Below are 55404 nucleotides of genomic sequence, written 5' to 3' on the forward strand. Positions count from 1 at the left end.
GCCGTGCGCCAACAGGGCGGCCACTTGCTGAAATACGTAGTCAAAATTGAAACCTTAAGCTGAAAAATGATGTGCAATATCGCGGTATCTTCCAGAAATCACGTAATGAACATGTGCTGAAATGGTGAATAAAATGCGACATGTGGTTTCTACCCGGACCTGTCGAAGAAGAGCCGGACTATCTGCCGCCCGGGCCAAGGGCGGAGCCCAGTGAAACCTCGATCGTTTCGGGCTGGATCAAAGCAGAGGCCGCTTGCGCAGCAAGCTTGGCGCGAGTCGCAGGACGGCTCGGAGCCTTGGACGACCGCCTCCGACGCGGACCAGAGGGATGGCGGCACCGGCTGGCATTGCTCGAGGCGGCAGATCTGAGCTGGTTCCTCGGTGACCGTGTGGGCCCCGACCGTCTGGCACTCTGGATTTCCTTGCGCCTGTCGGGCGTGCAGGATGATGCCGGCGCGCTGGCGCGCCTAGGGTGGGCAGTCCGGCGCCTGACGGGAGGGCCGGGGCCGGAGGACGATCTGTCCGGTTTCCTCGACCGACGGGACGCCGAGACAATCACCGAGGGTGCCGAACCTTTCGCGGATCGTGCGTCCGCTTGGCTTGACATTATGCAGGCTGCGCGTGCCTTGCACCCGATCACCCGGGCCTGCATGGGGTTCCATCTCTGGAGCCTCGCCGGCCTCGGGCAGACTGGCGACCGGATGGAATCGGCGGTCACCGCAGGACGGATCGCGGCAAGCGAGAGTAGGGGAGCAGTCTTCGCTCCGCTCGCCATGGGCGGGGCAGGGGGCTTGCGCGCAGGTGGCGCCCCTGCCGAGCGGCTCGTTCGCTGGCTGGACGGCATGGAAACGGCGTGTCTGTCCGCAATGCGCTACCTGGACGACATTGAGGACTGGTCAGCGCGAGCGAAGTCCGCGACGGTCAGTTTGTCGGGGAAGACGCCGCCCGCTTTGTGTCGGGCGCTGACTGAATGGCCGATGGTCTCGGCCCCCATGGCACAACAGCTGACTGGTAGTAGCCGAGCCGCCGTGCAGCGCAACCTGGCCTGGATGGAGGCGCAGGGGTTGATCCGCGAGGTGACAGGACAGGGTCGGTTCCGCATGTGGAAGGCAGCGTGACGTCGCGCCCCTGTTTCAGCTGTCGGACTTCGGGATATAGGTCACACTCGGCAGCCCCTCGAAATGCGCATCGCAAGTGAGAAGCGTCGCGCCGCGAGAACGCGCAGTTGCGAAGATGATCGCATCGGCGGTGGCCAACTTGTAGACGCGGCAGGCCTCGGCCGCCGCGAGGGCTATCTCGGTGTCGAGTGGGACGACCTGACAGACTTGGGTGAAGGCGATCACTTGGTCCGCCTTGTCTTCACCCAATTCACGGGTCAGCCATTTCGCGAGCTCCAACTGGACCATGGTCGGCACCAGCCAGTCGGACTGCTGCGGCAAATGCTCGGTGAGCCGGTCCGAAGTGCTTGAGCCGATCAGCCATTCGATCCATGCGGAGGAGTCAACCAGGACCATCAGAAGCGGTCAGTCCGGTCACGATATTCCGTTGGCACAGCCCCACGCGCAAGGCCCTTCAGCGCCTCGCGTTTGGGGACTGGCACCAGCAGGACACCCGTACCTTTCGGAATGAAGGCAAAGGTAAGCCCTGCCTCCCAGTGCTGGGCCGAGCGGATCGCCTTGGGGATCGAGATCTGGAATTTCGAGGACAAAGTGGCGGTCTCGGGCATTGTCGTACTTTCTGCTGATCGTTGCTGAAAACGTAAGATAACCGATGTGGGATTTCAAGCCTTCGCCTCTCGGACCTGTTGCGGTGGTGAGCGCTGCCTTGCGTTCTCGTCTCATGGTTCAACGCGTGATCTCGCCTTCCAGAACCGCCTGGCCGTGCACAACCAGTGTCGCCGTGAACGTTGAGCAGCCGTGTTGGGCCGAGATTGCGAGCACCCGTGCGGCATAGGCGGCCGAACCGATGGCGCGGCGTAGATCGGAGGCATGGAAGTGCCGGTTGGTCATGGGGGCCGCCTTGATCAAATCAAGAATTGCTCTCTCCTGAGGCGTCGGATTGTGGCCAGCGACGCCGCGCAATTCGCCCGCAGTTGCCTGGTTGGGTTTCGTGGCCCGCCACTTCCGCATGAAGCCCAGCAAGTACCCGGCCGGCACTTCGGCGTTGCCCCTTGCCTGGTTGAAGGATCGGAACGCGTCCCAGATAACTTGGGTATCGACATCCCAGCATGGCAGGGCGGTCTTCGCCGCCTTGATCAGATCGCCCCAAGGGGTTCGGTGGACGTTGGATGCAACCTCGATTTCAATCTTCCCGGCGAACATCATTTTGTTCTTAGACTCTCTAGATAGTGATGTGTCATCTGCAGGCGACACATGATCTGGCTCGAGCGCAAGGTTATCCACAGCGCCAAAGCGAAAGAGCCAAGGGGCGAACTTGCCGTGTGGCTTCCACCGAAAGAGCTCAAGGGCCGAGGATGCCAATTCAGCCAGCAGGAGATTCAAATGCTGGCGCGACACGCCCATCTTGTCGGCAAGGCTGCCGAGCGTGAACGCGGCCGTCCCGCGCTCCAGGCCGTTGTAGCCATCCTTCCAGGCGATCCCATCGAGGATGATCGTCGCGAGCTTGTGCGCCGCCGTGGAGAGTGGCGTTTCGGTGATGCGGCGCAGGATGGCACCGGTCGTGAGTTCCATGTCATGTCGTTCCGTCTTGGGACAACACCAGTCCATTAGGCGTGCAGAATTTCGTTCCGGCAAAGGTATTTGCCGGTTGAACGGGTCCAAAGCTCGCGCTAGATTACCACTACCACGAGGAAATCAGTGCGGCGTCGGGCCTATGGTCTGGCGTCGTTTCTGTTTCTGGGTGTCTCAGTCTTTCGATCGTGCCGGAGAGGCTGGAAGATCAGGTCATCAGTAGCGCACCTCCTCGAAGCCGTAGGTGCCCTCGTAGTCGGTCCAGTCGACGAAGACGCCTCGGAACCAGTAATCGGAACAACTTGTCCCCGGGCGGAACGCTGATGCGGGGGGAACGCGGGCTGGCGTGGACCTCGCCCAAGCGAAGTCACCCTGCTCGCCGTAAGTGCCCTCGCGGATTGTCGACCAGGTGTTGCAGTCACCGTCCCTATTGCGGTGGCGCCGGTACTCGATCTGAAACACATGGATCGAACGCACGAAGTCGTAGGCCGGATCGGAAATGTCGACGTCCGCCCGGTCTTGGACCAGATAGAGCTCGGCAGGGCTCTCGCCCCGTGACTGCGGGAGCAGTCCGCCTTTCCCAAGCAGCGCGATCTCAAGCAGCCGCTCCATTGGGGCTTTGTCCCGGTTCAGGGATGCCCGCATCGGGCAGTTCCAGATCTGCAGCGGCGGCTCCACCGGCCAGGGCGTGATCCGCGCGATGAACACAGCGCGGGCATGGGCACATTCGGCCGAGGCAGGCCAACCACCTGCGAGGCAGAGAAGGATCGCGCAGTCGACCGGGTAGGCAGTAGCGGGCGCCGAAAGAGAAACTGAGACGGCAGTCACTGCGACGGCGGCCACAGCTCGTATGGAGTTCATTGCTGGTTTCCTTGTGAAAGATCCGGGAGGGGAGGGGCGGGAAGACCTGATCTGGCGCGATCACCCGTCAGGCTCCGGGCCGAGGGACTGGTAGTCGCGGATGACGCGGTTGATCTCTTCGGACACCTCCGATCGCGCCGCATCCAGACAGCGCAGATAGGCCTGCGACTCATCGAAATAGGCCGTGAACTCCTGCCCGATCTCCACGCGAAACTCGGCACGCGTGGCGGCATCCGTAACCGGCGCGGGCGGGATCGGCGGCAGGCAGTCCAACGCCGTTTCGCTCTTGGCGACCCCGCCGACTGGCATCGTGAGCAGGGTGACGACAACGAGGCAGGTGCGTCGGGAAGTGAGGAGGGGCATCTGAGTTCCTGGATTTCAAAACATGTGCATGAATTGCAAAACACCTCTATTGACGCAATAGGATTCTACCGCTAGTAGTGCCGTCACGTTGCGCGACGACATGTTTCTCATCAGCGCGACATGCACTATGTTCTACCGTGAGCGTGTTGCTTCGGAAGGTGCCAACCCATGAGGAACTTGACCCCGGTGATCTTGCAGGCCGGACTGAAGGAGGCCCTGACCGAAGGCGGCATCGTCGAAGCCCTATGTATCGAGGACGCAAAGAAGGTTCTCAATGTCTGGCAAGGCACGTGGCGCATCCAATTGCGCCTTGGTGACCAGACAGCCCTTCTGGTGATCTCGCGCGGGCTCGAACCCCGGGAGTTCAAGACCGTGACAGGTCTCATCTCCTTCGCGGTCGAGTTGGGTCTGACCACGGTCCCCGTTCCTTTGAAGAAGGGCGAGAAGGCGACCTGGACCCATGACGCGAAGGCGGACCCTAACTCGTGATCTGACCCTCTGCGGCGGGCTGGCGCTCTGGCTCATTGGCACACAAGGTGCAGTCGCAGAAGTCATCGATCTTGGGGCAGGAGCTGAGGACCTGCAGGTTCGGGCCAGCGTTCTCGATTTTGGCAAGGAGCTTCCCAAACGTGGCGATCTCAGAGGTACTCAGCCCACGGATGAGATTGGGACCGATGTCGATGACGAAGGTCTCGTTGTGCTCGCGTCCTACGGCACGCCCGGGAAAGGCAGAGGGCTGCGTGGCACGGCCGAGATCGAGGACCTCGTACTTGATGTGGGCGACGACTACCTCCGCCATCCTGCGCTGAAAGCGGCAGGGCTCTCCGGGACCGAATGGCTCGCGCTCTTCCGGGCCAACATCGCAGTGGAATCTGCTTTCAATCCGGATGCACGCTCATCGGTGGGGGCCATCGGGCTTGGACAACTGATGCCAGGAACTGCCGATTTGCTCGGCGTCGATCCCCATGATCCCGAAGACAACCTGCGCGGCTCGGCCCGTTATCTCCTCGCGCAACTCGAGGACTTCGGTGCCGCCGATCTTGCGCTCGCCGCCTACAATGCTGGACCCGAAGCGGTCTGCGACTATGGCGGCATTCCCCCTTATGCCGAAACCGAGGGCCATGTGGCCAAGGTTCTGCGGCTGACCAACGCAACCCTCAGTTCGGAGTAACTCCCATGTTCCGCAATCTTCTTGGCGCGCGTTTGCCGCGCCTGGCTTTGCACACCCTTTTGCTGGCGCTGCCCTTCGCGGCGATCCTTGCGGAGCCCGCTCTCGCGCAGAACCTCGACCCGCTGGAAAACATGCTTCAAACGGTCGTCGATGCGCTGACCGGCCCGATCGGCCGGCTGATCGCCATCCTCGCCGTCGTGGCTGCGGGCTACATGATGTTCACCGGCCGACTGAACTGGCCGCTGTTCCTCGCGATCTTCTTCGGCGTGGTCCTCGTCTTCTCGGCCGCGACCATCATCGACGGCTTTGCGGCCCCCTGAGGCAGGATAGGCAACAGGCCGGGTGGCTTCGTACACCCGACCTGGCCGATCCCCCGGATATTCCCCATGCATGACGCGCCCCTGTTCCTCGGCCTCACCCGGCCGCCGAAGATCTTCGGCCTGCCCATCGGCTACTTCGTGAGCCTGATGCTGGGCTCGGTCATCCCCTTCGTTGGGGCGAACGACTGGCGGTTTCTGCTGATCGGGATCGTCGGCTATCCGGTCCTCTGGTTCGTGGCAGACCGCAACCCAAACCTCTTCGAGACGGTCGCGGTGGTCTTTTCCCGGACCCCGCGCACGCGAGGCAAGTCGGCCTTTGACGGAGATCGCCATGTCAGCTGACCTCAAATCCCTCTTCCCGGCAACTCCGGCGCTTCGATCTGTCTTGCGGTCTGAGGATCTCGCAGCCGAGACCCTCGCCCGGCACTTGCCCTGGCTCTCCGCACCCGCGGACAATCTGATCCTGACCCGGCAAGGTGACCTGATCGCCTCTGCCGTGGTCGAGGGTCAGGACAGTTTCACGACGGAAGAAGGGGACCTCTCGCTCGCAACCACCTCACTTGCGCGGCTGGTTGGCCAGTTGGGCGAAGGGTTCGGGCTCCATGTCTCCAAGCTGACCCTGCCGGACGCACCACATCTGAAACCCTTTGATGGCGAGGGCACTGGAGCCGCCTTTGCCTCCATGGTTGACGCCCGCTGGCAAAGACATCTCCGTGCCCGCACCCTGAAACGCCGCGTGCTGATGGTCTCGCTCATCCTGCGCCCCACAGCACTAAAACGGGCACCTCTGATCGGAGCTCTCTTCAAGGCGGCCTTCACGGGCGATCTTGGCCAACGGATCGAGCGGTTGAATGAAGCGATGGGGCTCCTGGCCGGGGCCTGCCAGGGCCTGGGCTTTCGGCGCCTGAGCATCTCTTCCGGGGAATGGCTTGGGTTATTGGGTGTCCTTCTCGGGCAGCCGATGGTCAAGGTCCTGCCGATAAGCGGCCAGTTTCTCAGCGAGGCCATCGCGTCATCGCAGATGACCTTTGCCGGGAAGCGGGTGGAAATCGATAGCGGCGCAGGGTGGCGCTTCGGGACGATCTTCGGCGTGAAATCCTATCCGGCCCGAACCTGGGCGCGGATGCTCGACGCGCTGGAACTGCCCTACGAGATCGTCATCACCAACAGCTTCACGCCCGCCCGCAACAACGAGATCGAAGAGCGCATCAAGCGCACGGCGCGCCAGATGCGCGCCTCCGAGGATGCCGCCGAAACCCTGCGTCAGGAACTCTACGAGGCTGCGGACAACGTCGCCTCAGGCCGACAGGTCTTTGGCAAACATCACCTGACGGTCATGGTCACGGCCGAGACCCCGGAACGGCTGGAGGAAGCTGCCTCCGAAGTCTGGCGTGCGGGGCAGGACTGCGGGGCGACCCTCGTTCGCGAGAGCTTCGCCGCCCGCGCGGCCTGGTTTGCCCAAGCCCCGGGCAACTGGGCCTACCGCCCACGCACAGCACTTTTGTCTGCCCAGAACTTCGCCCATCTCGCGGCACTCCACCGGGTGACCGAGGGCCGCCCCAAGGTCCAATCACCCTGGGGCGAGACGATCACGGCGTTGCCGACGGTGACCTCGAGCCTCTACCGCTTCAATTTCCACGACAAGGGCGAGCGGGGTGCCGAGCCGAGCGCCGGCCACACGCTGGTATTGGGCCGCACCGGGTCGGGCAAGACCCTCGGCACGGCTTTCTTGATGGCGCAGGCGCGGCGCGTACATGCCCGCATCCTCGTCATCGACAAGGACCGTGGCCTCGAGATGGCCGTGCGTGCTCTGCGCGGCAGCTATTCCGCGATCCGGATCGGCGAGGCGACAGGCCTCAACCCGTTCCAGACCGAGGTCGACGAACGCGGGGCGGCCTGGCTCACCGACTGGCTCGGTGACATCCTTGCGGGAGCTCGACCGTTCGAGACGGCCCAGACCGTCAGCCTCAACGCCGCTGTCCGGCAGATTGTCATGGCCGATCCGCGGCTCAGGACGTTCGATGGCCTCGCCACCCTCGTCGCGTCAACAGACGACGAGGGCGATCTTGTGGGCCGGGTCCGGGAATGGGGGCAGGGGGGTCGGCATGGCTGGCTCTTCGGACCCGGGGCCACTTCCCAGATCAGCTTTTCCGAGGATGTGGTCGGCATCGACATGTCGGAGATCCTCGATCTCGGGACCGAACGCTCGGCGCTTCTGGCCTACCTCTTTCGCCGCATCGAACGCGTGATCGAGGATCGTCGTCCGACCCTCATCGTCATCGATGAGGCCTGGAAGATGCTCGACGATCCGATCTTCGAGAAACGCCTGCACGACTGGCTCGTCACCATGCGGAAGAAGAACGCCGTGGTGATGATGCTGACTCAGACACCCACCCATCTGACCCGGGTCAAGGTTGGGCAGATCATCGCGGAAAGCGTGGTGACGCAACTGCTCTACCCGAACCCGCGTGCCAACCCAGAGGATTACCGGATCCTGCGGCTGAACGAGAAAGAGGCCGAGTTTCTCTGCACGCCCACCGGTGGCCTGCGCCTCGCTCTCCTGCGCTCAGCCGGAGACTCGGTCTTCGTGAACATGGATCTCGCGGCCCTCGGACCTGCACTCACCGTTCTCGGCGGCGGTCGATCCGGCGAAGACCGCGCCCCCTACGGCTGGCGCGATGCCCCCGATTTCTGGAAGGACATGACGTGACCCGACGCAACCGCCTGATCCCCCTTTCCCTTCTCGGGATCACCCTCCTTTCCGCCTGCGCCGGTGTCGAGACGGGGGCCGTCTCCCCTTGCCACGGCCGGTTCCGGGCCGAGGGCAAGTATTTCGCGGCGCGGGAGCAAAGCGATGGCACGACAGTCATTGTCTCGACGATGAACGCGCCCGACACGCTCTGCGGGAACTGAGCCACCGCATGCGTCGCGCCCCCCTCCTTCTCGGCCTTCTCCTCGGCTCCGCCATGCCAATGGGCCTTCTGGCCCAAGGCGTGCCGATCATCGACGGCTCGCGGCTGTCGAACTTCATTTCGCGTCTTGTCGAACAGGCCGAGGACGCCGTGAAGCAGGGGGAGAAACTCGCCACGCGCACGGAACTGAGCGAGATCGAAGACGAGCAGCTGGCCGCCTATGAGCGTTTCCTCGCAGATACGACCGGCGTGACCGACCTCAGTGGCTTCGAGATGGGGACTGGGTCCTTTCTGCCTGCCGATGAAGTCTATCCTCTTGAGGAGACCAGCCCCGAAAGCCAGCGGCTCTTTGGCGAAGGCGAGACGGTCGAGGCAATGATCATCGCGACAGCGGCGCGCTATGAGACGCACCCCGGTGTCGTGAAGGTCGGGCTTACGCCCACGACCTGGCGCATTCTCTTCCAGTCGCTGGTGAAGCAGGAGAGCGGGTTCTCCAACGCGGCGATCAGCCCGGTCGGAGCCATGGGCTTTTGCCAGTTGATGCCCGGCACCGCCGCTGATCTCGGCGTCGATCCGACCGACCCGCTGCAGAACCTCGATGGTGGCGCACGCTATCTCGCGACCCAGCTCAACAGCTTCGGCCGGATCGACTTCGCGCTTGCGGCCTATAACGCTGGGCCGGGCAACGTCCAGAAATACGGCGGCATCCCACCCTTCGAGGAAACCCAGAACTACGTCCGCAGGATCTCGGGCTACTACGACGCCTACCTCTTGGTGATCACTGGCGCGGACGTAACCGGCACTTTGGCGGGGGTGGAGGGTGCAAGTGCCGAATGGGGCAACATGTCTTCGGCCTTCATCGGCTATTCCGGCCAGCAGTCGGGGCAGATCGAGGCGGCGATGGCCCGGATCAAGGGGTTCCTGGAAGAGGCCAAGCCCCAGACCCCGAAACAGGCGGTCGACCAGAACACCTACATGCTCGCCGAGCGCGCCCGCCTCATGGCCCTGACGCTTCGGCTGCGCGCGGGCGCCGTCAAGGTCGAGGCGGCCCGTGGGCTTTCCGAAGCCGCACAATCCCTGCAATACACCACCTTCTGGGAGTACACTCCGTGAGACCTGCCGTCCTTCGAACAAGGGCGCGTCTCGCGCTCGCCGTCTGTGCATCGCTTCTGGCATCACCTCTTCTGGCACAAGGCGTGCCCGTCATCGACGGCACCAACCTCGCCAAGAACATCGAGCAGCTTCAAGCAGCCCTTCGCGATGCAGAAAACCAGATCGCGCAGATCGAAGAGCTGAAGAAGCAGGTCGAGACCGGTCTCGAGCAGCTGACCAACCTCGAAGGCATCCTCGGGTCGATCTCGGGCCTGAACGAGATCGCGAGCCTGTACAATTCGGTGGAGGACCTGCGCTCACGGGCGGCCAAGATCACCGATCTCTCCGGTTTCCAGGATGCGCTGACCATCGGGGATTTCGACGGGCTTCTGGACAGCTTGCTCGATGGCGACGTGACCATGGGCGACAAGATGGCCGCCGAGTATATGCGCGACACGCTGGAAGGGGCCGGGCTGACCTCGGAAACCCTTGCCGGGCTGTCGTCATCGGAGAACCCGCAAGACAAGCTCATCGCGATGACCGCGGCCACGAGTGCCACGGCCATGGGCGTGGCGCAGCTCTCCTACGAGGAAGCAGCCCAAAGCTTGGCACGGATCGACGGTTTGGTGGCCGAAATCGCCAATCAGGAGGGCCTGAAGGAAAGCATCGACCTCAACACCCGGATGGCCGCCGAAACCAGCTACATGCTCGGCCAGATGTGGCGGCTGAACGCGGCTGCAGGGCTGGCCGCCGGGCAGACAGGCGTGAACTGGGCCGCAGAGCAGGCCAAGGAAAAGAGCTTCTTCGACTATTCGGGGGCCGAATGATGCGGCGGGCTTCTCACCACGTCGCGGCGGTTGTTGTCATGGTCTGCTTTACCAGCTTCGCTGCTGCGCAAGACATCGCCACTTTCAGTGACGTTCAGCTGGTCGAAGAAACCCGGGAAGCGGTAGGCGCGCAGGATGCGGAGACCGTGCTGGACCTCCTGACCGAGATGCAGAGGCGCGGTACCGGCATCTTTGCTGCCGCTGAGTGGTCTTCCTGCGAAGAGGTGATCGACCTGCCCGAGAGGATCACCGATTGGAAGTTCCGCGCAGTGGCTCGGCAGGCCTATTTTCGCGTAGCGATGTCGCGGCGGCTTGAAGAAGGCTCCTGCGCTTGCCTCTTCGACGGCTTCAGCTTCGACGCCTTCGTAACGGCCGCCTTGGGCAAGTCGACGGCAGAACTGACCGATGCAGACCGTCCGGCGCTGGAACGTATCCGCGATGAAGATCGGCGTGCAACCGAGGCGCGGTTTCGCGAGCTTGAGCAAAGCTGCCGGGCCAAGTGATCCATGGCCATCATCGCCGACATTCTGACCCAGGTCGATGCCGCCGCAACAGCGGTTGGCGCTACGGCATTTGATGCTGTGGCAGCCGAGATTGTGCCGGTCTTCCGGGTCGGGTCGGTCCTGGTGGTGGCTCTGATCGGGATCAACCTGATGGCACAAGCCGTGCCGATGACGCTGCGCAACGGGCTCGGCCTCATGGTTCGGATCACGGTTGCTTCGGCGTTCTTGTCGTCCTGGACCAACTTCAATGCGGTCTATGGCGTTCTGACCAACGCCCCGAGTGAAATCGGCGCGGTCGTGATGAACGCGTTTGGGGATGGGTCGGGCAATCTCTACGAGGGTCTGGATGCCCTCTATCTGCAAGCCCTCGATGTGGGTCAGGCGATCAGCCAGAACGGCAGCTACATCACCGGCGCCCTCGCGGGCCTCCTGATGTTTCTTGTGGCAGCCCTCATGGCGACCGTGTCGATCATCGTGATCTCGGCCGCGAAGATCATGATCGGCGTCCTCGTCATCTTCGCGCCGGTCGCAATTGCCTGCACGCTCTTCAAGGTCACCGCCCCGCTCTTTGACCGATGGGTGAACCTCGCCCTCGGCTTCGCGCTCTACCCGATGCTGACGTCCGGAATGGCGGCGTTCACGATCTACATCGCGGCGGACCTCACCCCGGCCTCCCTCGCCTCGGTGGAAACCATCGGCGATGTCCTGAGCTTCGTCGTCGTCATGATGCTCGGAACCGGCCTCATGGCCATGGTGCCCACGATCGCACAGTCCCTCGCGTCGACCGCGACCGGTCTCGGCAGCGTCGCGGCCTCGACCTTCCGCACCGCCGACAGCGTCAAGGGTTACGGCCGCACCGGCATCGCGTCCGGGATCGGCGCAGGCCGAGGAGCGGCTGGATTGGATGCCGGTGGTCGGCGTCCCTCGGACGCTCGCCTCAACGGCAATACCGCCGGACAGATCGGGCGGTCCGCTGTTCAGACCGCGATGCGGCTTGCGAACCGGACACCGGACAAGAGCTGATGTTCCAGAATTCGAGAAGTGGAGGACCGCCCATGGAGGCGCATGGATTTGATGTCGATCTCGTTCTGGAGCCCCGCCTCTCGGCCCGGCGTGCCTGGATTGTCGCGAGTGCCGCAGGCGGGCTGAGCCTGATCCTTGCGACCGCCTTGGTCCTCGTTCTGCCCTTGCGGGAAACCCAAGTCTTCACCGTCCTCGTCGATCGCCAGACCGGTGACGCCGAAAACATCCTGCAGGTCGCCCCCACCGGAATCGAGGACCAGGAAGCGCTGAAGCAAAGCCTCCTCGTGGCCTATGTCTCAGATCGTGAGGGCTATTTCCTTGCCGGGATTCAAGCCCGCCTCGAAAGCGTCCAGCGCCGCTCGACAGGGGGTGCCGAAGAAAGCCTGCGGCTTCTCTGGTCGAAGGGCGGCGGCAATACGGCTTACCCGCCCGATGTCTATGGGCCCGGGGCGGAAGTTACGGTGACCGTGCGCCGGATCACGTTCCTTTCGCCGAACGTCGCCCAGATCCGCTTCCTGAAAACCCTGCGCAAGACGAAGCAGGATCCGGTGACCCAGCCCTTCGTCGCGACGGTCGAGTTCGCCTTCGAGCCAAAGACCGAACGCTCCCTTGCCCATGTCTGGGAAAACCCGCTCGGCTTCACCGTCTCGGCTTACCGCGTCGACGCCGAAACCCTGGAGACCAATCCATGACCCGTTTTCTCCTCCTCCCGGGCATTGCCTTCGCCTGTGCCCTCGGCTTTGGGAGTGTTGCCACCGCCGAAGTCGCCCCGGCGTCGATGGGCGCCGACGCCCGTGTCCGTTCGGTCCTCTACAACCCCGTCGATGTCATCCGGCTCGACACGCATCTGCGCGTGAACACCGCCATCGAGCTGGGCGCCGGCGAGCGGATCGATTCCGTCCTTCTCGGCGACAGCGAGGCCTTTGAGGTCGAGGTACTGTCGAACCGGACCACGGTTTCCGTGAAACCCCTGATCGCCGGGGCCGAGACCAACATGACGATCTACACCGGGCGGCGCACGATCTCGCTGTCGATCAGTGAGGGCCGGTCCCGCAACCCGACCTACCGGCTGGTCTTGCGCTATCCGGAGACTGGCACCAGCCGGACGACCCGCAGCACGGTGGCCGCAGGCTCGCGCGACATCGGCTATGCCTGGTCGGGCGACGAGACCCTGAAACCCGTCCATATCTGGAACGATGGGCAGGCGACTTATTTCGCATTTGCACCAGGTCTCCGACCCTCGATCTTCGGCGTCGATGCGACGGGCCGCGAGGTGACGCTGAATTCCGGCACGCGGGGCAGCATCGTCCGCGTCTCGGGGCTGCGCGCGGCCTATTCGATCCGGATTGGCGGCCAGGTTCTGTGCATCGAGCGGGTGGATGGGGGCGTGACCACCGATCCGACCCTGCTCGCGAAACTTCAGGCATGGGAGTTCTGACATGGCTGATCCCGAGATGACCGATCCGCAGAAGGGCACTGAGCCGGACTACAAAGTCGAGCGGCCCAAGCCGAAGATGACCCGGCAGCAAAAGCTTGGCATGGGCGCGCTCTTGGCCGGTGCAAGCCTTGTCGCGCTCTGGACCATCTGGCCCTCCAGCCGTGCCATCCCCGATGTGGAAACCTCCGCCGTCGAGGAATTCCAGGATCAGGCGGGAGGCTCGCCTTTCGGAGCGATTGAGCCGGGACCGGAAGCAAAGCCCGCCGGGGATGGATTTTCCGACATCGAGGGCGAACTGGCCTCACAGCGGGAAGACCTCGAAGCGCGGAACGCCACGCTCCAGTCCGAGGTCGAACGGCTACAACGCGAACTGGGTGATCTTGCCGACAGGGCCAATGCCGAGAAGGACCAGACCGCCAAGGAACTGGCGCTCGCGCTCGAAGAGGCACAGTCGCAAAACCTCGCTCTGATGGAGGACATGCGGCGGCAGTTCAATCAGGAGATCGCTGTCCTGAAAGCAAGCGCGGACACCACAGGGGCAGCAGAAGCCGCCCGGGAGGCCGAACTGGCCGCCAAACGTGCCGAGCGCGAGGCGCAGCTAGCGGCCCGCGTGGCCTCGCCTTCGGTCGTCTTTGACGATGGGCAGAAGGGTGGAGCAGGGGATGCCGGGATGGGGATGCCTGAGGCCCCGGCCGAGGGTCGAGATTCTGCGGGGCGGGATTTCGTGCAGTCGGGGCGGGAAGCCACCGCCACCGAAGTGAGCCAGGTGATCGCCAATCCGTCGAACACCGTCCTTCAGGGCACGATGATTGATGCGACCCTCGAAAATGCGGTCGACTCGAGCCTGCCCGGTCAGATCACAGCCATCGTGACCCGGCCGGTCTGGTCCTTCGATCAGGCGCAAATCCTGATCCCCGCCGGCTCGCGCCTCTTCGGGGACTATTCCTCGGACGTGGCCATCGGCCAGGGCCGCATTCTTGTGGCCTGGACCCGGCTCGTCACACCGGACGGGCAGTCCGTGCAGATGGAGGCCTTCGGTGGCGATGCCCAAGGACGCTCCGGCCTCACCGGCAAGGTCAACACCCGCTTCGGTGCCAGGTTCGGGTCGGCTGCGCTGATTTCCCTTCTCGGGGCCGCCCCCGCCGTCGCCGCCGCGAAATACACCGATGGGGTCAGCTCCGACACAGCCGAGAGCATGGGCGAGGACCTGAGCGCAGCCATGAGTTCAGCGGTCGAGGCCTATACGAGCCTGCCGCCGATCATCACGGTCGCCCCCGGGGCCGTGATCACGGTCATGGTCGACCGCGATCTGGAAATCTGGTGATGGATGATCGACCGAGTTTCCTCGGGACCTACCTCACGCCAATTGCGCCGCTGTTCCTGCGGGACGATCTGGTCGAGGTGGCGATCAACCCGGACGGAAAGGTCTGGATCGAGCGGAAGGGTGCGACCCACATGGAGCGGGTCGCGCATCTGTCCATCGATCGGGTCCTGTCTAAGAACCTTGGGCAGGCAATAGCTTCTGCCGTTGGCGTGCAGTTCTCCGAAAAGAAGCCCACCGTCTCCGGAAAGATCGTCTGGGGCGATATGGCGATCCGGGCGCAGGTCGTGGCACCGCCGATCGTAGAGGGGGGAATGGCCATCACCTTCCGGCCGTTCAAGGTTTCCGCCGATCAGCTGATCGAGCCGCGCCTCTTACATGGTTGTCTCGTCGATCTCGACGCGAAGCGTCGGGAAAGGACAGGGGAGGCGATGAAGCTGGCTGAAGCCGGGCAGGTCGTCGATGCGATGCGATTGTGCGTCAATGAGCGCATGAATATTCTGATTTCTGGTGGTACCTCGACCGGCAAGACGACCTTCGCGCGGTCGTTGTTGTCGATGGTGGACCCGGGGGAGCGGATTCTGACCATCGAGGATGCCTATGAGCTGTTCCCCCGCCAGGAGAACGCAGTAGCGCTCAAGGCGGATCGTAGTGCCCAAGGCGAACGCACCTCTGCGCGTCTACTGGAAGCTTCGCTCCGGATGAGACCGGATCGGATTATCCTAGGCGAGCTGCGGGGGGAGGAGAGCCGGACCTTCCTCGAAGCGATCAACACCGGGCACGGCGGGTCGTTCACAACCATCCATGCCGACACCGCGCGAAAGGCTATTGACCGGTTGGCGATCATGGTCATGGCCGCCGGGCTGGGCATGGGGTTCGAGGAGGTGAAGCGGTACTGCGAGGGAAGCGTGGATCTGGTTGTGCAGCTATCTCGGCAGGGCGGGCAGCGCGGGGTGGCGGAGATACTTTGCCTGTGAGGGTTGCGAAGTGCGGGAACCGGCCATTGACCAAACCATGCCCGTCTGGCCAATCATTAGCATTGCAGACATTCCGGCAATGGAAGTTCAGGTCCTGAACAGAGTTGAACGCTTTGATCTTAGGAAGGACAGCCCGTCAGGCGGATCATTGAAATCGTTGCCAACCTCCCGTTTGCTGGCATTCTTCAGCGTCACAGCGTAAAACTCATCCAGAGCGCACGGTGAAACCTTTCATTTTGCGCAGTCCTTTAATCATGCAGTTTACCGCCAATGAAAACAGTTGATCTGGACGCTGCCGATATGCGCATTCTGTCTGCGCTTCAGAGCCATGGCCAATTGAGCAAATCGAAGCTGGCCGAAATAGTGGGCCTGTCTGCGACGCCGTGCTGGGCACGGGTGACACGGTTGAAGAAGGCCGGGCTGATCCATGGCTATCACGCTGACATCGCGCTGTCTCAAATCATCGCAGGTTTGGCCAAAGTGGTGGTGACGGTGTCCCTCAAGAGCCATCGGAAATCTGATTTCGAACGGTTCGAGACCCACATTCTCAACACCCCCGAGGTGACAGATTGCATTTCGACGGGGGGCGGGATGGATTATGTGTTTACCGTGGTCACCACCAGTTTGTCCACCTTCCAGACCTTGATGGAGGCGATGCTTGACGCCGAGTTGGGGATCGACCGCTATATGACCTATATCGCGACGCGTCAGATCAAATCGGGCCGCCCCGACCTTGGCCGCCTTGTCGCCGCGCAAGCACCAAACCGCGAGTCCAGTGCGAAAGACTGAACGGGCCGGTTTATTGGAAACTTTGGTCTGATCGGTCTTCTTCGGCCCTCTCTTTGGCCCGATTGCCCCACCGCAATTGCCTAAATTCCGTGCCATGAACCAACCGTCGCGCGGTCGAAGGACAGACCCGCCAGCAAGGGCAAGCAAGATGACAACGGCAAAAGACTTTGGCTTCGGCACGCAGATCCGCAAATCCCCCTACTTCGATGCCACGGTGCGCTGGGGGGCGACGGCGTTCTCGGTCTATAACCACATGTATATTCCGCGCGATTTCGGGAACCCGGAACAGAACTTCTGGAACCTCGTCAATGACGCGATCCTGTGCGACGTGGCGGTCGAGCGTCAGGTGGAAATCACCGGGCCGGATGCGGCGAAATTCGTCCAGACGCTGACGTCACGCGATCTGTCGAAGATGGCCGTGGGCCAGTGCAAATACATTCTGATCACCAATGCCGAGGGTGGGCTTCTGAACGACCCCATCCTGCTGCGTCTGGCCGAAAACCACTTCTGGATTTCACTGGCCGACAGCGACATCCTGCTGTGGGCGCAAGGTGTGGCTGTGCATGCGGGGATGGATGTGACGATCCATGAGCCCGATGTATCGCCCGTGCAATTGCAGGGGCCCAAGTCGGGCAAGATCATGCAGGCGCTGTTTGGCGACAGCATTCTGGATCTGAAATACTATTGGCTGCGTGAGGTCGAACTGGATGGCATGCCCTTGCTGATCTCGCGCACCGGATGGTCAAGTGAGCTGGGCTATGAGATCTATCTGCGCGACAGCGCATATGGCGACAAGCTATGGGAAACGATCATGGCTGCGGGCGCGCCCTTTGGTCTGAAACCCGGCCACACCTCATCGATCCGTCGGATCGAAGGCGGGATGCTGTCCTATCATGCCGATGCAGACAACAAGACCAACCCGTTCGAATTGGGGCTGGACCGTCTGGTCAACCTTGACATCGAGGCGGATTTCATCGGCAAGGCAGCACTTCGTCGGATCAAGGAGCAGGGTGTCAAGCGCAAGCAGGTGGGACTGGTCATCGAGGGCGCCCCGCTGAACGGCCCAAACACCTCTTACTGGCCGATCAAAAAGAATGGCGTGATCATCGGCAAGGTTACCTCTGCCGTTTACTCGCCGCGGCTGAAGCAAAACATCGCGCTGGCGATGGTTTCGACCGAGCATGCGATCCTTGGCTCTGCGGTTGAGGTCGTGAACCGGACCGGGCTTGTCAATGATGCAGGCACAGAGCGGGCGGTTATCGTCGAACGTCCATTCTACGACCCGCAGAAGAAAATCGCTGCTGCCTGAACCGACCTTACAGCAAAGATAACGATCATGTCCGATCTTGCAATCGAGCTGCACTGGCAACGTGCAGAGCCCTCGTTCGTCCCCGGCAAATACTCAGCCGAGCATCTTTTGCGGTATAATAGCAGTTATGAAGTGCAGGTGGATGCCGCCCCGGATTGGGGCGGTAAGGCCGGGAACACCAATCCTGAACAGGCGCTTGCCGCGGCCCTGTCCAGTTGTCACATGATGACGTTTCTGGCCCTCTGCGCCAAGGCTGGCTGGCCAGTGGCCAGCTATCATGACTATGCCGAGGCCCACCTTGGCAAAAACGCCAAAGGACAGATGTCGGTCACGCGGATTGATCTGCACCCTGTGGTGCGCTTTGACACGGGCTTTACCATCGGTGACGCCGAAATGGCCGAAATGCAGGACCGTGCGCATCGCTATTGCTTTATCGCCAACACGCTGGCCGACAGCGTCGAGATCAACCTCCTGTAATCCCCGCAAGGACCGCGCGCATGCAAGACAGCGATATTCTTCTGTCCGATCTGGACGATCACGGCATCCTGCGGCTGACGCTGAATGACAGCCGCCGCCGCAACGCCCTGTCCGAGGCGATGTTGACCCGGCTGGCTGCGGCCTTCGCCGATGCGGCGGACAAGGCGGCGGTCCGGGTGGTGGTTCTGGCCAGCCATGGCCCAGCCTTTTGTGCGGGCCATGACCTGAAAGAACTGACTGCAGGCCGCGCGGCCCCTGATGGGGGCCGGGCCTATTTCACCAAGATCATGACGATGTGTTCGGGGGTGATGCAGGCCATCATAACATGCCCCAAACCGGTGATTGCCGAGGTGACCGGCGTTGCCACTGCCGCCGGGTGCCAGCTGGTTGCCAGTTGCGATCTGGCGATTGCTGCGACGACTGCCAGCTTCTCTACGCCGGGTGTGCATATAGGCCTGTTCTGTTCGACCCCCATGGTCGCCCTGTCGCGCAATGTATCCAACAAGCACGCAATGGAAATGCTGCTCACCGGCGACATGACATCGGCTGCGCGGGCGGCAGAGATAGGATTGGTCAACCGGGTCGTGATGCCCGAGGCGTTGCGGGCCGCCACGACGGAGGTGGCGCTCAAAATCGCCTCCAAATCCAGCCTCACGCTGGCCACCGGCAAACGTGCCTTTTACGAACAGCGCGAGATGCCTTTGGCGGCGGCCTATGACCATGCCTCGGCGGTGATGGTGGACAACATGCTGGCGCGCGACGCAGCAGAGGGCATCGGCGCTTTCATCGCCAAGCGCGCGCCCCAGTGGCAAGACTGCTAAAGCCATGGCGCAAAATCCCTATAACACCGATCTTGATCGCAACCCGGCGAATTACCAGCCGCTCACGCCACTAACCTTTCTGGAACGCGCGGCCAGCGTATTTCCCGACCATACGGCGATTGTGCATGGGGACCTACGGCGCAGCTACGCCAGTTTTTACACCCGCGCACGCCAGCTTGGCTCGGCCTTAGGGCAGGTGGGGATGGGGCGGGGGGATACCGTCTCAGTAATGCTGGCCAATACGCCCGCCATGCTGGAATGCCATTACGGCGTGCCAATGTGCGGGGCCGTGCTCCATTCGATCAACACGCGTCTGGATGCGGCGCTTATCGCATTTCAGCTGGATCACGCCATGGCAGCGGTGGTCATCGTGGACCGCGAGTTCATGGGCCTGATGCAGCAGGCATTGGCTCTGGCCACAGTGACGCCGCGCGTGATCCAATATGACGACCCTGAATATGATGGCGCGGCCACGGCAACGGATGCGCAGGATTACGAGGCGTTTCTGGCCAGTGGCGACCCCGATTTCGACTGGCTGATGCCAGAGGATGAATGGGACGCGATCTCTATCAACTACACCTCCGGCACCACAGGTGACCCCAAGGGCGTAGTGTCACATCATCGCGGCGCCTATTTGTTGGCTCAGGGCAATGCGCTGACCACATCCATGCAAAAACACGCGGTCTATCTGTGGACGCTGCCGATGTTTCACTGCAATGGCTGGTGCTTTCCTTGGACGATGTCGGCCATTGTTGGCACGCATGTCTGTTTGCGTCAGGTCCGTGCCGAACCGATCTGGGCCTCGCTGGCTGACCATGGCGTCACCCATCTGTGCGGCGCGCCCATCGTGATGTCGTTGATCTTGTCCGCGACAAAAGACACCAAGCGCGCGCTGGACCGCCCTGTGCAGTTTTTCACCGCCGCTGCGCCTCCTCCAGAACGGGTCTTGGCCGACATGCGCGCGGCAGGGTTTGAGGTCACACATCTTTATGGGCTTACCGAAACCTATGGCCCGGCCATCATGAATGACTGGCACGACGAATGGTCCCTGTTGCCCCCCGCCCATCAGGCCGCGCTGAAGGCCCGTCAGGGTGTGCGCTATCTGCCGTTGGAGCGCGTCGATATACTTGACCCAGAAACCATGCGCCCTGTTCCACGGGATGGGCAAACTATGGGCGAGGTGATGTTTCGCGGCAATGTTGTGATGAAGGGCTATTTCCGCAACCCCAAGGCCACAGCCGAGGCGTTTGCCGGGGGCTGGTTCCACTCTGGTGATCTGGGCGTGATGCATCCCGACGGCTATCTGCAACTGAAAGACCGATCGAAAGACATCATCATTTCAGGCGGGGAGAACATCTCGTCAATCGAGGTCGAGGAGGTCTTGTATCGCCACCCGGCGGTGGCCGTGGCTGCCGTCGTCGCGATGCCGCATGACAAATGGGGTGAGACGCCTTGCGCCTTTGTTGAACTGGCCGAAGGTCAAACGGCAGACACGGAATCCTTACGGGGTTGGTGTCGCCAGCATTTGGCTGGATATAAGGTGCCAGGTCAGTTTGTATTCACCGCCATTCCACGCACCTCAACCGGCAAGATCCAAAAGTTCGCTTTGCGTGAAAGGGCCCGTGGCTTGGAGGTGTGACGTTCAGCCGAGCTGAGACAAAACACCACCAAGCCAGTGAAGTCGGCAGTCAAACTATGCAAACTTGGGCATCACAGCGCCCAGTTAGCGCGCAATGGCCAGAGTCTGTCGATGATGCTGCTTCGCCAACTTGGCGATCAGTCGATCGCCTTTGACTGGGCATCATGCATGGAAGGCAGGCACGGTCTTTGACGACTGGCGTCCAAGGCCCGCAATCCCCAGCGAGACAACTTCATTCCCTTTCAGATATCTTGGCGGCCTTTGGCCCATGCCGACACCGGGCGGTGTGCCGGTGGAAATAATATCGCCTGACTGCAGGCTCATGAATTGACTGCAATAGGCAATCAGGTGCGGGATTTTGAAGATCAGCGTTGAGGTATTGCCCGATTGCATACGCTCTCCATCGACATCAAGCCACATTTCAAGATTGTTCAGATCTTCTATTTCGTCCGGCGTCACCAGCCAGGGGCCGGTTGGACCAAAGGTGTCGCAGCCTTTGCCCTTGTCCCAAGTGCCCGCGCGATCAAGCTGAAACTCACGCTCGGACACATCGTTGATGACGCAAAAACCAGCAACATGATCCATTGCTTGGGCCTCGTCGATATAGACGCCCGGCTTGCCGATGACGACACCCAGTTCCACTTCCCAATCGGTCTTGACTGAGCCGCGAGGGATCTGAATTGGATCGTTCGGTCCGCAGATCGCCGAAGTCCATTTGTTGAAAATGATCGGCTCTGGTGGGATGGCCATACCGGCCTCTGCAGCGTGATCGGCATAATTCAGGCCTATGCAGATAAATTTGCCAATCTGCCCGACACAGGGCCCCAGCCGCAGATCTTGTTGTGGGGTACCCTCGACGACCGCCAGCGATGAGACATTAAGTTTCTGGAGGGCCTGTATCGTCTGGGGCAAGAGTGCTTCGCCCGCAATATCAGGCACTACCGAAGAAAGATCACGGACCTGTCCGTTGGCATCAAGAAGGCCCGGTTTTTCAGCGCCGGGCGCGCCATAGCGCAGCAGTTTCATCGAAGGTTCCCATTATTGAAACTTTGTCGCGCGGGGCAAATGCCCCGCATCTTTTGGTTTGCCGAAGGCCGCGGTCTTCGAAGGACGAAACGGTTTCTCGCCCTTAGGCAGCTTCGCCCGCGGTGATCCCCGAAATCGCTTGAATGAGATTTTCTTCGGTCACTTCCTCGGCGAAAAATGTGCGCATGATCCGCCCCGCATACATGGCAACGATCCTGTCGGACACATGCAGCACCTCGGGCATTTCAGAGCTAATGACCATCACAGCATAGCCCAGCGCTGCGAGTTCCCTCAGCAATTTGTGGATTTCGGCTTTGCTGCCCACATCAATACCACGGGTGGGTTCGTCGACGATGAGAACCTTGGGATGCATCGACAGCCATTTTCCAATGACAATCTTTTGCTGATTGCCGCCAGACAGGTTTCCGACCCGCGACTTCCAGCTTGGCGTCCGGATATCCAGACGATCACGATACTGGTCGAAGATCGCGATTTCCGCGCCTTCGGCGACAAAGGGTCCGGCCTTTAGATCATCCACTTGCGGTAACGTCATGTTGTCGCGGCAATTCATGCCAAGGATCAGGCCTTGCCCTTTGCGGTCTTCTGGCACAAGGCTGATCCCACGGGCGATAGCATCGGCCGGGGAACGAAGGCGCACCTCTGTGCCATCAAGCAGGATTTGACCGGCGGATGGGTCGCGCAGGCCAAAAAGTGTTTCGGCAATTTCGGTCCGTCCTGCGCCGATCAAGCCATAGAAACCAACGACCTCGCCACGGCGAACCTTGAAACTCACGTCCTGATACAGCTTTCCACAACTCAGGCCACGCACTTCGAGTGCGACTTCTCCCAAATCGTGATGCACGGCAACCCGCGTAAGGTCGAGCTCGCGACCGATCATCATCTGCGTAACAGCCTCTTCATTTGTCTCGCGCGTGATCACCGTGCCCTGATACTGCCCGTCCCGAAGGATCGAGATACGGTCAGTAATTTTGAAAATCTCTTCCATACGGTGCGAGATGTAGATGATCCCAACACCATCCGCTTTAAGATCCGCAATCACGTCAAAAAGGACAACCTTTTCAGCGTCTGTCAGCGACGCAGTCGGTTCGTCAAAGATCACCGCCTTTGCGTCCACGGTCAGGGCCCGGGCGATTTCCACCATCTGTTGGTTCGCAATCGACAGGTCGCCAACACGGGTTTTGGCGTCGAAACCTACATTCAGCTTTTTTAAGATAGCGTTGGTTTGATCTATCAATCTGGGCCAGTCCACGCGGCCAAAGCTTTTACGCGGCAATTCCCCAAGATAGATGTTTTCCGCAACGCTCAGCTCTTCTGCAAGGCTAAGCTCTTGGTGGATGAACACAATCCCTTTGCCTTTTGCCTCAAGTGGGCCGGACATGGTGACCTTTTGGTCGCCCATGTAAATGTTGCCACTATCGGGTTGGTAAATGCCGCCAAGCACCTTCATCAGCGTAGATTTACCAGCGCCATTCTCTCCCATCAGGGCGTGAACTTCGCCACGCATAACGGAAAGAGAGACCCCATCTAGGGCACGCACGCCGGGGAAGGTTTTTACGATGGTGTCAAGATGCAGGACGCGGTCGGATTGGTTCATACCTTCAACTCCTCTTTGCCCTGAACATTCAGCTGGCGGTCCAGAAACAGAACGGCAATCAGGATCAGTCCAATGACAAGGTTCACGGTCGAGGTGTCGGCGCCAATATGGCCCAGCCCTTTGCGCAAAAGTTGAATGGCAATCACACCGCCAAGGGTTCCGATCACGTTGCCAGCACCGCCTGTGATCTTGGTGCCGCCCAGCACAACGGCAGTAATCACCCACAACTCGTAAAGCTGACCATCATTCGGGTTTACAGACCCGCTTTCAGAATAGAAGACCACCGCCGAAAGCGCCGCCAGAAAGCCGATGATCGCGAAATTGATCATCATATGCGGGCCGACACGAATGCCCGCATTCACGGCGGCCTCGCGGTTATCACCGATGGCGTATGCGTTGCGGCCATGCACGGTCTTGGCCATGATAAACCAAAGGACCAGCGTCACGGCCAAAAGAAACCAAGACGCGGTCGCCAGACCAAGAAACTTGGCCTCGGAAAAGTCAACAAGTGTCCAGTTCAGATGGCTTGTCGGGTTTTCGCCATTGAACATGAAAACGATCCCACGAAACCCCAGCATGGACCCCAGCGTGACGATAAACGCGTCGACCCCAGTCTTCCAGACAATCAGGCCGTTTAGGGCACCAAGCACAGTGCCGACCATTAGCGCCAAGGCCCAAGCCACTGGGATCACCCAGTCACCAAGGCCCGCAAACACCGGCCATGTCATGCTGTCCAGCAAGATGATCGCCGCAATGGCAAAGGTCGCCCCGACAGACAGGTCGATGTTCCCATTCACCATCACCAAGGTCATCCCCATTGCAATGATCCCTATGGGGGCCGACTGCTTTAACAAAAGCAGCATGTTTTCGTAGTCCATGAAAGCTTTGTTTGAGAGCGACAGGAATTCTCCTGCAACAGAGAAGAAGATCAGTTCGAGAACGATAAAGCCCCAGATTGCGCCGTTCTTGAGTGCCTTGGATAGTCTGTTTGACTGCACGGTCATCCCTCCCTTACGCCATTGATGACCAGAGCTTGCCGCGCTTGGCTGCGATGTCGAGCCAGACAGCAAGGATGATGATGACCCAAGTCACCACGAACTGGACGTAGAATTGCAGCCCCATAAGAAGCAGGCCATTTTGGATGAAGCCAAGGATCAAGACGCCGATTACGGTTTTGAAGATTGTGCCTGACCCACCAAGCAGCGATGCGCCACCAAGGATAACGGCGGCGAGAACCTCAAGCTCCAGTCCCTGCCCGACGGTATTCTGCGACCCCAGCGACCGACTGGCTTGGATCAGACCGGCTGTCGCGACACAGGCGGCCGAAATCATATAGCACATGAAAACTGCGCGGGCCCGTCGGATGCCGGAAAAGGTTGCGGCTGTCCCGTTCCCGCCGACGGCATAGACCTTGCGTCCAAAGGCCGTTTTAGACAGCAAGACGCCCAGAAAGGCCGCCAGCGAGATGAAAATGAGGATTGGCACGGGGATGCCCAATGCCGTGCCTTGGCCGAAGACGCTGAACCATGTGCCGGATTTATCTGCGATATCCATGTTCTGGCCGCCGGAATAGGTCAGGGTTAGGCCATGAATTGCCGAAAGCATACCCAACGTCACGATCAGAGAATTGAGCCGCAAATAGCCCACCAAAAAGCCAATCAACGCGCCCAGACACAATGTCATGCCGAACATGGTCGGTATGGCCAGAAGGGGGCCGATCTTATCGTGCAAGTCCAGCACCACGATCGTCGAGAACGACATCATCGAGCCAACCGAGAGATCCAGGTTGCCGCTGATCACCACGAAAGACACACCCAGCGCCATGACCCCGAGAATTGCCGAAGATCGGACGACGCTGAATACATTGTCGACCGACAAGAACTTTGGGTTGGCGACGGTGAATGCGATCATGAATACGGCGAAGGCAATCAGGATGCCTTGTTTCGCCAGAACGCTTGCGATCTTTTGTCTGTTCAATGTTGCCATGATCCCCTCCCTAAGGTCGCTGGCGTCTTTTGCCGGTGCCGAAATCCGGGGCTTCCGGTCAAACCAAGGTCATGCCCCCATCGATCATGACAATCTGGCCGGTCATGTAGTCACTGTCTTTCGAAGCAAGGAAAGTGGTCGTCCCGGTAATGTCCAGTGGCGTTGCCACACGACCCTTCAGGATTTCCGCCGAAAACTCTTCCATCGCCTGACCCGGTCGCTCCGATGCGCCAATCGCCAAAAGATCTTGGTCAACCTGTTCCCACATTTCGGTGGCCACAACACCGGGCGCAAAACCTGTGACGGTTATATCATGCTTGGCCAGATCGCGTGCCGCCGATTGCGTCAAGGACACGACCGCGAATTTCGAGGCACAGTAGGGCGCGACATTGCCAAATCCCTGCCGGCTGGCGATAGAGGCGGTGTTGATGATCTTGCCGCCCGTGCCTTGTTCGATCATCTGGCGTGCTGCTTCCTGCATGCCGATCAGACAGCCCAGCCCGTTCACACCCATGATGAAGTTCCAATTGGCCTCAGTCACGTCCATGAAATTCATGGGTTTGTTCACGCCAGCGTTGTTGAACTTTACATCAAGGCGACCGAATGTCTGCACAGTATGAGCGATCATGGCCCGCACTTGTTCGCGGTTGGTGACATCAACCTGCACCGAGGTAACAGCACCACCAAGGCCATTTAAGCGGCGGCGGTTTGCCTCGGCCACTTCCGACACCTTCGTACCGTTGATATCGGCAAAACAAACCTTTGCACCTTCATCCAGCAGTGCCTCGCCAATGGCCCGGCCGATGCCCTGAGCAGCACCCGTTACGATGCACACCTTGTCAGTTAACCGCCCCATGCCTCACCTCCCTGTGAAACTTCCTGTCGGACGCAATATTTTGGGGCGCGGTGATGCCGCGCCCCAAAGAATACTCGCTTCTTAGAACACTGGCTTGGTGAACTCGCCCATGTTGTCCTGGGTGATCTTGGGTGTATCGAAATAGTTCAAGAACGGCACTTCTTTGCCGCTGAGGACATCGATTGCCGTTTTCAACGCGGCTTCGGCATCATCCACTGGCGACTGATAGATCGAGCCCCAGTATTCACCAGCCGCCATGGCCTCGTAACCAACAGCAAAGTTCGTTGCTCCCACAAAGATGATGCCTTCACGCCCTGCAGCCTTGGCCGCATTCAATGCGCCGACCCCCATGTTGTCGTCACCGGCATAAACACCGTCGATGTCATCATATTTTACAAGGAAAGCTTCCATGACCTGCTGCGATTTTTCGCGGTTCCAGTCGCCGGGCTGGGTGTCGACCACGGTCACGTTTGGGCAAACCTCGGGAAGACGATCCTCGAAACCCTTGGCGCGCTCGATGGCGGTGGTATAGCCGGGCTGGCCAGTGATGTGGACCACCTTGGCTTCGTCCTGAATACCCATGGCAGTAAACTTTTCGCACATGATCTCGGCCGAGCGCGCACCTTGGGTGATGTTGTCTGGTCCCGAGAAGGACTTCACGAACTCAAAGCCCGCTTCGGCAATGTTCGAGTTGGTGACGATCACAGGAATACCAGCCTGATGCGCCTTGCGGACGGCGGGGATCACCGCTTCGCCATTTGTTGGCCAAATGATGATGGCATCAACTTCTTGCTGGATCAGATCGTCCATCTGCGCGATCTGACGGGCCACGTCGCCGCCTGCGTCAAGAACCACAGCTTCGACATTTGCGTTGGCTTCTGCAGCGGCGATGAACGCCTTTTCATAGGTTGTCTGATAGCTGTCGACGCCCACGTTGTTCTGCGTGATGCCAATCTTCATGGTCTCGGCCGATGCCGTTCCTGCCAACGCCAGAACGGCGGTTGATGCTGTCAGCAAGGTGCGAAGTTTCATCTGGGTTTCCTCCCGGTTGATGACGGTGTTGGTTGAATTATTCGGCGCCCCTCCCGGACGCTTCACATCATTCAGGATGCTGAACGATTGCTGATCACAATGGGCACTTGCCACGCCAAGAGATGCATCAATTAAATCCATATTGGATAAATTGACATCCGATATGGATATTTTTGCGATATATTGGCCCGGCTGAACTGGTCATTTTCAAGGGAGAGTTCCGTGAGAAATTCAAATTCCTCCAAATCGGACGGTTCGAAAGCGCCTCTCAAACGCCCGCCAGCAAAAAGGCATCTAACCAAAATGTATGCGTTGGAAAGACATACGCAAGGAACCCTCGTCTCGCCGCAGACGCAGACAGAGAGCCTTGAGATCATGTCCTTTCTGGGCGAGTTCAGTGACGAGCTAGAAGATGCCCTTGGTATCATGGCGCCGAACGCCCACCTCCGGATGGTGCTGCATCTTTTAAAGGGCAGTTTCGAAGCGAAGACTGTCACCCCTACGTCGATGATCAGCGCAAGCCGGGTGCCCTATGCAACGGCAAACCGCCGCATGAAAGAGATGATCGATGAGGGCCTGATCGATATGCGGCCCCGGACGAGAACGGGCAAAAGCTTTTCTATGCATCCCAGCGAAAAGCTTCTGTCACAATGGATGCAACTGTCCAGCCGGTTGCGGCGGCTTGCGGCCGCGCGCTTTGGTGTTGGGACGGACACACAGGATAATCGCGACTATTACTTCGGCGGCAGCTATGCGTCGGCGCAGTCTATTCCCCCCCTGCGTGTCCGCGCCGAGCCCATTAAAGTGTCCGGCGGTATTCGCGTGCTTGTTCACGGCGATCCGACATTCATGGTTATGGAGAACTTGAAGCGACAGTTTGAGCAGGTGATTGGCACTGACATCAGTCAACGTGCTTTCTCGATTGACCGACTGCGCGAAGAGGCGCTGCGAAACGCAAAACGCGATCGCAGCCGGTATGATATCATTGCGGTCGACTTGCCCTGGATCGGAGAATTCGCCGAAAAGGGCGTCCTTATGCCGCTTGAGCAGGTCATGGATTTGTCCCGGCTTGATCCGGCTGATTTCCATACTGCCGGCTGGAAGGGCGGACATTGGGATGGACGAGCTTACGGCGTGCCAGCCCAAACGACGCCCGAGCTTTTGTTTTATCGCCGCGACCTGTTCGCCGAGGCAGGGTTGGAACCCCCCGCCACGACTGATGCGCTGCTTCAGGCCGCACGCAAGCTGCACGATCCGCGACGCGGACGCTATGGGATTGCGTGGAATGCCGCACGCGGAACCGCACTGGGCCATACGGTTTTGATGACCCTTGCGGACTTTGGCCAGCCGATCCTGAACCTGCCTAAGATTGCAGGAGGCTTTGATACGGAGCTTTTGGCCAAAGGGGGCTACCGCGCAACGATCAACACCGATGTGGGCCTGCAGGCGGCAGAGTTTCTCATGGAGCTTTTGAACTATTCTCCGCCCGACATTCTGTCGATGTCCTGGTATGAACGGGTCCGCCCCTATGCAGCTGGCAACATCGCCATGGCCTATGGCTATACGTTGCTTGCCCCCTATTTCGAATTGGACGAGTCATCGCCAGCCTATCGGCAGACTGGATACCTGCCTCATCCCGCTGGTCCCGGCGCCAGCCCTGTCGCGCCAGTCGGCGGCTATGTCATGGGTATTCCAGCGAATCTGGCGCCGGAACGCATCCACGCGGCAGTCGAAGCTCTGACTGTGTTCACATCAGCCGAAGCCCAAAAGCTTTTTGTGCAAAATGGCAGCCGGACCAATCCCCGCTATTCCGTAAGCTCTGATCCAGAGGTGCGCCGTACCTCGTCAATTTTCGAGGCCGTGGACGGCATGTCCTGGCGTGACGAACTTCAGTTCTGGCCAAGACCACCGGTGCCCGAAATCTGCGACATCATCCAAATCTGCGGTGAGGAATTCCACGACATGTTGCGTGGGATCGTGACCCCGCGCGAAGCCCTGCAGCAAGCCCAAGACAGGGCAGATGCGCTGATCCGACAATCCAAGACAAAGTGACCTGAGGAGGAAATCACATGGACCCCAATCGCCTGAAAGGGAAGAATATTCTGATCACCGGTGCCGCGCGCGGCATGGGTGCGGCCAATGCAGAGGCCTTTGCTGCGCAAGGTGCTAATGTATGCCTTGGGGACCTCGATCTGGGTGAAGCGCAAAAACTGGCCGATCAGATCAATGCCGCCGGAAATGGCAAGGCGATTGCGGTCAGAATGGACGTGACCAAGCGCGAAGACAACGCGGCAGCGGTTGCGGCCACGGTTGCCGCCTTTGGGTCAATCAACGTTGGTCTGTTCAACGCTGGTCTGAACAAACCCCGGTTCTTCATGGATATTGATGAAGCCAACTGGGACATGATCATGAACGTCAACACAAAGGCCATGTGGCTGGGCATGCAGGAAGCCGCCCGCCAGATGATTGCCCAAGGCCCGATGCCAGATCACCCCTACAAGTTGATCAACGTCGGTTCTATCGCCAGCCGTAAGCCACTTGTGGATGTGACAGTGTACTGCACATCGAAATACGGCTGCCTTGCGCTGACCGAATGCGGTGCGCTGGGTCTGGCGGAACACAATATCACCGTGAACGGCTATGCGCCCGGCGTGGTAGTTACCCCGCTGTGGGAACAGTTGGACAAGGACCTTGTCGAGATCGGGTTCAAGGAACGCGAAGGTCAGGCCTATGACGATATCGTGGCCAATAACCTTGTCATCAAACGCGTCTCTTACCCCAAGGATATCATCGGCACGGCCACATTCCTTGCGTCTGACGACAGCGACTACATGACCGGCCAGATGATTTCCATCGATGGTGGCTGGGTCACCAAGTAAGCCCGCGAACCCCTGAAATTCTGCAACACAACGGGCGCGCATCGCTGCACCCGGGAGGAGACTTCTTATGTCACGCGCCTTGATGCCAAACTTGCTGACACCTCAGGATTTGGAACCAAACTGGGAATGGCGGGAACGCCTTCCCGCTTGGGGCCATTCGTCGGTCGACTTTGAACGCCGGATCGACCATGACCGTTTGCGCCGCTATCGCCTTGCGCGCACACGGCAGGCGCTTCAGGCCTCGAACGCGGGCACCTTGCTACTGTTTGATGTAAATAACATCCGCTATGTCTCGGCCACCAAAATCGGTGAGTGGGAGCGAGACAAGATGTGCCGCTTTTGCCTGTTGACTGGCGACGACAGCCCCTATGTATGGGACTTCGGCTCGGCCGCCATGCACCACAAGCGCCACTCTGACTGGCTGGAACCCGATCACTGTCTTGCCGGGGTGGTTGGCATGCGCGGCACCATCCCGCCAGAGTTTGGCCTGATGCAGAAATACGCCAAGCAGATTGCAGGCCTTATCCGCGATGCCGGCATGGCCAATATGCCTGTCGGTGTGGATTATGCCGAGACCGCGATGTTCCACGCCCTGCGCGAAGAGGGGATCAACGTTGTCGATGGACAGCAGATCATGCTGGCCGCGCGCGAGATCAAGAACTGGGACGAAATTCAGCTTTTGACGCAGGCTGCGGCGATGGTCGATGGCGTCTACCACATGATCTATGAAGAGTTGAAACCGGGCGTGCGCGAAAATGACATCGTCGCCCTGTCCAACAAGATGCTTTATGAAATGGGGTCTGACGACGTCGAGGCGATCAACGCCATTTCTGGCGAACGCTGCAATCCGCATCCGCATAACTTTACCGACCGGCTGATCCGCCCCGGTGATCAATGCTTCTTTGACATTCTGCAAAGCTATCAGGGCTACCGCACCTGTTACTATCGCACCTTCAATGTGGGCCGCGCGACGCCATCGCAGAACGACGCCTATGTCAAGGCGCGGGAATGGATTGACGCCTCAATCGCGATGATCAAACCGGGGGTTACCACAGACAAGGTCGCGGCCGTCTGGCCCACGGCTGAAAGCCTTGGTTTCCCAAATGAAGATGCGGCCTTTGGTCTGCAATTCGGGCACGGTTTGGGCCTTGCCTTGCACGAACGCCCGATCATCAGCCGCGCGATCAGCATGGAACACCCGATGGAGATCAAGACCGGCATGGTGTTCGCACTGGAAACCTATTGCCCGGCATCTGACGGATATTCTGCCGCACGGATCGAGGAAGAGGTTGTCGTCACCGAAACCGGATGTGAGGTGATCAGCCTGTTCCCGGCTGAAGAGTTGCCAATTTCAAATCGGTACTTCTGATGCGCAACCCCTTCGATCTGACGGGTCGAAAGGCATTGGTCACCGGTGGGGCTACTGGCATTGGCAAGGGCATTGCCCTTGGCCTTGCCGCCGCCGGTGCCGATGTCGCATTGACCTATCGCAGCCACGAACCCCACGAAACCTTGACCGAGATCCGGGCCATGGGCCGAACTGCTGCGGCGGTTCGAGCGGACTTTACGGATATGGATGAGGGAGCTGTTGCCGACGTCATCCGGTTTGCGTCTGACCGGTTGGGCGGGCTGGATATTCTGGTGAACAATGCAGGCATTATTCACCGTGAAGCCTCGACCGATATGCCCTTGGATGACTGGCGGCGCGTGCTTTCGGTCAATCTGGATTCGGTCTGGCTTTTATCGCAGGCCGCTGGCCGCCAGATGGTGGCACAAGGCGGTGGCAAAATCATCATTGTGGCCTCGGTTCTGGGGTCGCAGGGGGGGCTGCGCGTGCCGGCATATACCGCCAGCAAACATGCCGTAATCGGACTGACCCGGGCCCTCTGCAACGAATGGGCAGGTCAGGGTGTCAACGTCAACGCCATCGCCCCCGGCTATACCGCAACCGACAATACGCAGGCGCTTCGGGACGATCCAGCTCGGTCAAAAGCCTTGCTGGAGCGTATTCCGGCAGGCCGCTTTGCAGAACCGGCTGAGATCGCTGGCGCTGCTGTTTTTCTGGCTTCAGACGCGGGTTCCTACTGCCATGGCAGTGTGGTGACGGTGGATGGCGGCTGGCTTGCCCGTTGAAAGGGAACACATGGAACAGACACTTGCAGGAAAAACCGCGCTTGTAACCGCCGCCGGAAACGGAATCGGGCGTGCCTCGGCGCTGGCGCTGGCCGGACTGGGCGCCACCGTCGTCGCCACAGACATTGACGACGCAGCTGTGGCAGATGTTGCCAAGGGCGCGGTGCAGATCACGGGCCAGCGGCTGGATGTGCTTGACCCGGCAGCCGTCGCGAAATTGGTGGGCAACTTGCCACCCATCCATATTCTTGTGAACTGCGCGGGCTGTGTCCATGACGGCACGATCCTTGACTGCGACGATAGCGCTTGGGACCGGTCCTTTGACCTGAACGCCAAAGCCATGTTCCGCCTGACCAAAGCCGTTTTGCCCGGCATGGTCGCCAATGGCAGCGGGTCGATCATCAATATAGCTTCGGTCGTCTCAAGCCTGAAGGGCGCGCCACGGCGCTTTGCCTATGGCGCGTCCAAGGCCGCGATCATCGGCATGACCAAGGCCATCGCCGCCGACTTCGTGAAAGAGGGCATCCGGTGCAACGCGATCTGCCCGGGCACGGTGGAAAGCCCGTCGCTGAAGGGCCGCTTGGCCGCCACCGGCGACTATGCTGCAGCCCATGCCGCCTTTACCGCGCGCCAGCCCATGGGGCGTTTTGGCACCCCGGACGAGATTGCCGCGATGGTCTGCTATCTGGCCGGGGATATGGCGGCCTTCACCACAGGTCAGGCTTTTGCCATTGATGGCGGGTGGTCGATATGAGCGGGCTCAACCGTGCGGCCTCAATCGACGATCTGCGCACAATAGCCAAGCGCCGCATTCCGCGATTTGCTTTTGATCTGGTTGATGGAGGTGCGGAATCGGAACGCAATTTGCGCCGCAACGTCGAAGCCTTTGAAGAGGTGGAATTGACGCCACGCTATATGGTTGATGTTTCACAGATCGACACAAAGGCGACGATGTTCGGGCAGACCTACAACCAGCCCTTTGGCATGGCCCCCATAGGGATGTTGAATGTCTTTTGGCCCGATGCTGACCTGACATTGGCCCATCTGTGTAAGCGTGAGAACATTCCGTATGTGGCCAGTTCGGCCTCTTCGACAAGGCTGGAGAGTCTGGCCGAGGCAGCAGATGGTAATGGTTGGTTCCAACTCTATGTCTCGAGCAACAAGACCGTCACCGAAGGCTTGATATCGCGTGCCGAGAGTGCGGGCTATGACGTCTTGATGGTCACGGCAGATGTTCCGGCGGCTGGCAAGCGCGATAGGGATATCCGCAATCAGCTTAGCGTGCCATTTCGGTTCACACCGGAGGTGATCCTGCAACTGGTGAGCAACCCGACATGGGCGCTGGCAAGCCTGAAACACGGAAGACCGAACATCGCAAACTATGCCGATCTCTTGCAAGGCGCGACATCCTATGCCGACGTCCAGAAAACCCTGATTACCCCGGGGTTCACATGGGACGATCTGGCCCGCCTGCGCGCACGATGGAAGGGTCGCCTGCTTGTGAAAGGGGTGCTCCACCCTGATGACGCCCGTCGCTGCGCCGAGGTGGGCTGCGATGGGATTGTCGTATCGAACCACGGCGGTCGGCAGGTGGCTTTTGGTCCCCCTACGATTGAAGCCTTGCCGCCGATAGCCGAGGCCGCGGGAGGCCGGATGAAAATCATTCTGGACAGCGGCATTCGTCGCGGCGCCGATCTTATTCGCGCCAAGGCTCTGGGTGCAGACTTTGCGTTTGCTGGCCGCGCTTTGGCCTATGGCGTCGGCGCTGGCGCTGCGCGTGGTGCCGATCGTGCCATGGAGATCCTAAAACTGGAACTCGTGCGCGCGCTTGGGCAATTGGGGGCAACCTCATTCGATACGGTGAGGCTGCCAGATGTGACGAAGCGACCGGCGCACAGATAGATGCCTGTCTGGTCTACCCCGATTTAACCTTTTCCGTCGTTAGATCTGGGACACTGAAAAATCTAAGCTTTGCGGTGGAGGCAAGCCTATCGTTTGCCTTCATCCAGCCCAAACCATCAGTGCGTCACGATCGATGGCGCGCGCGATTAGCGATTGATGCAAACCACGCGTGGCTGGGTCATATCCTCATAGGCAAAGCGTACGCCTTCGCGGCCAAGACTGCCATATTTGAACCCGCCAAAGGGCATGGCATCAAAGCGGTAGTCTGAGGAATCGTTCACCATCACACCCCCCGCCTCAATGCGGTTGGTCGCCTCGAGTGCCAAAACAAGGCTCGAGGTAAAAATGCCCGCATGCAGGCTGAAATCGACAGCATTCGCCATTTCAATTGCGTCATCGAAACTGTCGAAAGGCTCTAGCGTCACGACAGGGGCAAAAGCCTCTTGGCACCACAAGGCTGCATCATGTGGAACCGCTTCCAGCACTGTCGGCACATAAAGCCCCCCGTCGCGCTTATGACCCGTCAGCAGACGTGCACCCGCGGCCATGGCGCGGGCGACCAGCGCCTCCACGCCTCGCGCCGCCGCTTCGGTGATCATAGGGCCGACATCGGTCGCCTCGTCTTGCGGATTGCCAGCACGCAAGGCGGAGGTTTGGGCCACGAATGCTGCGCGGAAGGCATCGTAGATCGGGCGCTCGATCAGGATGCGCTGGGTGCCGATACAATTCTGACCTGCCGCCCAGAATGCACCCGACACACAAGCCTCAACCGCTTTGTCAAGCGCTGCATCGGCCATGACGATGACGGGTGCATTTCCGCCAAGGTCCATGGCAAGCTTTTTCAGCCCGGCGAGGCGCGAGATGGCCTCGCCCGTCTTGAAACCCCCGGTAAACGAGATCATGCGGATTGACCGCATTGCGACCAGCGCCGCGCCAAGGTCGGGGCCACCGACGACAGGCGTGACAACCTCGGTGGGAAGCCCTGCCTCGATCAGGACATCTACCAAGGACAGCGCGGACAGCGGTGCCAGCTCCGAAGGTTTCAGGATGACCGCATTTCCCGCGGCAATGGCCGGGCCAAGTTTGTGTGCCACCAGATTAAGGGGGTCGTTGAAGGGGGTTATCGCAAGGATAATGCCCAAAGGCTCGCGCGTGAACCAGCCCATCCGGTTTTCTGAACCTGCATAGGCATCAAAGGGAATAACCTCGCCCGCACCGCGCTTGGCCTCTTCGGCAGAAAGTTTCAATGTATTGATGCAGCGCGTGACCTCTTTTCGGGCCTGACGGATCGTCTTGCCTGCCTCAGCCGTGATCTGGCAGGCAAAGTGTTCGGATCGCGACTGAACAAGGGCCGCAGCGGTTTCCAAAATCTGCGCACGTCGATACCGTGGAAGAGCACGTGCGAGTGCCCGCCCCTGCTCTGCCCGGACCATGATCTGCGGCACATCAGCGGCGGTTGCCAGTAGAACGTCACCAACAATCGACCCGTCAAAGGGGTTGAAAACCGCACAGGTCGCAGCCTCAGCCAAACTTTTGCTCATCAAGGCAGTCATGAAATGCATCCCGTCTTGGGCCGGTCAGCCAGCTCACCATGACGGCGAGGGCCCAACCAGCGCGATCAGATGAAGGGCCCCGAGACAAGGTGATGTCGCGGAACTTGGGGTCAGAGGCAGGGGCCGGCACCGTTTGGATCAGGCGATGGCCTTTTCCCGGGTCAGTTGATCCATCACTTCGCGCACGGCTGCTTCGGCGATGGTGATGATGGCATCAACATCTTCGCGCGTGGTGACAAGCGGCGGCGCAAAGCCCAGAATATCGCCATGCGGCATGGCACGGGCAATCAGGCCACGCGACCGGGCGGCAGCAGATACCTTTGCGCCGACTTTCAGTGCCGGATCAAAGCGTTGTTTCCGGTCGCGGTCAGCCACAAATTCAAGCGCCGCCATCAGCCCGACGCCGCGCACTTCACCGACGATGGGCAGTTGCGCGAATACCTGACGCAAACGTTCTTGAAAATATGCGCCCGTGGTGCGGGCATTGCCGGGCAGATCCTCGCGCTCGACGATGTCCAGAACGGCATTGGCACAAGCTACCCCGATGGGGTGTCCGGAATAGGTATAACCATGGCTGAAGGCGCCAACGCGGTCAGCCCCCTCCTCGATCACCTTATAGACCTTTTCACCGATGATGGCCGCCGACAGCGGCACATAGGCCGAGGTCAGGCCCTTGGCGACGGTGATCAGGTCAGGCTCGATGTCATATTTGTGGCAGCCAAACAGTGCGCCCGTGCGGCCAAAGCCTGTCACCACTTCGTCAGCGATCAAGAGCACGTCATACTTGCGTAGCACCGCCTGAATTGCCGACCAATAGCCCGCAGGCGGTGAGGTAATACCGCCGGTGCCCAGAACCGGCTCGGCGATAAAGGCCCCAACCGTATCAGGCCCTTCGCGCAGGATCATCGCCTCCAACTCTGTTGCGCGGCGGGCCGAGAACTGCTCTTCGCTTTCCCCCGGTTCGGCCCCCCAATAATGGTGCGGCGCGCCGGTGTGGCGGATCAGACCCATCGGCAGGTCCATATGGTCATGATAAAAACTCATCCCGGTCATGGACCCGGAAACCACCGAGCAGCCGTGATAGCCACGATCCCGTGATATGATCTTCTTTTTCGCCGGCCTTCCGCGCAGATTGTTGTAATACCAAACAAGTTTCGCTTGCGTCTCGTTTGCATCAGAACCGGACATGCCATAGAACACCTTGCTCATCTTGCCCGGCGCCATGCGCACAAGGCGGTCGGAAAGAATAGCAAGCTGATCGGTCGTATGGGCGGCGTAGGAATGATAGTAGGCCAGTTGGTGCGCCTGTTTCGAAATGGCCTCGGCCACCTCGTCGCGGCCATAGCCGATGTTGACGCAGTACAGCCCGGCAAACCCATCGATATAGGTGTTGCCCTTGGCATCCTGAATGCGGATGCCTTTGCCGCCAGTGATGATGGTCGGATCCCCTGCCTTGCCGCTGGCATAGTCTTTTGCTTGGGTAAAGGGATGCAGCACGCTGCCACGGTCCATCTCGGCGATCTGGGAAAGGCTGTGATCCATCTGCAGCTCCTTTGGAATTGGATTGGTTGGAGAATACCGTTTCCAATCAAAGTTTTTCGTCGTAATTTCGGGTCGAGACGCAGGATTTCTGCAAATAATACGCCGAAGGCAAAGGAAAACTGCGAATGTCACTGGACGCCATCGACCTGAAGATCCTGCGCGTCCTGCAGGATAACAACCGCCACTCCAGCGAAAAACTTGGCGAGATTGTCGGCCTTTCCCCTACGGCCTGCCAGCGTCGCCTCAAGCGGTTGCGGGACGACAAGGTGATTGAGGCCGATCTTTCCATCGTCTCGCCAAAGGCGGTGGGGCTTGGGTTGATGACACTGGTGCATGTCACGCTGGAGCGGGAACGGGCGGATATCATCGACCGGTTCAAGGCTGCAATCCGCGCCACACCGGAAATCATGACTGGGTATTACGTCACCGGGGATTCTGATTTCGTGCTTATGGTCACGGCCCGCGACATGGAGGATTTCGAACAGTTCACGCGGCGCTTTTTCTATGAAAACCCCGATATCCGGGGCTTTAAGACCATGGTGGTGATTGACCGCGTGAAAGCCGGTTTCGCGCTGCCGATCAGCTAGGCGTTCAAGCCTGCAGGATCGTGCCCGCCTGCGGAAATTGGGCGTGAACATAGGTGGCAATCGCCGTATCCTGCACCCCTGTTCCGGTCAGATCGCAAATCGTCACATCTTGTGCGCGCTGCCGCCCAGTTTTTTGCCCGATGATCACCTCGCCCAGTTCTGACGGGCGGCCCTTGTTCCAGATCCCTGCGGCCAAAGCCGCTTCCAACTCGCCCGAGACTTCGCATTGGCTGACGCGGTCGCAGATATAGGCATCTGCGGCCATCAGTGCCTTGGGGTCTATCTCGGATTTGCCGCTTTGGTCTGACCCCATGGCGGTGATGTGCAGCCCCGGGTGCAACCATTCGGCTTGGATCAGCGGCTGGCGCGACGGCGTGGTGGTCACCACGAGTTGGGAGGAGCACACCAGCGTTTCGGCACTGTCCACTGCCTCAGCTTCGATCCCCAACAGCGCCGATAGATCGGCTGCGCAGACCCGCGCCTTGTCCTTATCCCGACCATGGACCAAAAGGCGTTTGAATGGCCGCACCAGATAGGCCGCCTGCATCTGCAACCGCGCCTGCACCCCTGTGCCAATCACGCCTGCTGTTTCGACGACCGCCAGGGCTAAGTGCCGGGCCGCCACAGCCCCAGCAGCAGCGGTGCGGATATCGGTCAGATATCCATTGTCGAGAAACAGCGATTGCACCAGCCCGGTTTGGGCCGAGAACAGGATCATCAACCCGTTCAGGCTGGGCAGGCCAAGCAGGGGGTTGTTGAAAAACCCGGGGCTGACCTTGATCGCAAAGCCGTCAAAGCCGGGGATATAGGCGGTTTTCACATCCACCTCGCCGTGGGCAGCGGGCAGGTCCATGGACAGGATCGGCGGCATGACCACACCACCTGACGCCAGCGCGGCAAAGGCGGCCTCGATCACATCGACTGTGGTCAGGTCAAGTGACACAATGCGCCGTAGCTCCGCTTCGGTGACGATCTGGATGTCATGCGCCATGGGGTCTGCCTTTCAGGAAAATGTCGCCGATCCGCAGGTCGCGTCCCGCAACGATATCGGCAAAGGTCGTCATATCGGTGTTGCGCCCGGTCAGGATGGTTGCGCTGGGTCCGGTCAATGTGACCGCCCCAGTCATCACCGCAGCCAAGCCCACGACAGCGCCTCCTTCGGCCACCATTCGGTCATGTGTAAACAAATCCCGCATGGCATCGCGAATAGCCACCTCAGGGACCAGCACGACCTCGTCCAGAAGGTCGCGGCAGAGTGCAAAGGTATGCCGGTTTTCCAGCCCAATCCCGCCGCCCAGACTGTCTGCCAATGACGGGTATTCTGTCACCATAACCGGATGACCCACAGCCAGTGAGGCCTGCATCGCTGCGCCACGATCCATGGAAACGCCAATGATGCGCAGATCGGGTTTGATAGCCTTGGCGGCCAGCGCCACCCCGGCGGCAAGACCACCGCCCGACAGCGGCACCAGAAGCGTCGTCAGATCAGGACGGGCCGCCAGGATTTCCAGCCCGATAGTCCCCTGCCCTGCGATCACGCGCGCATCGTCAAAGGGTGGAATTTCCACAAGCCCTTCGGCAGCGACAAGGCGCAGGCTTTCCTCGGCCGCGTCATCCTGAGAGCGGCCAATGATCCGCACTTCGGCGCCCAGCGCGCGGATGCCAGCCACCTTGGCCTCAGGGACCAAGGCCGACATGCAGACGACGGCCCGCATCCCACGTTTGTGCGCGGCATAGGCAATGGCACGGCCATGGTTGCCGGTGGAGCAGCAGACCACTCCGGGCGTGCCAGTCGGCAAGACGGAAAGTGCATTCAACGCGCCGCGCAACTTGAAGGCGCCCATGGGTTGGGTGGTTTCCAGTTTGAGCAGCATTTCTTGCCCAAGACCGGGAATTTGTGAGGGAACCATCGGTGTGCCATCGGCCTGCCCGCGGATGACACCGGCGGCGGCCATGACATCAGCAAGGGTCAGTTGGTCAGTCGGCATCCTTGACCGCGCGCAGGAATTGCTGTGTCCGCTCTTTCTGTGGATTGGTAAAGAATTGCTCAGGCCCGGCCTGTTCTTCGATCCTTCCCTTGTAGAAAAAGCAGATGCGATCCGAAATATCGCGGGCAAAGCCCATTTGATGGGTCACCATCAGCATGGTCAGATCATGTTCGGCCACCAAGGTGCGGATGACTTCGGTCACTTCGCCAATCACCTCGGGGTCAAGCGCCGATGTCACCTCGTCAAACAGCATGATCCGGGGCCGCATGGCCAAAGCGCGCGCGATCGCGACGCGCTGCTGCTGACCACCAGACAGCCGCGACGGGTGCTGATCCTTCTTTTCAAGCATGCCCACCATCGCCAGCAGGTCTTCGGCCCGCGCCCGCGCCTCGGCTTTGGACAGGCCCAGCACCTGCACCGGCCCCTCCATGCAATTTTGCAGCGCAGTCATGTGCGGGAACAGGTTGAAATGCTGGAAACACATGCCGATTGAGGCCCGCATCCGCCGCAGATGCGCTTCGTCAGCCGGGACAAGCCGCCCGCCCCGGGCCATGTGGGTCAAAGGCTTGCCATCAACATAAATCACGCCGCCGTTGATCGTTTCCAGTGTCATCAGCATGCGCAAAACTGTGGTCTTGCCCGACCCAGAAGGCCCGATGACCGACACCATCTCGCCCCGCTGGATATCAAGGTTCAGGTTGTCCAGCACGACAAGCTGGCCATAGCTCTTGGTTACGTTCATGAAACGCACCATCGGGCAGTCGCCCTCGGGCAGTTCCAGTGGATAGGCGGAAAGGTCCATGGTTCACAGTCCCAGTTTGCGGCGCAGCCGACGTTCGCCCAGACGCACAAGTCCAGCCGTGGGCAGCGACAGGGCAAGGAAGATCACACCGACAAGCGTATAGGGTTCCAGAAAGCGATAGGTTTCCGAACCAATCGAGTTTGCGGCTTGCATCAGTTCGGTCACCCCGATCACCGACAGCATCGGCGTGTCCTTGAAGATGCCGACAAGGTAGTTGCCCATCCCCGGCATGGCGTGCGGCAGGGCCTGCGGCAGAACGATGCGCACATAGCTGTCACGTGTGGTCATGTTCAGAGCGCGGCAAGCTTCCCATTGACCGCGCGGCACAGCTTCGATCCCAGCGCGATAGACCTCGGCCAGATAGGCCGAATAGTGCAAGCCAATGGCCGTCATGCCCGCAACCCAAGGAGACAAGGTGATACCAACCTGTGGGCCGACATAGAAGATGAAGAATATCTGTACGACCAAGGGTGTGGATCGGATGAACTCCAACACCTCGCCCAAGACGGCACGGGGCAAGCGCCATGGGCTGCGCAGGGCCAGCGCAAAGACCAATCCCAGCACCATAGCAATGGCATAACCCACACCGGCCGCCATCAGCGTGTTAAGGGTCGCGCGCAAAAGCCGCGGCAGGATTTCAAACGCAAAATCCCATTTCCAGTCAAATTTCATGCCCGCCCGAGCCTCCGCGCCATCACCTGTTCCAGCTTTCGCATCGCAGGGGTGATCAGAAACCGGGCCAAGAGGTAATAGATCAGAAGAGCGGCCCCAAAAGCTTCGGCCGAACGAAAGGTGGCACCGTTGATTTGCTTGGCGACAAACATCAGATCGGGCACCGAAATCAGGGCAACCAATGCAGTGCCTTTCAACAGTTCGATCATCAGATTGCCCCATGGCGGCAGCATCAAAACCAAAGCTTGCGGCAGGATGATCCGCCTCATCCGTTTGGCCGGAGACATGGACAGCGCATAGCCTGCCTCCCATTGCCCTTTCGGCACAGCCTGAATGGCGCCGCGCACGATCTCGGCCCCGTAAGCGCCGACATTCAGACCGACGGACAAGAAACCGGCCTCGAATTTGGGCAGGCTGATCCCAAGCAAAGGCAAAACAAAGAAGATCCAGTACAGCTGAACCAACAGCGAAGTGCCGCGAAAAAGCTCGATATAAAGGATTGCAAGGCTTCGGACCGGCCAAAGGGCAGACAGCCGGCCAAGGCCCGCACCAAGCGCCGCAACGCAGGCAACCAGAGCGGCAAGGACGAATTGGGCGCTGGTCACCAGTGCGCCATCGAATAGCCTTGGGCCATAGGTTTGCAGGAATTCCCACATCGCCGGTCTACCCTTTGCTTGCGCGGAAAAAGTGAGGAAGGGGCCGGGCGAACCGGCCCCCAAGGTTCGGCTTAGCGGTTGGCGCAAACCCATTCAGTGGTCTTGTCACCGGGCAGCATCGCTTCGGAATAGCCATACTCGGCAACCGCAGCTAGCATCTCGGCCGAACCGAGGTAGTCTTTCTGGGCTGCGTTGAACCGGCCAACGAAGTCTTGATCGTCCTTGCGGAAGCCCACCCCTGCCCAGTTGAACGAGTCCTCGGGCATCGCCGAGGGATCAACGATCTCAACCGCCCCACCCGAACTGTCGGCCAACTGCTTCATCGTCGGATAGGTGCCTGTCCCGGCATCGGCACGGCCCGCCGTAACGGCCGCAAGGATCTCGGTCGGACCGGGGACGATCATGATCTGAGCCTCTGTCACCCCTGCGGCCTTGGCCGCTTCGATGTTAGAATAGCCAGCCCCAGTCACCAGCGTGGCACCGCTATCCTTGACGCTTGCATAGGTCTCAATCCCTTTGGGGTTACCCGGTGCCACAATGAAACCATCACCGACTTTGGCCATCGGCTCGGAAAAGGCGATGTTTTCGCAGCGCGCCTTGAGGATGTTCATCCCGCCGGTGATGATATCGAACTGTCCAGCCGTCAGGCCGGGGATCAGTCCGCCCCATTCGGTCTCGACAGCCTCGATATTGGTATAGCCCATCTTTGCCAGCACGCCGATAACCTCGGCGTTCACAAAGCCCTTGGGGCTGCCATCTTCGCCCGGATAGGCAAACGGGATTTCATTGGCAAAACCGATGCGAATGGTCTCGCCTGCGGCGATGCGGTCCTCGAGCGGCCCTGCCAGAGCAGCAAAGGCCGAAACGCCAAGCAAAAGGCTTGCCAGCACCGTCGTTGCCAGAGTGGACGTATTCATAATTGAACCTCCTGTTTTGGCGGTGGGTTGCTCATATGATTTTCCGCCTGTTGTACACAACACAGGAATAGATCGGATGCTGTCAAGTATTTTTGCCGCATTTTTCCGGCTTATAGGAATTTATCTTGCCAATTCACAAACTCCGTACTTAATCTTGTGTACAACGCACCATTGAGGGAGAAGCTATGCCTGCGAATAATGCTCCTTTCAGCCAAGCTGAATATGACCGTCGAATCGCGCGAACCCGTGCCGCCATGGCGCAGGCCGGTCTTGACGCGATTTTTGTCACCGACCCATCGAACCAGGCTTGGCTTACGGGCTATGACGGATGGTCCTTTTACGTTCACCAGGGCGTCATCCTGACGATGGAGGGCGAGCCGCATTGGTGGGGCCGCTTTATGGACAGCCTCGGCGCCTTGCGGACATGCTGGATCGAACGCGCGTCGATCCATGGATATGCGGACAGCTACGTGCAATCGACCGTGCGCCATCCAATGCAGGATCTTGCCCGCATCCTGTGTGAGATGGGTCTGGAGCAGGCCCGCGTCGGCGTCGAGATGGAGAACTACTATTACTCGGCCAAGGCTCATTCGGTGCTGGGTGCGGAACTGCCGAAGGCAACACTTGTCGACGCCACCGCGCTGGTGAACTGGCAGCGACTTGTGAAGTCGGACGAAGAAATTGTTTTCATCCGCAAGGCTGCCGCCATTTCTGAAAAGATCGTGCAAACAGCCATCGACCTGTCACGACCGGGCCTCCGCAAGAACGAGCTGGTGGCAGAAATCACCCGCGCAGGACTGATTGGCGTCGGGGAAGATTGGGGTGATTATCCCGCTATTGTTCCGCTGACGCCTTCGGGAATGGACGCAACCGCCGCACACCTGACGTGGAACGGTGCGCCGATGAAGGCGGGCGAAGCGACCTTCTTTGAACTGTCGGGGTGCTACCGGCGCTATCACGCGCCGCTCTGCCGAACGGTCTACCTAGGCCAACCCCCGATCGAGATGCGCCGCGCCGAAGAGGCGCAGATCGAAGGGATCGAGGCTGGTCTTGCCGCCGCCCGCGCAGGCAACCAGACGCGCGACATCGCAGCCGCCTTCATGGATGTGCTGAAGAAATACGGGATCCATCGTGAGGGCCGGATGGGCTATCCGATCGGTCTGTCCTATCCGCCCGACTGGGGCGAACGCACCGCCTCGATCCGGACCGAGGACGAAACAGTCCTCCAACCCGGCATGGTGTTCCATTTCATGCCTGCGCTTTGGATGGAGAGTTGGGGATTGGAAACCACGGAAACAATCTTGATTGGCGAAACCGGCCCAGCACAGGCGCTGTGTTCCGTGGAACGCAAGTTGTTCGTCAAGGAGTAAGCCTTGGACCACATGACCCGCACCCGCGAGATTTTGGGGGAGCTGATCAGCTTCCCCACCGTCTCGTCAGACAGCAATCTGGCGCTGATCGAGCATTTGGCCAACCTTCTGGCCGATGCCGGGGCGCGGGTCGATGTGTTTCGCGACGCCAGCGGCACCAAGGCCAATCTTTTTGCCACCATTGGGCCTGATATTGACGGCGGCATCCTGCTGTCAGGTCATTCCGATGTTGTGCCGGTGGCAGATCAGGACTGGACAACCGACCCTTGGGTGATGACGGAACGTGACGGCAGGCTTTATGGTCGCGGCACCTGCGATATGAAGGGGTTCATTGCCGCCGCCGTCGCCATGGCCCCGCTTTACGCGCAAACGGCCACGGCGCGTCCGATCCATTTTGCCTTTACCCATGACGAAGAGATCGGCTGTCTTGGCGCGCAAGCACTGGCACCCCTGTTACAGGAGCGCGGAATCAAACCACGCGTTGCCATCATCGGGGAACCCACTTTGATGCGGGTGATCGAAGGTCATAAGGGATGCTACGAATATTCCGTGCATTTTACAGGCCTTGAAGGGCATGGTTCCGCCCCCGAGCGCGGGGTGAACGCGGTGGAATATGCGGTGCGCTATGTTTCACGCCTTCTCGAACTGCGCGAAGTGCTGCGCGCACGCGCGCCCGCCGACAGTCGGTTCGAACCCCCGTGGACCACGATCAACACCGGCGCACTGGTCGGAGGGGTGGCGCATAATGTCATCGCGGGCAAAGCCCGGATTGATTGGGAAATGCGTCCGGTCCAGCCCAGTGATGCCGATCTGGTCAGGGCCGAGTTGCATGATTTTTGCAACCATCATTTGCTGCCACAGATGCGCGCCGTAGCCCCCTTGGCCGACATCGTGACCGAGGTGATTGGCGAGGTAGACGGCCTTGTGCCGGTGACCGAGAATGAGGCCCGAGAAATCGCCTTGGCCCTGACCGGGGCTAATGGCGCGGGCCTTGTGCCCTTTGGCACCGAGGCAGGGATTTTCCAGGCCATTGGGATGCAGGCGGTGATCTGTGGTCCCGGCTCGATTGAACAGGCACACAAGCCCGACGAATACCTCGCGCTGGATCAGTTGGCCGAGGGAGTGCGGTTTCTGGAAAGCCTGAGCGATCGACTTCGGGTCGCCCCATGACCGCCTTCTGGCGCGCAGCGCCGGTCGTCTTTCTGCTCTTGTGGTCGGGCGGCTATGGCTTTGCCAAGTTGGGGCTTGAATATGCCGAACCGATGACACTTCTGGCCCTGCGCTATTCTCTGGCCGTGGCCGTTCTGCTTCCCCTCGCGCTGATGATGCGCCCGCACTGGCCTAAGGGCGCAGGCCATTGGACGGCAGTCGCTGTGACAGGTTTTCTGATTCAGGGCGTCTATTTTGGTTTGGCTTATCTGGCGATGAAACAAGGGATGAACGCCGGAACCACCGCGATCATCATGGCGTTGCAACCTGCTCTTGTTGCAACTTTGGCACCGCTGATCGGTGGCAAACGTGGTGGCCGCCTGCTGTGGTTGGGCTTGGGGATCGGCTTTTGTGGCGTTCTGCTGGCGGTCGTGTCAGAAGGCTCACTTGGCCCCAGCCCGCTGGGCGCGGCGCTGCTGGCAGTCGGGGCCTTGGTAGGGATCACGGGGGCCACCCTTTTCGAGAAAGCCCACGGTCGCAAGACCGATCCTGTCGCAGGGGGACTGGTCCAATATGCAGTTGGGTTCACACTGATCGCACCCGTGGCCATCGCGACCGAAAGCCTGACAGTCGATTGGCAACCCGGCCTGATCGTGGCGCTGGCTTGGCTGGTCTTGGGGAACTCGTTGATCTCGATCTCACTTTATATTGCGATGATCGCCCGGGGCGATGTCACACGTATATCGGCACTGATGTATCTTGTGCCACCACTTGCGATGGCAATGGCCTGGGTGCTCTTGGGAGAGCAGCTTCAACCCCTTGCACTGGTTGGGCTGGCCTTGTCGGCCATCGGCGTTTATATCGTGACGCGCCAGACCAAATGAGGCTGTAATGGATGTTCCTGCCGAGGCTTTGCCTACAGCACGCGATCGTTTCGACAGGATGTATACGGTCCTGCGCAATCGCATCTGTCTTTTGGATTATCCCCCCGGAACACGCTTGTCCGAGGAAGATCTTGCTTCCGAGTTTGGCACCAGTCGCACCCCGCTTCGCCGCGTCCTTGTCCGTCTGGAAAGCGAGGGGCTTTTGCAGTCAGTACACGGCGTCGGGACATTTGTTACCGACGTCGAGATTGGGGAACTGGAACAGACCTATCAACTGCGGATGGAATTGGCCGAGCTTTTGGGCGTGCTGGGCCCGAACCCACCTGATCCGGCCCTTTGGGAACGGCTACAGGCGCTGTCGATTGAAGTTCGAGCTCTGGCAAATGTGCCGGACGCGCGTCGCTTTGGAGAGCTGAATGTAGACTTCTTCCATGAGTTTCATGGCATCACATCCAACCTTCCCCTCCGCGATATCTGTGAACGGCTTTTCCTAAAAACCTCGCGCATCTGGCTGAAATCTATGGCTGCCGCGCAAATCGATGTCGCTAAAGAAGTCCGCATTTTTGCCGATGAAATCGACGAAGTCCTGCGCGCCCTCGCCATCGGTGACGTCCGGTCCGCCGCCCTCATCCATCGCACGCATATTTCCATGAGCTACACAAGAATGCGACTTGCATCAAGAAAACTGTGAATCTCGTTATGCTGGCCGAGATCGTAGAAGCTGTCGAGGCGCTGACTGCGCAGAACAACATGTTCCAGTACACCAAGGTGCATTAGTTGCTGGGCGAAGGCAACTTTTTCTTGACCATCAGCGAAGGCCAGTGGAACGGCACCAACAACGCCTTCTACGACCTGTTCCGCATGGAAGATGGGATGATCGTGGAACATTGGGACGTGATCCGGCCCGTCCCGACCGAAGGCCTTGCCAACGCCAACGGCATGTTCAGCGGCTTCGACAACTGACCGTGGCGCGGTCGGTGCCTAAAACCGACCGCGCAATCTGGCGCCCACGGGCCTCAACCAAGCATGTGGGACCATCTCTCGCCTGCGACATGGCTGCGATCAGAGAATGGCAATTGAATGGCCAGACGCTTTGCTGACGGACAATAGAGAAAACCGGTCATTCGCTGCGATGACTTTGAAGGGCAGCTTTGGGCCGTATCTGCCCGTTGGAGCATGCGGTAAGGTTCAGCGACCAAGCACCGGTTAGACCCGAGCCGGCACTTTCCGTGTCCGCCTGGCGCTCTTCGCAATTTCCTGAAACACCCGTGCCGCTTCTACGAAGACCTCGGTGCCCACTGGTCCAGCGGACGCAGTCAACCCTGACAGCTTCCCGACAGGCGCTAGCCTACGATCCGCCCCGCCCCCTTGTATTATCGGCAACGCTTTCCCCTTCCGCGCCCGATCAATCGGCCCAAAATGCCGATCCTCGTAGTAGCGGATGTGTCGCGCCCGGATCGGATACTGTCCCTCGGGCAGCACTAACACCTCATCCAACGGAAACCGCAGCACCTCGTTCGCCGAGATCAGCGGCCGCTCCTCGGAACGCCGGCTGACATTGGCACTGTCCTCCAACGCCCGTACCCGCGACTGGCTTTCGGTCACGGCGGTGATGGTGGAGCGCCCCAAGGCATTCGACAGCACCTCGGCCGTCCGGTCATCCTGCGGTGTCATGTAGATCTGCACACCAGCCCCGCCCTGCAGGGACCTCCGTCCAGTTTCGCCATAGATGTCATCGAGGCCGGGAATGGTTTGGGATATGATGAAGAACCGGCCGCCGAAGCTGCGGATGGTCTTGATGGAAGAGAGCACCAAAGGCTGGCGTCCGAGCTGGTCGAACTCGTCCATCAGGAACATGACGGCATGGGGTTCGTCCGGCCCGGGCTCGCGGCGCTGGAGGGACGCGATGGCATCCGCGAAGAGAAGGCGGACGAGGGGGGCCAAGGTTTTCAAGTGCTCGGGCTGGACGACGATGTAGAGACTTTGGGGATCGCGGCGGAAGGTCGAGAAGTTGAAGTCGCTGGCCGAGGTCACTCGGTCGACCGCGGGGTCGTTCCAAAGTTCGAGACCGGATCCCTGGATGACGGACACATAGGCGCCCAGGGTTTTTTCGGGGACGTCGGCCATCTCGAGGAAGGTACGGGAGACGATCGGGATGTTCGTGGTCTCGGCAATGGCCGTGTAGCTTTTCTTCTTGTCGCCCCCCCCGGCCATGATCTCGCCTGCAAATCCCAAGGTCGGGCGGCGCTGTTCGATGGCGTAGAGGCAGGAGGCGATGAAGAGCCGTTTGCCGGCATTGAAGAAGCTCTGTGCGCTTTCACCTTCCGGGATGAGGAAGAGATCGGCCATCGAGTTCAGCGCGGTGTACTGACGCTCTGCGGAGGGAAGGGCGGCGATCCGGGCAAGCGGGTTGAACCGGTGCGAACCACGTTCCTCATCGAAGGGCGAAAAGTACCAGATGCTGTTCTTCAGCCCGTGCTTGCGGTGGATGGATGTCTTGGCGAAGTTCTCGCCCTTCACGTCGAGGATGATCGCTGAGCCCGAGAAGTGCAGGAGGTTCGGGATGACGAAGCCGACGCCTTTCCCCCGGCCCGTCGGTGCAATCATCATCGCATGCGGGAAACGATCGGGCGGGGACATCACGAAGGGCGCGTCGGATTTCGGGAGGCCGAGCTTGCCGAAGATGAAGCCGTTCTGATCGAGGGTTCCGACCATGTGGTTGCGCTTCAACTCACGGCGCGACTGGAAATGCGCGTCGTCATATTGGTTGAGGCGGCCGCGATGTACCCCGGCTAATCCGACGAGCGTCAGGGCGACCGTCACGGCACCGGTGATGATCAGCGCGCCCTGCAGGACCGAAGGCCGCGCGGCGAGGTCGGCCCAGGCGTAGCGAAGGAACCAGGGGCCTATGGGGCTAAGCGTATCGAGGCTCTCCCGGACGGCAGTGATCACATAGATCGTTGCCAACATGCCGCCGATGTAGAGACCGGTCAGCAGGCCAAGGAGCAGCGCCAGCGGATACCGCCAGGCGGTGTCGAGATTTGAAAGCATGGGTCTGTCCTCAGAGTTCGTGGCCGGTGTCGCGTTCGACCGCGCGGTCACGCTGCCCAAGTTCGGCGGCGCGATGCTGCGCCCGTGCCAGGTCTGCCCAGGGTCCGACCTCACCCGATTGACCGAGATCGCTCTCATTCTTCAATTCATGCGCAACGGCGGCCCGGAGTGCTGGATCGCGGACCTGCTCGTTGAGCGGTGCGAGATCGCCAGACCGAACGCGGTCGAGATCCTCGGGTATCAGGGTGTCATGCAGGCGGTCGACGATGGCTTCCAGCGCGGGCACCTCGGAGACCTTCATATGGCGATCTGCGCTCAGCAACTGGTCGCGCGCAATGGCCTCCATCAACTCCGGCGCAAAGTTGAAAGCGGCGACTTCTGCCCGAACCTCCTGGCCGAGGGCGCGCTCCGTTTCCATCCAGAACACCTTTTGCATCGTGTTCGGCTGCTCCGTGATCCAGCTCGCCCGCTGGCCTTCGCTACGCTCGGCCAAACTGAAGCGGGCGACCATTTCCTCGACTGAGGTGCCTACTATGCGAAGCTCATCTTCCCGGATCGAGAACAGCGCCGTCAGCCGTTCGCCAATCTCGTCGCGAACATGTGTAAGGGTCGCGCGTAGTCCATCATCAAGGGAAACGCCCTCGGTCTGGCCCTGCTCCAGTCGCGCAAGCGAGGCAAGTGTCGGGTTGTGGTAGGGATCGGTGTTTGGGTCTGCGACCTGGGCATGCTCTGTTAGGAGGATGCTATCAGGCGCGAGTTTCAGGGAGGCGCGCGCCTGCTCGGCAAAACTCCGTTCAAGGTCGACCCGGTCAGCTGAGGGCTCCATGGCACGAATTGCCTCCCAGGCCTCGGTGGCGGAAGCGATCATCTCGCTGCGCGCAGCTTCAATCCGTGCAGCGGGGTCGCCTTCGGCATGAAGCGAGTGATCGGGCATCAGGGGAACTCCTTGTCTGAGAGCGGCGGCAGAAGCGCCAAGCGCTCGGGCCAGCCGGGAAAGGTAGGAAGAGGTGCCCGCCTCGGCGCCGGTTGCAGCGGCAAAACCAGCAAGGTCACCCAAAGTTTCGTATTCGCGAGCAAAGCCCTGCAACGCGGCAAGCCGTCGGCTCCGCTCTCCGTCGGACAGCGGCGGCGGGGGAGGGGGCGTGGACTTCCCGCCCTCTCGCGAGGCACGCAGCTCGGACTGGCGCGGCGGGTTCTCGACAATGCCGCGGGAGAGGCGCGACGAGGCGAGGATGTTCAGCCCATGCGACTGGCTTATCTCGGCGTGAAGTTCACGCATCACATCGAAGTTCAGCGCGGCATGGCGACAGATCGACAGGAAGCGGCCTTCCTCGATGCCATGCTTGTCGACCACGAAATGCGCATGCAGATGGTCGGTGTCCTTGTGAAGGGCAGCGACATAGCGCCAGGCATCCCCATACTCACCAGACCCGAACACCGCCTGCCCCCATTCCCGAGCGATGACCTCGGCGCGCTCTGCGTCCGCCCCCCGCGGGAAACTAAGGACGATGTGATCGGCATGTCCCCGGCGCGGTGCACCTGTCCAGGTTGAAGACCAGATATCCGCCGTCCGGCCCGTTCGCGATGGATCGAAGTCACGCTCATAACCCGCCAGATTGCACCAGGTGCTCTGCACCCCGTCTTCCCGGGCCACATAATCGAGCAGGCGCTTCAACTCCTGCGGCGTTCGGGCACTGCCACCTGCGATGCGTTTGACGACCGACTGCCAGCCGCGTGGTCCTCCAGCGTTTCGCAGAAGCGCCCGGGTCTGGCGTTGCTTGCGCGTGCCGAGACGGGACGACGCGCCGTCGCCACCGCCGCGCCCACGCCGCCGATCGTCGAGAACATGACCGAGAACCAGATCCTCGACGGAAGATGACCGGATCATTTCGGCGCCTCGGCAGAAGTGTCCGCGGCAAGAGCAAAAGGAGCGGTCTGATCACCAAGTCCCTGCTTTGCCCGGAGCGCCGAGAGGAGGTGGACAACGTCTTCAACCAGATCATCGACCCGCGCTCCGACCTTGCGCACGAGGGCGGCATCGCGGGCATTCCAGGTCAGGCGTCCGACCGCCCCCAGACGGGCGATCTGGTTGAGGTTGTTGCCGACGGCTGACAACTCCCGCCTTGCTGCAGCGATGGCATCAAGCTCGTCTGCCTGGATGGCCAGACGATCGCTTGCCTGTCTGACCAGATGCCGGACTGCCTCGGAAACCGTCAGACCGCTTGCCTCGGCAACCGCCTGAAAGGCTGCATGCTCGTCTTCCGTGATGCGGATGTTGAGCTTCACCGAAAGCCGCAGCACCTCTTTCCGATCAAGGCTGCCCTTGATCCGTGACAGCGCCTGGCGGGAACGGCCCATAGACCTCGCCACGGCCGCGACGCTCTCACCAGCGAGGAGCCGCGCCGTAATGGCGGTAGTCTCGGCAGAGGTCAGGCGTGAGCGTGGCATTGCATCATTACATGTGTTTTGCAGTCATTGCGCATCATGTACCACACATCACCGTTCCTGCCAACCGTCCTCACCGGCCGGTTTCCACTCCTCCGAAGAGGAGCCCGCCTGCGGAAACCGGACAGCCGGTGAGGACTCAATATGGCGTCAGGGGTCGGCGGCTTGCCCGCCGACTGCGTCCCTGCGCCCCGGCCGTCAGGCCTCCGTGCAACGCGAGACCAAAGTGGTCGAGCGCCTTGAAACCTTGGGTTTTGCAGAATTGTGCGGTCCCTCCATGAGAGACTGCCGGGAAGGGCATGATAGTCTGAAGGAAGACTTGCCCGGGAAGGGAAGAGGGGCCGGGGAAGGGGTCTCTAGATGCTTCAAGGCCTGCCTACGGCGGACAAAGGAAGACCATTAACGGCTTTGGGAATGCAGCCAGAGGCTAGATCTGCGCAGCGTCAACCTGTCACTGGCCGAACTGGCAAGCAGGCAGACAGGCAAGCAAGCAGATTCTCCGGGATGCAGCTAGTTGGCGGGTCAAGTTCGGGATCATCCCCCGACGGAAGCCTGATGTCGCCTGACCTTCGGACCAGCCATGCGGACAGGTTCCCACGCAGCCATGCGGCCTGTCACCTATGCAGGCATGCAGACATGCAAACCGTCATACGGGCCGGAGGGCAAACTGCCAAGATTGCGGGCAGGCCTAAGAGCTGCTCGAACGCCGCGCCGCAGAATCATGGCTGCAGGAATCCTTAGGAACATGAAGGCTTCAGCGGTGTGTTACAACTTCCGGCACATCCCATTTGACGTTTCTGCAACCTTATGCCTAAACGGCGCACCGGACGCCGGACGGATTAGTGACGCCTTTACAACGGCTTCGCTCTACCTTGCCTTGCTTTCGGTGCATCGTCTTCCGCAGCGTCATGAAAGAGCGCCGGGCGTCGGTGCCAGGGGTAGTGAGTACCGTTTGTGGAGGCGTCATTTCATGCAAGTCATTACCATCGTGCAGACCAAGGGCGGCTCGGGCAAGACCACGACCGCCATGCTTCTCGCGTCTGCAGCACTGAACCTCGGCCGTCGCGTCACCCTGATCGATGGCGACGTGAATGCCCAACTCGGCCGCTGGCGCGACAGTTTCGAACTGGCCGCCTGGGAGGGCGCGCAAAAGCCCGAGTGGCCGGAGAGTCTCGCGATCCTTTCACCGCCCGAGAGCGTGGAAGGGCTTCTGTCGCTCCTCGAAGCTGAGGAAGCGCGCGGCGTCGATCTCGTCGTGATCGACACGCGACCGGGCACCCATACCGACACTGAGGACTTCTGCCTGATCTCCGATCTGGTGCTGATCCCAGCACGCCCCGTCTATGCCGAATGGGAAATGACCCATCGCGCCGTCCTCTGGATGGACGACCTCCGCGCCTCGATTGCCGAGGGCGAGCGGTTCCCGACGGTCCGGGTCCTCGTCATGGACGCGGGGCCGAAGATCATCGACGCCGCAACCCGGGAAGGGGGAATGGCACAACTGCCAAAGCGCGACCAGGACGTGCTGCAAGAGATACTGCGTCTCGACCATATCGACGTGATCGTTCCGCATTCGAGGATCCTCGAACAACTCGGCTATCACGGCCCCCTTGGACCGGCGGCCCGCGCCAACGCCAAAGCACCCGGCGGTCGGCTGGTGGCGGATGCCATCACACGCCAGCTTGAAGTTGCGGAACTTGTCCTGACCGGGATCGACGAGGTGATCCCTGCATGAGCCGTTTCCGCCTTCCTGCACGTGTCGCACCATCCCCAGCGGCGGAAGAACCAGGCTTGCAGAACTCCGCCGCACGGTTGCGGTCATCGCGCGAGGTGCAGTCGCGCATTCTTGCCGAACGGCGTGCGCCGGAGCAGGGAGGAAATGTCGAGGGCGTCAAGGCCCAGCTTCCCGACATGACGACGGAGCACTTGGCCGACCCGGAGTTTGCCGGGAAGAGGGAAGGGGAGAGTAGTCAGCCGCAGTCCCCCGCTTCGCCGCCCGAATGTGCTGCCAGTGGGTTGGCGAGGCCCCAGAAAGAGAAGCTGGTGGTCCTCTTTCGGCTGCCGTTGGCAGCCGAGAAGCAGCTTGAGCAGATCCCGGGCGCGGGCGACGTGACCCCAGCCTACATGCTGCGCGCCTTTGCCAAGGAAGCCCGCGCCGAACTGCGGCGGCTCTTGGCGGAAGATGAGCTCACACCGTATGTCGACGAGGCGAAGCGCATCTTCACCATGGCAGCCACGGACATGGCGGTCGGCGAACCGATGACCGTCTACGCCCAAAGTTCAGCTATCCGGGCTATGCATGCGGCACTTGGTGACCCTTGGCTGATCGAGCCCCGGGCGACGATCGTTGGTGCCTTCTTCGCCGCAATCGCGTCGCAGCTCATCGAGGCGCGACGCGTCAGATAGACCTCACCCATGCAACAGAAATCGATGAACTGCCTGCGGTTACTCGCAGGCAAGATCGGGCAGTGGCGCTGTCTCGAAGGTCAAGCTGTCGACGCTCGTGACCAAGGCGAATTCGCCGCCTGTGCGGAAAGTCGCAACCATCTTCGCCCATTCCGCGGCGTCAGCTGTCGCTTGGGCAAAGATGCCGTTCTTGACCGGCAGGCGTGCCTGTTCGCCCGACTTTGCGAGAACGACAACCATGTCTGGCCCGGCGTCTTTGTCGAAGCGGACCACGAGCGCGCCGTTGGGCGTCGGCCCGAAGACGCGATCCGGATCGCAGACAAGCCGCACCTCACCCGCCTCGCTGGTGAGCGCGTAGGTCGGCAGGCCACGCTCGACACCGACCGTCCAGTCGTCAAGCGCGTGGACGGGAACAGACATCGCCGCAAACGCGGAAATAGCCAGAACGGGGGACAGGATATGCATCGACAGAAACACCTTTCGTGGTTCGCGTGGCGACAGCAAAGCACCACTTCTGATGTCGGTAGATATGTTCTGACAGAGTTCATGTCCATGACGGCTAGCCGTCAGCGGATGACAGGAGGCCGGCATGGAAGAGGTCGCTAGACGCAGCTCCAACTGCCCAACCATCGATCGTCGCCTGTGGCGGATCGACCGCGGAGACCGGGAACTCGTTGCAGAACGGCATCGCACCGTGAATGGCCGTTTCAGGACCGTGTGGCTGGTCCCGGAAGAAACCCTGCATGGCGTCCTCTGGGTCGAGGTTGTCGAGGAAACACCGGGCGATTCGTCGCCATGATCCATCAGCTTTCTGAATCGGAACGCCCGGGTCGATTCAGAAAAGAAATTTGACTTGGAGAGCGGCAAGGCGGAGTCTGTGCGAGGGAGGACCGCCATGGCTCTGGCACATCTGCACCGGATCAACCCTGACGCCAACATGGCGCGGTTCTACTGCATCGATGTTGCGGCGACGCTGTTCGGAGACATCTCGGTCTTTCGAACCTGGGGCCGGATCGGGACCCACGGCCGGACGAGCATCGAAACCTGTGCTTCTGTTGAAGAAGCGGAGAGGGCGGCATCCCACACGCTCCGACAGAAGATGCGGCGGGGCTATCTGCCGGCCGGCCAAATGCTGCCGCTAGACCTTGCAGTGTGAGATCTGTCAGGCCCTACGCTGAAGCCTGCCTTCAAGCTCGGCACCGGCCTCGATGGCGATCCGCTTATGGATGACATCGGCCCGCACGACCGCGCTCGGCGCGAGCTGAACGTTTCGCGCCGAGATCATGCCCGAAACTGCCCCAAGCACCACGAGGTCGTGGGCGACGACGGAACCTTCAACACGACCAGAACCAGCCACGGTGATTTCCGGCGCCCGCAGTGAGCCAACGACATTGCCTTGGACCTCGATCGGTCCACTGGA

60 protein-coding genes (1 of these 60 only partly in view) are annotated in these 55404 nt (G+C 60.4%); 36 read left to right on the forward strand and 24 right to left on the reverse strand.

The genetic code is table 11. The features are described 5' to 3' along the window. The first annotated feature begins 140 nt into the window (after window positions 1-140). Entirely contained in the window at window positions 141-1118 is a 978-nt protein-coding gene (locus V3C85_RS17875; RefSeq protein WP_331796840.1) for a hypothetical protein, read from the forward strand. A 15-nt stretch (window positions 1119-1133) separates the two neighbouring features. On the opposite strand, the gene V3C85_RS17880 is transcribed toward V3C85_RS17875, so the two are convergent. The 5 genes from V3C85_RS17880 to V3C85_RS17900 form a co-directional block, all read right to left on the reverse strand. Further along, window positions 1134-1514: a type II toxin-antitoxin system VapC family toxin gene (locus tag V3C85_RS17880; RefSeq protein ID WP_331796841.1), complete on the reverse strand. Its 381-nt coding sequence runs from the start codon at window positions 1512-1514 to the stop codon at window positions 1134-1136. After that, window positions 1514-1726, reverse strand: a complete 213-nt coding sequence (locus V3C85_RS17885; protein ID WP_331796843.1) for an AbrB/MazE/SpoVT family DNA-binding domain-containing protein — start codon at window positions 1724-1726, stop codon at window positions 1514-1516. Before V3C85_RS17885 ends, V3C85_RS17880 begins: the two co-directional genes overlap by 1 nt. 118 nt (window positions 1727-1844) lie before the next feature. Further along, window positions 1845-2690, reverse strand: a complete 846-nt coding sequence (locus V3C85_RS17890) for a hypothetical protein (protein WP_331796844.1) — start codon at window positions 2688-2690, stop codon at window positions 1845-1847. A 216-nt stretch (window positions 2691-2906) separates the two neighbouring features. Next, window positions 2907-3551: a hypothetical protein gene (locus tag V3C85_RS17895; protein ID WP_331796845.1), complete on the reverse strand. Its 645-nt coding sequence runs from the start codon at window positions 3549-3551 to the stop codon at window positions 2907-2909. Between the two features lie 60 nt (window positions 3552-3611). Further along, window positions 3612-3914, reverse strand: coding sequence for a hypothetical protein (locus V3C85_RS17900; RefSeq protein ID WP_331796846.1), 303 nt, complete (start codon window positions 3912-3914; stop codon window positions 3612-3614). A 168-nt stretch (window positions 3915-4082) separates the two neighbouring features. Here V3C85_RS17900 and V3C85_RS17905 point away from each other — a divergent pair, with 168 nt between their 5' ends. The 19 genes from V3C85_RS17905 to V3C85_RS17995 all read left to right on the forward strand — a co-directional run bounded on the left by V3C85_RS17905 (window position 4083) and on the right by V3C85_RS17995 (window position 20533). Further along, window positions 4083-4403, forward strand: coding sequence for a hypothetical protein (locus V3C85_RS17905; protein ID WP_331796848.1), 321 nt, complete (start codon window positions 4083-4085; stop codon window positions 4401-4403). Beyond that, window positions 4375-5085: a lytic transglycosylase domain-containing protein gene (locus V3C85_RS17910; RefSeq protein ID WP_331796849.1), complete on the forward strand. Its 711-nt coding sequence runs from the start codon at window positions 4375-4377 to the stop codon at window positions 5083-5085. Before V3C85_RS17905 ends, V3C85_RS17910 begins: the two co-directional genes overlap by 29 nt. A 5-nt stretch (window positions 5086-5090) precedes the next feature. Then, window positions 5091-5405 carry a TrbC/VirB2 family protein gene (locus V3C85_RS17915; protein WP_331796851.1) on the forward strand — a complete coding sequence of 105 codons (315 nt, stop codon included), beginning with the start codon at window positions 5091-5093 and terminating at the stop codon, window positions 5403-5405. Between the two features lie 66 nt (window positions 5406-5471). Beyond that, window positions 5472-5747, forward strand: a complete 276-nt coding sequence (locus V3C85_RS17920; RefSeq protein ID WP_331796852.1) for a type IV secretion system protein VirB3 — start codon at window positions 5472-5474, stop codon at window positions 5745-5747. After that, entirely contained in the window at window positions 5737-8115 is a 2379-nt protein-coding gene (locus V3C85_RS17925; RefSeq protein ID WP_331796853.1) for a VirB4 family type IV secretion/conjugal transfer ATPase, read from the forward strand. Before V3C85_RS17920 ends, V3C85_RS17925 begins: the two co-directional genes overlap by 11 nt. Beyond that, entirely contained in the window at window positions 8112-8318 is a 207-nt protein-coding gene (locus V3C85_RS17930) for a hypothetical protein (protein WP_331796854.1), read from the forward strand. Before V3C85_RS17925 ends, V3C85_RS17930 begins: the two co-directional genes overlap by 4 nt. An 8-nt stretch (window positions 8319-8326) precedes the next feature. Continuing rightward, window positions 8327-9430 (forward strand): lytic transglycosylase domain-containing protein, encoded by a 1104-nt coding sequence (locus tag V3C85_RS17935; RefSeq protein ID WP_331796855.1) that lies wholly within the window; start codon window positions 8327-8329, stop codon window positions 9428-9430. Between the two features lie 83 nt (window positions 9431-9513). Continuing rightward, window positions 9514-10236: a type IV secretion system protein gene (locus tag V3C85_RS17940; RefSeq protein WP_331796856.1), complete on the forward strand. Its 723-nt coding sequence runs from the start codon at window positions 9514-9516 to the stop codon at window positions 10234-10236. Continuing rightward, the gene (locus V3C85_RS17945; protein WP_331796857.1) at window positions 10233-10739 is read left to right on the forward strand and encodes a hypothetical protein; all 507 of its coding nucleotides are present in this window, start codon (window positions 10233-10235) and stop codon (window positions 10737-10739) included. Before V3C85_RS17940 ends, V3C85_RS17945 begins: the two co-directional genes overlap by 4 nt. A gap of 3 nt (window positions 10740-10742) precedes the next feature. Continuing rightward, window positions 10743-11762 (forward strand): type IV secretion system protein, encoded by a 1020-nt coding sequence (locus V3C85_RS17950; protein WP_331796858.1) that lies wholly within the window; start codon window positions 10743-10745, stop codon window positions 11760-11762. Window positions 11763-11794: 32 nt separating this feature from the next. Continuing rightward, window positions 11795-12454, forward strand: coding sequence for a virB8 family protein (locus V3C85_RS17955; protein ID WP_331796859.1), 660 nt, complete (start codon window positions 11795-11797; stop codon window positions 12452-12454). Further along, window positions 12451-13200, forward strand: a complete 750-nt coding sequence (locus V3C85_RS17960) for a TrbG/VirB9 family P-type conjugative transfer protein (protein ID WP_331796860.1) — start codon at window positions 12451-12453, stop codon at window positions 13198-13200. The genes V3C85_RS17955 and V3C85_RS17960 overlap by 4 nt, the downstream gene beginning before the upstream one ends. A 1-nt stretch (window position 13201) precedes the next feature. Continuing rightward, window positions 13202-14524: a TrbI/VirB10 family protein gene (locus V3C85_RS17965; RefSeq protein WP_331796861.1), complete on the forward strand. Its 1323-nt coding sequence runs from the start codon at window positions 13202-13204 to the stop codon at window positions 14522-14524. Then, window positions 14524-15498: an ATPase, T2SS/T4P/T4SS family gene (locus V3C85_RS17970; RefSeq protein WP_331796862.1), complete on the forward strand. Its 975-nt coding sequence runs from the start codon at window positions 14524-14526 to the stop codon at window positions 15496-15498. The genes V3C85_RS17965 and V3C85_RS17970 overlap by 1 nt, the downstream gene beginning before the upstream one ends. A 270-nt stretch (window positions 15499-15768) precedes the next feature. Next, window positions 15769-16287, forward strand: a complete 519-nt coding sequence (locus V3C85_RS17975; protein WP_331796863.1) for an Lrp/AsnC family transcriptional regulator — start codon at window positions 15769-15771, stop codon at window positions 16285-16287. A 148-nt stretch (window positions 16288-16435) separates the two neighbouring features. Next, on the forward strand, window positions 16436-17596 hold the full coding sequence (locus V3C85_RS17980) for a glycine cleavage T C-terminal barrel domain-containing protein (protein WP_331796865.1): 1161 nt from the start codon (window positions 16436-16438) through the stop codon (window positions 17594-17596). Between the two features lie 27 nt (window positions 17597-17623). Further along, window positions 17624-18073 carry an OsmC family protein gene (locus tag V3C85_RS17985; RefSeq protein ID WP_331796866.1) on the forward strand — a complete coding sequence of 150 codons (450 nt, stop codon included), beginning with the start codon at window positions 17624-17626 and terminating at the stop codon, window positions 18071-18073. Between the two features lie 20 nt (window positions 18074-18093). Next, the gene (locus V3C85_RS17990; RefSeq protein ID WP_331796867.1) at window positions 18094-18894 is read left to right on the forward strand and encodes an enoyl-CoA hydratase; all 801 of its coding nucleotides are present in this window, start codon (window positions 18094-18096) and stop codon (window positions 18892-18894) included. 4 nt (window positions 18895-18898) lie between these two features. Next, window positions 18899-20533: an acyl-CoA synthetase gene (locus V3C85_RS17995; protein WP_331796868.1), complete on the forward strand. Its 1635-nt coding sequence runs from the start codon at window positions 18899-18901 to the stop codon at window positions 20531-20533. 162 nt (window positions 20534-20695) lie between these two features. Here the strand turns inward: V3C85_RS17995 and V3C85_RS18000 are convergent, their stop codons facing one another. The 6 genes from V3C85_RS18000 to V3C85_RS18025 all read right to left on the reverse strand — a co-directional run bounded on the left by V3C85_RS18000 (window position 20696) and on the right by V3C85_RS18025 (window position 27048). Beyond that, window positions 20696-21559: a fumarylacetoacetate hydrolase family protein gene (locus V3C85_RS18000; RefSeq protein ID WP_331796869.1), complete on the reverse strand. Its 864-nt coding sequence runs from the start codon at window positions 21557-21559 to the stop codon at window positions 20696-20698. 103 nt (window positions 21560-21662) lie between these two features. Then, a complete protein-coding gene (locus V3C85_RS18005) occupies window positions 21663-23174 on the reverse strand; it encodes a sugar ABC transporter ATP-binding protein (protein ID WP_331796871.1) in 1512 nt (503 codons plus the stop codon). Beyond that, the gene (locus V3C85_RS18010) at window positions 23171-24178 is read right to left on the reverse strand and encodes an ABC transporter permease (protein WP_445942041.1); all 1008 of its coding nucleotides are present in this window, start codon (window positions 24176-24178) and stop codon (window positions 23171-23173) included. Before V3C85_RS18010 ends, V3C85_RS18005 begins: the two co-directional genes overlap by 4 nt. Window positions 24179-24185: 7 nt before the next feature. Next, window positions 24186-25160, reverse strand: a complete 975-nt coding sequence (locus tag V3C85_RS18015) for an ABC transporter permease (RefSeq protein ID WP_331796872.1) — start codon at window positions 25158-25160, stop codon at window positions 24186-24188. Window positions 25161-25218: 58 nt separating this feature from the next. Beyond that, window positions 25219-26016 (reverse strand): SDR family NAD(P)-dependent oxidoreductase, encoded by a 798-nt coding sequence (locus tag V3C85_RS18020; RefSeq protein WP_331796873.1) that lies wholly within the window; start codon window positions 26014-26016, stop codon window positions 25219-25221. Window positions 26017-26097: 81 nt separating this feature from the next. Further along, window positions 26098-27048: a sugar ABC transporter substrate-binding protein gene (locus tag V3C85_RS18025; protein ID WP_331796925.1), complete on the reverse strand. Its 951-nt coding sequence runs from the start codon at window positions 27046-27048 to the stop codon at window positions 26098-26100. A gap of 303 nt (window positions 27049-27351) precedes the next feature. Here V3C85_RS18025 and V3C85_RS18030 point away from each other — a divergent pair, with 303 nt between their 5' ends. The 6 genes from V3C85_RS18030 to V3C85_RS18055 all read left to right on the forward strand — a co-directional run bounded on the left by V3C85_RS18030 (window position 27352) and on the right by V3C85_RS18055 (window position 33962). Continuing rightward, window positions 27352-29100, forward strand: coding sequence for an ABC transporter substrate-binding protein (locus V3C85_RS18030; protein WP_331796875.1), 1749 nt, complete (start codon window positions 27352-27354; stop codon window positions 29098-29100). Window positions 29101-29117: 17 nt separating this feature from the next. Beyond that, on the forward strand, window positions 29118-29927 hold the full coding sequence (locus tag V3C85_RS18035; protein WP_331796877.1) for an SDR family NAD(P)-dependent oxidoreductase: 810 nt from the start codon (window positions 29118-29120) through the stop codon (window positions 29925-29927). Between the two features lie 67 nt (window positions 29928-29994). Beyond that, window positions 29995-31296 carry a M24 family metallopeptidase gene (locus V3C85_RS18040; RefSeq protein WP_331796879.1) on the forward strand — a complete coding sequence of 434 codons (1302 nt, stop codon included), beginning with the start codon at window positions 29995-29997 and terminating at the stop codon, window positions 31294-31296. Then, entirely contained in the window at window positions 31296-32060 is a 765-nt protein-coding gene (locus V3C85_RS18045) for an SDR family oxidoreductase (protein ID WP_331796881.1), read from the forward strand. Before V3C85_RS18040 ends, V3C85_RS18045 begins: the two co-directional genes overlap by 1 nt. A 10-nt stretch (window positions 32061-32070) precedes the next feature. Then, complete coding sequence (locus V3C85_RS18050; protein ID WP_331796882.1) at window positions 32071-32814, forward strand: SDR family oxidoreductase; 744 nt, start codon at window positions 32071-32073, stop codon at window positions 32812-32814. Further along, on the forward strand, window positions 32811-33962 hold the full coding sequence (locus V3C85_RS18055; protein WP_331796883.1) for an alpha-hydroxy acid oxidase: 1152 nt from the start codon (window positions 32811-32813) through the stop codon (window positions 33960-33962). The genes V3C85_RS18050 and V3C85_RS18055 overlap by 4 nt, the downstream gene beginning before the upstream one ends. A 146-nt stretch (window positions 33963-34108) precedes the next feature. On the opposite strand, the gene V3C85_RS18060 is transcribed toward V3C85_RS18055, so the two are convergent. Together V3C85_RS18060 and V3C85_RS18065 are read right to left on the reverse strand one after the other, a co-directional pair. Beyond that, window positions 34109-35503 carry an aldehyde dehydrogenase family protein gene (locus V3C85_RS18060; RefSeq protein ID WP_331796884.1) on the reverse strand — a complete coding sequence of 465 codons (1395 nt, stop codon included), beginning with the start codon at window positions 35501-35503 and terminating at the stop codon, window positions 34109-34111. Window positions 35504-35653: 150 nt separating this feature from the next. Continuing rightward, window positions 35654-37057, reverse strand: a complete 1404-nt coding sequence (locus tag V3C85_RS18065; protein WP_331796885.1) for an aspartate aminotransferase family protein — start codon at window positions 37055-37057, stop codon at window positions 35654-35656. Between the two features lie 125 nt (window positions 37058-37182). Here V3C85_RS18065 and V3C85_RS18070 point away from each other — a divergent pair, with 125 nt between their 5' ends. Continuing rightward, a complete protein-coding gene (locus V3C85_RS18070; RefSeq protein WP_331796886.1) occupies window positions 37183-37644 on the forward strand; it encodes an Lrp/AsnC family transcriptional regulator in 462 nt (153 codons plus the stop codon). A gap of 4 nt (window positions 37645-37648) precedes the next feature. Here V3C85_RS18070 and V3C85_RS18075 read toward each other — a convergent pair whose 3' ends face one another. The 6 genes from V3C85_RS18075 to V3C85_RS18100 form a co-directional block, all read right to left on the reverse strand. Next, complete coding sequence (locus tag V3C85_RS18075; RefSeq protein ID WP_331796888.1) at window positions 37649-38635, reverse strand: cyclodeaminase; 987 nt, start codon at window positions 38633-38635, stop codon at window positions 37649-37651. Further along, window positions 38625-39632 carry a hydroxyectoine utilization dehydratase EutB gene (gene eutB, locus V3C85_RS18080; RefSeq protein ID WP_331796889.1) on the reverse strand — a complete coding sequence of 336 codons (1008 nt, stop codon included), beginning with the start codon at window positions 39630-39632 and terminating at the stop codon, window positions 38625-38627. The genes V3C85_RS18075 and eutB overlap by 11 nt, the downstream gene beginning before the upstream one ends. Next, on the reverse strand, window positions 39622-40434 hold the full coding sequence (gene ehuA, locus V3C85_RS18085; protein WP_331796890.1) for an ectoine/hydroxyectoine ABC transporter ATP-binding protein EhuA: 813 nt from the start codon (window positions 40432-40434) through the stop codon (window positions 39622-39624). The genes eutB and ehuA overlap by 11 nt, the downstream gene beginning before the upstream one ends. Before the next feature lie 3 nt (window positions 40435-40437). After that, window positions 40438-41106, reverse strand: a complete 669-nt coding sequence (gene ehuD / locus V3C85_RS18090) for an ectoine/hydroxyectoine ABC transporter permease subunit EhuD (RefSeq protein WP_331796891.1) — start codon at window positions 41104-41106, stop codon at window positions 40438-40440. After that, a complete protein-coding gene (gene ehuC, locus V3C85_RS18095) occupies window positions 41103-41762 on the reverse strand; it encodes an ectoine/hydroxyectoine ABC transporter permease subunit EhuC (protein ID WP_331796893.1) in 660 nt (219 codons plus the stop codon). Before ehuC ends, ehuD begins: the two co-directional genes overlap by 4 nt. Before the next feature lie 71 nt (window positions 41763-41833). Continuing rightward, window positions 41834-42679: a transporter substrate-binding domain-containing protein gene (locus V3C85_RS18100; RefSeq protein WP_331796894.1), complete on the reverse strand. Its 846-nt coding sequence runs from the start codon at window positions 42677-42679 to the stop codon at window positions 41834-41836. Between the two features lie 185 nt (window positions 42680-42864). Here V3C85_RS18100 and V3C85_RS18105 point away from each other — a divergent pair, with 185 nt between their 5' ends. The 5 genes from V3C85_RS18105 to V3C85_RS18125 all read left to right on the forward strand — a co-directional run bounded on the left by V3C85_RS18105 (window position 42865) and on the right by V3C85_RS18125 (window position 47045). Then, the gene (locus V3C85_RS18105; protein ID WP_331796895.1) at window positions 42865-44049 is read left to right on the forward strand and encodes a M24 family metallopeptidase; all 1185 of its coding nucleotides are present in this window, start codon (window positions 42865-42867) and stop codon (window positions 44047-44049) included. A 12-nt stretch (window positions 44050-44061) separates the two neighbouring features. Continuing rightward, on the forward strand, window positions 44062-45219 hold the full coding sequence (argE, locus tag V3C85_RS18110; protein WP_331796927.1) for an acetylornithine deacetylase: 1158 nt from the start codon (window positions 44062-44064) through the stop codon (window positions 45217-45219). Further along, on the forward strand, window positions 45216-46082 hold the full coding sequence (locus V3C85_RS18115) for a DMT family transporter (protein ID WP_331796896.1): 867 nt from the start codon (window positions 45216-45218) through the stop codon (window positions 46080-46082). Before argE ends, V3C85_RS18115 begins: the two co-directional genes overlap by 4 nt. Window positions 46083-46089: 7 nt before the next feature. Continuing rightward, complete coding sequence (locus V3C85_RS18120; RefSeq protein WP_331796897.1) at window positions 46090-46773, forward strand: GntR family transcriptional regulator; 684 nt, start codon at window positions 46090-46092, stop codon at window positions 46771-46773. A 110-nt stretch (window positions 46774-46883) separates the two neighbouring features. Beyond that, window positions 46884-47045, forward strand: a complete 162-nt coding sequence (locus V3C85_RS18125; RefSeq protein ID WP_331796898.1) for a nuclear transport factor 2 family protein — start codon at window positions 46884-46886, stop codon at window positions 47043-47045. Between the two features lie 243 nt (window positions 47046-47288). Here the strand turns inward: V3C85_RS18125 and V3C85_RS18130 are convergent, their stop codons facing one another. The 3 genes from V3C85_RS18130 to V3C85_RS18140 are packed head-to-tail and all read right to left on the reverse strand — an operon-like array spanning window position 47289 to window position 51491. Next, entirely contained in the window at window positions 47289-49133 is a 1845-nt protein-coding gene (locus V3C85_RS18130) for a type IV secretory system conjugative DNA transfer family protein (protein WP_331796899.1), read from the reverse strand. Between the two features lie 10 nt (window positions 49134-49143). Next, window positions 49144-51021 (reverse strand): relaxase/mobilization nuclease domain-containing protein, encoded by a 1878-nt coding sequence (locus V3C85_RS18135; RefSeq protein ID WP_331796900.1) that lies wholly within the window; start codon window positions 51019-51021, stop codon window positions 49144-49146. Beyond that, on the reverse strand, window positions 51018-51491 hold the full coding sequence (locus V3C85_RS18140; protein WP_331796902.1) for a plasmid mobilization protein: 474 nt from the start codon (window positions 51489-51491) through the stop codon (window positions 51018-51020). Before V3C85_RS18140 ends, V3C85_RS18135 begins: the two co-directional genes overlap by 4 nt. Before the next feature lie 1057 nt (window positions 51492-52548). On the opposite strand from V3C85_RS18140, the gene V3C85_RS18145 reads away from it, so the two are divergent. Then, window positions 52549-53313 (forward strand): ParA family protein, encoded by a 765-nt coding sequence (locus V3C85_RS18145; protein WP_331796903.1) that lies wholly within the window; start codon window positions 52549-52551, stop codon window positions 53311-53313. Further along, window positions 53310-53984 (forward strand): hypothetical protein, encoded by a 675-nt coding sequence (locus V3C85_RS18150; RefSeq protein WP_331796904.1) that lies wholly within the window; start codon window positions 53310-53312, stop codon window positions 53982-53984. Before V3C85_RS18145 ends, V3C85_RS18150 begins: the two co-directional genes overlap by 4 nt. Before the next feature lie 39 nt (window positions 53985-54023). Here V3C85_RS18150 and V3C85_RS18155 read toward each other — a convergent pair whose 3' ends face one another. After that, window positions 54024-54449 (reverse strand): hypothetical protein, encoded by a 426-nt coding sequence (locus V3C85_RS18155; protein ID WP_331796905.1) that lies wholly within the window; start codon window positions 54447-54449, stop codon window positions 54024-54026. Between the two features lie 124 nt (window positions 54450-54573). Here V3C85_RS18155 and V3C85_RS18160 point away from each other — a divergent pair, with 124 nt between their 5' ends. After that, window positions 54574-54783, forward strand: coding sequence for a hypothetical protein (locus V3C85_RS18160; RefSeq protein ID WP_331796906.1), 210 nt, complete (start codon window positions 54574-54576; stop codon window positions 54781-54783). A 96-nt stretch (window positions 54784-54879) separates the two neighbouring features. Beyond that, window positions 54880-55140, forward strand: coding sequence for a WGR domain-containing protein (locus V3C85_RS18165; protein WP_331796907.1), 261 nt, complete (start codon window positions 54880-54882; stop codon window positions 55138-55140). Window positions 55141-55146: 6 nt separating this feature from the next. Here V3C85_RS18165 and V3C85_RS18170 read toward each other — a convergent pair whose 3' ends face one another. Then, window positions 55147-55404, reverse strand: partial view of a bactofilin family protein gene (locus V3C85_RS18170; RefSeq protein WP_331796909.1) — the 3' portion only. The gene runs 105 nt beyond the window's last position; the window shows 258 of its 363 coding nt (coding positions 106-363); its start codon lies off the right edge, out of view; its stop codon occupies window positions 55147-55149.

The sequence above is a fragment of the Pseudotabrizicola sp. L79 genome, from assembly GCF_036553525.1.
Lineage (GTDB): Bacteria > Pseudomonadota > Alphaproteobacteria > Rhodobacterales > Rhodobacteraceae > Pseudotabrizicola.

Excerpts from the sequence above, each read along its gene's own strand:
- V3C85_RS17875 (WP_331796840.1), top strand. The coding sequence starts at position 141 with ATGTGGTTTCTACCCGGACCTGTCGAAGAAGAGCCGGACTATCTGCCG.
- V3C85_RS17880 (WP_331796841.1), bottom strand. The coding sequence starts at position 1,514 with ATGGTCCTGGTTGACTCCTCCGCATGGATCGAATGGCTGATCGGCTCA.
- V3C85_RS17885 (WP_331796843.1), bottom strand. The coding sequence starts at position 1,726 with ATGCCCGAGACCGCCACTTTGTCCTCGAAATTCCAGATCTCGATCCCC.
- V3C85_RS17890 (WP_331796844.1), bottom strand. The coding sequence starts at position 2,690 with ATGGAACTCACGACCGGTGCCATCCTGCGCCGCATCACCGAAACGCCA.
- V3C85_RS17895 (WP_331796845.1), bottom strand. The coding sequence starts at position 3,551 with ATGAACTCCATACGAGCTGTGGCCGCCGTCGCAGTGACTGCCGTCTCA.
- V3C85_RS17900 (WP_331796846.1), bottom strand. The coding sequence starts at position 3,914 with ATGCCCCTCCTCACTTCCCGACGCACCTGCCTCGTTGTCGTCACCCTG.
- V3C85_RS17905 (WP_331796848.1), top strand. The coding sequence starts at position 4,083 with ATGAGGAACTTGACCCCGGTGATCTTGCAGGCCGGACTGAAGGAGGCC.
- V3C85_RS17910 (WP_331796849.1), top strand. The coding sequence starts at position 4,375 with ATGACGCGAAGGCGGACCCTAACTCGTGATCTGACCCTCTGCGGCGGG.
- V3C85_RS17915 (WP_331796851.1), top strand. The coding sequence starts at position 5,091 with ATGTTCCGCAATCTTCTTGGCGCGCGTTTGCCGCGCCTGGCTTTGCAC.
- V3C85_RS17920 (WP_331796852.1), top strand. The coding sequence starts at position 5,472 with ATGCATGACGCGCCCCTGTTCCTCGGCCTCACCCGGCCGCCGAAGATC.
- V3C85_RS17925 (WP_331796853.1), top strand. The coding sequence starts at position 5,737 with ATGTCAGCTGACCTCAAATCCCTCTTCCCGGCAACTCCGGCGCTTCGA.
- V3C85_RS17935 (WP_331796855.1), top strand. The coding sequence starts at position 8,327 with ATGCGTCGCGCCCCCCTCCTTCTCGGCCTTCTCCTCGGCTCCGCCATG.
- V3C85_RS17945 (WP_331796857.1), top strand. The coding sequence starts at position 10,233 with ATGATGCGGCGGGCTTCTCACCACGTCGCGGCGGTTGTTGTCATGGTC.
- V3C85_RS17950 (WP_331796858.1), top strand. The coding sequence starts at position 10,743 with ATGGCCATCATCGCCGACATTCTGACCCAGGTCGATGCCGCCGCAACA.
- V3C85_RS17955 (WP_331796859.1), top strand. The coding sequence starts at position 11,795 with ATGGAGGCGCATGGATTTGATGTCGATCTCGTTCTGGAGCCCCGCCTC.
- V3C85_RS17960 (WP_331796860.1), top strand. The coding sequence starts at position 12,451 with ATGACCCGTTTTCTCCTCCTCCCGGGCATTGCCTTCGCCTGTGCCCTC.
- V3C85_RS17965 (WP_331796861.1), top strand. The coding sequence starts at position 13,202 with ATGGCTGATCCCGAGATGACCGATCCGCAGAAGGGCACTGAGCCGGAC.
- V3C85_RS17970 (WP_331796862.1), top strand. The coding sequence starts at position 14,524 with ATGGATGATCGACCGAGTTTCCTCGGGACCTACCTCACGCCAATTGCG.
- V3C85_RS17975 (WP_331796863.1), top strand. The coding sequence starts at position 15,769 with ATGAAAACAGTTGATCTGGACGCTGCCGATATGCGCATTCTGTCTGCG.
- V3C85_RS17980 (WP_331796865.1), top strand. The coding sequence starts at position 16,436 with ATGACAACGGCAAAAGACTTTGGCTTCGGCACGCAGATCCGCAAATCC.
- V3C85_RS17985 (WP_331796866.1), top strand. The coding sequence starts at position 17,624 with ATGTCCGATCTTGCAATCGAGCTGCACTGGCAACGTGCAGAGCCCTCG.
- V3C85_RS17990 (WP_331796867.1), top strand. The coding sequence starts at position 18,094 with ATGCAAGACAGCGATATTCTTCTGTCCGATCTGGACGATCACGGCATC.
- V3C85_RS17995 (WP_331796868.1), top strand. The coding sequence starts at position 18,899 with ATGGCGCAAAATCCCTATAACACCGATCTTGATCGCAACCCGGCGAAT.
- V3C85_RS18000 (WP_331796869.1), bottom strand. The coding sequence starts at position 21,559 with ATGAAACTGCTGCGCTATGGCGCGCCCGGCGCTGAAAAACCGGGCCTT.
- V3C85_RS18005 (WP_331796871.1), bottom strand. The coding sequence starts at position 23,174 with ATGAACCAATCCGACCGCGTCCTGCATCTTGACACCATCGTAAAAACC.
- V3C85_RS18010 (WP_445942041.1), bottom strand. The coding sequence starts at position 24,178 with ATGACCGTGCAGTCAAACAGACTATCCAAGGCACTCAAGAACGGCGCA.
- V3C85_RS18015 (WP_331796872.1), bottom strand. The coding sequence starts at position 25,160 with ATGGCAACATTGAACAGACAAAAGATCGCAAGCGTTCTGGCGAAACAA.
- V3C85_RS18020 (WP_331796873.1), bottom strand. The coding sequence starts at position 26,016 with ATGGGGCGGTTAACTGACAAGGTGTGCATCGTAACGGGTGCTGCTCAG.
- V3C85_RS18025 (WP_331796925.1), bottom strand. The coding sequence starts at position 27,048 with ATGAAACTTCGCACCTTGCTGACAGCATCAACCGCCGTTCTGGCGTTG.
- V3C85_RS18030 (WP_331796875.1), top strand. The coding sequence starts at position 27,352 with ATGTATGCGTTGGAAAGACATACGCAAGGAACCCTCGTCTCGCCGCAG.
- V3C85_RS18035 (WP_331796877.1), top strand. The coding sequence starts at position 29,118 with ATGGACCCCAATCGCCTGAAAGGGAAGAATATTCTGATCACCGGTGCC.
- V3C85_RS18040 (WP_331796879.1), top strand. The coding sequence starts at position 29,995 with ATGTCACGCGCCTTGATGCCAAACTTGCTGACACCTCAGGATTTGGAA.
- V3C85_RS18045 (WP_331796881.1), top strand. The coding sequence starts at position 31,296 with ATGCGCAACCCCTTCGATCTGACGGGTCGAAAGGCATTGGTCACCGGT.
- V3C85_RS18050 (WP_331796882.1), top strand. The coding sequence starts at position 32,071 with ATGGAACAGACACTTGCAGGAAAAACCGCGCTTGTAACCGCCGCCGGA.
- V3C85_RS18055 (WP_331796883.1), top strand. The coding sequence starts at position 32,811 with ATGAGCGGGCTCAACCGTGCGGCCTCAATCGACGATCTGCGCACAATA.
- V3C85_RS18060 (WP_331796884.1), bottom strand. The coding sequence starts at position 35,503 with ATGAGCAAAAGTTTGGCTGAGGCTGCGACCTGTGCGGTTTTCAACCCC.
- V3C85_RS18065 (WP_331796885.1), bottom strand. The coding sequence starts at position 37,057 with ATGGATCACAGCCTTTCCCAGATCGCCGAGATGGACCGTGGCAGCGTG.
- V3C85_RS18070 (WP_331796886.1), top strand. The coding sequence starts at position 37,183 with ATGTCACTGGACGCCATCGACCTGAAGATCCTGCGCGTCCTGCAGGAT.
- V3C85_RS18075 (WP_331796888.1), bottom strand. The coding sequence starts at position 38,635 with ATGGCGCATGACATCCAGATCGTCACCGAAGCGGAGCTACGGCGCATT.
- eutB (WP_331796889.1), bottom strand. The coding sequence starts at position 39,632 with ATGCCGACTGACCAACTGACCCTTGCTGATGTCATGGCCGCCGCCGGT.
- ehuA (WP_331796890.1), bottom strand. The coding sequence starts at position 40,434 with ATGGACCTTTCCGCCTATCCACTGGAACTGCCCGAGGGCGACTGCCCG.
- ehuD (WP_331796891.1), bottom strand. The coding sequence starts at position 41,106 with ATGAAATTTGACTGGAAATGGGATTTTGCGTTTGAAATCCTGCCGCGG.
- ehuC (WP_331796893.1), bottom strand. The coding sequence starts at position 41,762 with ATGTGGGAATTCCTGCAAACCTATGGCCCAAGGCTATTCGATGGCGCA.
- V3C85_RS18100 (WP_331796894.1), bottom strand. The coding sequence starts at position 42,679 with ATGAATACGTCCACTCTGGCAACGACGGTGCTGGCAAGCCTTTTGCTT.
- V3C85_RS18105 (WP_331796895.1), top strand. The coding sequence starts at position 42,865 with ATGCCTGCGAATAATGCTCCTTTCAGCCAAGCTGAATATGACCGTCGA.
- argE (WP_331796927.1), top strand. The coding sequence starts at position 44,062 with ATGACCCGCACCCGCGAGATTTTGGGGGAGCTGATCAGCTTCCCCACC.
- V3C85_RS18115 (WP_331796896.1), top strand. The coding sequence starts at position 45,216 with ATGACCGCCTTCTGGCGCGCAGCGCCGGTCGTCTTTCTGCTCTTGTGG.
- V3C85_RS18120 (WP_331796897.1), top strand. The coding sequence starts at position 46,090 with ATGGATGTTCCTGCCGAGGCTTTGCCTACAGCACGCGATCGTTTCGAC.
- V3C85_RS18130 (WP_331796899.1), bottom strand. The coding sequence starts at position 49,133 with ATGCTTTCAAATCTCGACACCGCCTGGCGGTATCCGCTGGCGCTGCTC.
- V3C85_RS18135 (WP_331796900.1), bottom strand. The coding sequence starts at position 51,021 with ATGATCCGGTCATCTTCCGTCGAGGATCTGGTTCTCGGTCATGTTCTC.
- V3C85_RS18140 (WP_331796902.1), bottom strand. The coding sequence starts at position 51,491 with ATGGGCCGTTCCCGCCAGGCGCTGTCACGGATCAAGGGCAGCCTTGAT.
- V3C85_RS18145 (WP_331796903.1), top strand. The coding sequence starts at position 52,549 with ATGCAAGTCATTACCATCGTGCAGACCAAGGGCGGCTCGGGCAAGACC.
- V3C85_RS18150 (WP_331796904.1), top strand. The coding sequence starts at position 53,310 with ATGAGCCGTTTCCGCCTTCCTGCACGTGTCGCACCATCCCCAGCGGCG.
- V3C85_RS18155 (WP_331796905.1), bottom strand. The coding sequence starts at position 54,449 with ATGCATATCCTGTCCCCCGTTCTGGCTATTTCCGCGTTTGCGGCGATG.
- V3C85_RS18160 (WP_331796906.1), top strand. The coding sequence starts at position 54,574 with ATGGAAGAGGTCGCTAGACGCAGCTCCAACTGCCCAACCATCGATCGT.
- V3C85_RS18165 (WP_331796907.1), top strand. The coding sequence starts at position 54,880 with ATGGCTCTGGCACATCTGCACCGGATCAACCCTGACGCCAACATGGCG.